A 57,671-nucleotide genomic window follows, 5' to 3' on the forward strand; every position below is an offset into this window, starting at 1 on the left:
CTTTTTGACGGACTGCTATCTGGCTGCGCGGAAACTAAATTAAGGAACCGCCGTATACCGAACGGTACGTACGGTGGTGTGAGAGGACAGATAGCAAACAAATTGTTTGCTATCTTCCTACTCTATTTCAAAAAATGTCTTATAATTTATATTATGTTAAATAGAATAATCTCTCTCTCTTTCTTTTGATTCTTCGGTTGATGCACTTTTGAATTTGTGAAGATCTGTATCGCTGTTTAAGAATGCTGGGGTTGTCTATCCCCCGACCGGTGAAACTCGCGGAAAATTAATCGCAAGGATTGATCATAAGTAACATAATTGTACAGCCAGTTTAGGAATACAAACAGCCGGTTCTTCACTCCCAGGATCAGCATGAGGTGTAACGCCATCCAGACCAGCCAGGCCAGGAAACCTCCGAAATGCAATTTAGGTTTGGGAACATCCACAACAGCAAGGTTACGACCAACCGTTGCCATCGCTCCTTTATCGCGGTATTGGAAAGATTTTTGCCCGGCTCCGGACAGTTGCCCGAGCAAGTTGCTGGCAAGGTTATCAGCCATTTGAATTGCAACCGGTGCTACCTGCGGATGGCCGTTTGGATAATCCGACGTGACCATTGCTGCTACATCCCCGATGGCATAAATATCATTGTATGGTTCCAATAAATTCAATTCGTTTACCGGTAACCGGTTCCCGCGAACCGGCTCAACTTTAGTAATACCTTCCGGAACATGGCCTTTGATACCAGCTGCCCATAAAACGGTAGCGGTTTCGATCTTGCTGCCTTCCTTATTGGTAAGTGTTTTACCATCATAGTTAGCCACCAGGTAATTGGTTATAACAGTGACCCCTAATCGCTGTAAATATTTTAAAGCCTGTTCTGAACTCTTCTCACTCATCGTTCCAAGAACTTTACCGGAGCCTTCCAGCAGGTAGATTTTCATTTTGCTGAAATCCAGTTCCGGATAATCCTTGGGTAGAACATAATTGCGCATTTCAGCAATGGCACCGGATAATTCTACCCCCGTCGGTCCGCCACCAACTACTACAATATTCATCAGCCGCTCTATTTCTACAAGGTCCATTTCAATGGTCGCCCGTTCAAAATTTTCCATTAACCTGTGGCGGATCTGTAAGGCTTCCACCGTTGATTTCATGGATAATGCATGGGTTTCGAGCTCCTTATTACCAAAGAAATTGGTTCCCGCACCGGTTGCAATTACCAGTTTATCATAGGTTATCTCCCCTGAATTCGTGATCAGTTTTTTGTTTTCAGGATCAACTCGCTGAATATCGGCGAGGCGTAACCGTACATTCTTACTTTTCTGAAACACTTTGCGTAAGGGAAAGGAAATATTGCTCGCATCCAAACCGGCTGTTGCCACCTGGTAAAACAAGGGCTGAAACTGGTGATAATTGAACCGGTCTACCAGTAAGACCTCAATTCCTTTCTTGTTGTTCAGTTTCCTTGCCAGTCTTAGTCCGCCAAATCCCCCACCTGCAATTACTAGTTTCATCTTGCTTATTTTTTACAAAGTTATTAAACTTTCAAATATTATTGAAAGTTTAGTTGTTAAATAAAACGAAACCTCCGGGTACGGTTCGTATAGTATTCCGGCTGTTTCGTTTTATATATAACATCCGGCTATCTGATTATGCAGTAAGCATGCCAGCAGCCTCACAGTTATTAGTATAACAAACGCACTTTGATGGTTTCCTTCACATCGCGTAATAATTTCTGCGCCTGTGTGGAAAGTTTTTTGTCTACGTCCAGTACTACATAACCAATTTCCTCAGTTGTTTTAAGGTACTGTGCCAGGATATTGATCTTATGTTTGGATAACTCCGTGTTGATGGCTGATAAAACTCCTGGTACGTTGCGATGGATGTGCAGAATTCTGTGTGTACCTTCCTGTGGTGGCAAACTCAGCGGTGGCACGGTCAGCGAACCATAACTGGTTCCCATTTCGAGGTACTGATATAGTTTCATACTTACATCTTCCCCGATATTCTGCTGCGCTTCTTCAGTTGATCCTCCGATATGCGGCGTCAGAATTACATTGGGCAGATCCTGCAAAGGAGTTTGAAATCGTTCTCCGTTTTTTTCCGGTTCCCAGGGAAAAACATCAATTGCAGCTCCACTGAGCTGGCCTTCCACCAGGCACTTGCGTAAGGCATCCAGGTCTACCACTTCTCCCCGTGCATAATTCAACAGAATACTTCCTTTTTTAAAATGCTTGAGAGTCGTTTTATTGATCATGTTTTTGGTAGTAGGCGTATCCGGAACATGTAAAGTGATTACATCGGCCTGGGATACGACATCTTTCAGGTTTTTTCCGGCTACAGCATTACCTAAGGGTAATTTGGTTAGCACATCGTAATAGATCACTTTCATACCGAGTGCTTCCGCCAAAATACTTACCTGGGTTCCAATACTTCCATAACCAATAATTCCGAGGGTTTTTCCTCTTAATTCAAAACTTCCTTTGGCATCTTTCATCCAGATACCATCGTGTGCTGCCTTATTTTTATCCGGAATTCTGCGGATGAGCATGATGGATAATCCAATAACCAACTCGGCTACGGAACGGGTATTGGAGTACGGAGCGTTGAAAACGGCAACTCCCGCCCTGGTTGCGGCTTTCAAATCAATCTGGTTGGTGCCAATGCAGAAAGCTCCGATAGCCTGCAATTTGGATGCTGCGGATATTACTTTTTCGGTGATCTGTGTTTTGGAACGAATGCCCAGCAGGTGTACATCTTTGATTTCCCGGATCAGGTCCTCTTCGGAAAGCGCTCCAGCCAGTTTTCGAACAGATGTGTAGCCCATCTGTTTAAAATGCTGTACGGCTTTGTCGCTGATGTTTTCTAAAAAAAGAATGTTGATTTTGTCTTTGGGGTAACTTGTTTTAGGTTCCATTGTTTGGTTCTTGCTTGCTGCGCAAATATCATAAAATTACGGCATACCATTTGCGACAGGTTTTTCGTTATATTTGAACTATCCATATCCTTTGTTGAAAATAAATAAGTAGCATTTGAAACACAGATTCGTACAACTGTTGGTCCTGATGGCAAGTCTTGCAGGTTGCCGAAATGCTGAGCCCGCGGGTAATACCCCTGGTTCCAACTTATCAGCCCCCGTAATTAAAGCCTCCTTTACACATGCAGACAAAGCTGTGATAGATCGCTATGAGTCTGCTATTCAATCTTTTATGGAGAGAACCTTTGGTACCAGAGGGTTTAATGGCTCCTACCTGATCGCCAAGGACGGGGAAATCATCGCGGAAGCTTATTTGGGATATAGAGATCCTGTTCTCAAAGACAGCGAACTGCAGGAGCACGATGCCTTTCACCTGGCTTCCGTATCCAAGACCTTTACCGGAATGGCCGTTTTAAAATTGTGGGAAGAAGGCAAACTTTCCCTGGATGATGAGCTGTCGAAATATTTCGAAAAGTTTCCTTACAAAAATATTACGGTGAAGATGCTGCTCAATCATCGCAGCGGCCTTCCAAATTATACCAATTATCTGGATGTGTATGGATGGGATAAGAAAAAACTGGCTACCAACCTGGACGTTCTTGCTTCTCTTTACAAGATGAAGCCTCCCATTCAGTTTACCGCAGGTAAACGTTTTAATTACTGCAATACCAATTATGCTCTTCTGGCATTGATTGTTGAAAAAGTATCCGGACAGTCATTCCCTGAATACATGGAAGAAAAGTTTTTTGTTCCGCTTCAGATGAATGATACCTATGTGTTCCGTCCGGAGGATGCTAATGCTTCTCTTCCTTCTTTTGAAGCTAATAACCGTCGCTATGGCTTGGAATTCATGGACCTGGTGTACGGTGATAAAAATATCTACAGCACCGTTCGCGATATGCTGAAATGGGACCAGGCTTTGTACAATGATAGCCTCTTTAAGCCCGAAACACTGCAGGCTGCGTTTAGTGGTTACAGTTATGAAAAGTCGGGCACCCGTAACTATGGTTTGGGATGGCGGCTCACGGAACTAAAGAACGGTAAGAAAATCGTATATCACAATGGCTGGTGGCATGGTAATAACACGGTTTTCATCCGCCTGCCGGAAGAAAAAGCAACCATCATCATGCTGGGTAACCGGTACAACCGGAACATTTACAAGGCCAAACAACTCTGCGATATGTTTGGCGATTACCAGCAAAGCAATAATCTTTTCCAGGATATGGAGAACGAAGCCACGGTTTCCGTAGGTGGTGGCACCGACTAAGCTGATCTCTTTTTTTTGTACATTTCGGTATGGTTGTATTATCTGCCGAACAGGTGCGTGCCTGGGACCGCTTCACCATTGAAAAGCAGCCCATTGCTTCCATTGATTTAATGGAAAAAGCTGCAATGGCCTGTGTTCAGTGGATGGAAACCAACCGGATTGTAAACCAGCAACAGTTTTATATTTTTTGTGGCAAAGGGAACAATGGCGGAGATGGCCTAGCTATTGCCAGGCTCTTGCAGAAATTCAACCGTCCCGTTGATGTGTTTATTTTTGAAACAGGTCAACTGGGAAGTCCTGATTTTCAGCAAAATTTACACCGCCTCCATACCCTTCCTGTCACCATTCATTTTATCCAGGAAAACTCTCCATTGCCGGATATTCCTGAGTCGGTGTTGGTCATTGATGCATTGTTGGGTACCGGACTAAATCGTCCGGTTGAGGGACGGATGGCTGCACTTATATCCCACATTAATCAATATCCCAATGCCGTAATCAGTATTGATTTACCAAGCGGTTTGTTTGCAGATCAGTCAACTTTGCCCCATCCCTGCATTCATGCCAGCATTACACTCAGTTTTCAATGTTTTAAACCGGCGCTGCTGGTTTCGGAAAATGCGCTCTTCTTTGGCATACCTGTAATACTGGATATTGGCCTGGATCAAAGATTTCTGAATTCATGCACTCCTCTGTATGAAATGACGGATGGTCCGCTGGCTAAAGCCATTCTTCAGCCCCGGCTTGCTTTTTCGCATAAAGGCAAGTTCGGTCATGCCTTGCTCCTGGCCGGCAGTCCTGGTAAAATGGGTGCAGCAGTTTTGGCAGCAAAAGCCTGTTTACGTAGTGGAGCAGGCTTGCTTACTACCCTGGTTCCTGAACTGGAACGAATGCTATTCCCAACAGCCATTCCGGAATCAATGAGTATTTTATATGATAACCGAAAGCCGGAAGAGATTCTTTCTGATACTTCAATTTACAAAACAATTGGAATAGGTCCGGGTCTGGGACAACAGCCGCAATCCCGGGATTGGTTACATCATTTACTTACCCATTTCCGTAAGCCTATGGTATTGGATGCTGATGCACTGAATCTGTTGGCTTCAGACGTTCGTTTGCTGGAAGGCATCCCTCCTTTTTCCATACTAACTCCTCATCCTAAAGAGTTTGACCGGCTGAATGGTACCTGCAGCAATGACTTTGAACGACTCGAAGCTGCATTGCGAATGGCTATACAACACCAGGTAATTGTGGTACTCAAAGGGCACCGGACTTTTATTGCGATGCCCGGGGGACGTGCCTGGTTCAATACCAGCGGTAATGCCAGCATGGCCAAAGGAGGTAGCGGAGATGTCTTAACAGGTATGCTTACGGGATTGCTGGCGCGTGGGTATGCGCCGGAACAGGCTGCCTTGTTGGGTGTTTATCTGCACGGACTTGCAGGAGAAATTGCCAGCCGGAAACTGGGTAAGGAATCCGTACTGGCTTCCGATATCATCGATTCTATCGGTCCGGCATTTCTTGAACTTGAATCATCAAACTAACTATTATGTATACACGATTATTGTCTGTTCTTTTACTGGTTTTTGTTATTTCAGCCTGCCAGCAAAATCAACCTGGTGTACATTCGCCTGATCTTAGCTATTTCCAACCCTCGGATAGTGGGTTACAAACAGGCGGCGTACGTATGATCCCGATTCAGACTCCGAAAGGAAATTTCAAGGTCTGGACCAAACGATTCGGAAACAATCCTCAACTAAAAGTATTATTGCTCAATGGCGGTCCGGGTGCTACACATGAATATTTCGAGTGTTTTGAAAACTTCCTCCCTGCTGCTTCGTTTGAATTCATTTATTATGATCAGTTGGGTTGTGGCAATTCGGATAATCCCAATGATACCAGTTTCTGGGATCTCAACCGCTACGTCAGTGAAGTGGAGCAGGTTCGTACTGCGCTTGGGCTCAATAAAGATAATTTTGTTTTACTGGGTCATTCCTGGGGAGGTATTCTTGCCATGGAATATGCACTTGCACACCAGGAAAATTTAAAGGGGCTGGTCATTTCCAATATGATGTCCAGTTGTCCGGATTATGGGAAATATGCACAGGATGAGTTAGCCAAACAGATGGATCCAAAGGTACTGGATACCATTCGTCAGCTCGAAGCCAACAAAGATTTTGGCAATCCCAAATACATGGAGCTGCTCATGCCTAATTTTTATACGAAACATATTTTGCGTTTGCCATTGGATGAATGGCCGGAACCAGTTAACCGTTCTTTCGGTAAAATGAATCAATCCCTATATGTAACTATGCAGGGCCCCAGTGAATTCGGGATTGCAGGTAAGCTGGTGAACTGGGATCGCAAGGCTGATCTACCCAAAATTACCGTTCCTACACTAACAATTGGCGGAGCTCATGATACCATGGATCCCGAGCACATGAAATGGATGGCTACCCAGGTCAAATCAGGAACCTACCTGCATTGTGCAAACGGCAGCCATATGAGTTTTTATGATGATCAGGCCACTTATTTCAACGGGCTGCTGGATTTTCTGAAAAAATTGTAAGGACGGTTATTTCCATCGCATGGCCTTGAATTGAATCGTAGAGTACCCATTCTTTTCATAGAGTATTCCGATGGTTTTTTTATTCAACAATACGATATCCGAATAGGCAGTAGGATCGGATTGTTTGGGATCGGTTGCTTTATCCACGAGCAGGGAGCGCGACCAGGTTTTACCATCATCATAGCTGATGCGCAGGGTCAGGTTATCTCTGCGTTTCTCATCAGCTGCATTACAGAATGCCAATATGTTTTTCCTTTTCTTTTTTCCAATGGTCAGGAGTGTTCCCTGGCATATGGGATCCGGCAATTGCCGGTCAAAGAAGGTGGTATCCCAGGTTTCTCCACCATTGGAACTGGTTGCAACAATGCGTGCCCGGATATCTCCCTTCTGATTTCGTGCATTTAACATCAAGCGCCCGCCTGACAATTCTGCAGCAATGGCTTCGTTACTACCGGGTATGCTCAGGGGCTCACTTAGCCGAAAACTTTTCCCATGATCATCCGTGAAGAATCCATGTGCCTGGTAGTCTTCAAACTGATCATGTGGCGTTCCTGCTGAATGATTGGCTGCAATAAAGATTCTTCCTTTAAAAGGGCCATTGGTTAATTGCATGGCATGACCAGGAGTATTCGCATAACTTCTCCAGTCTTCAGAAAAATTGTACGCAGGATTTAGGGCTGGTTGCTTGGGCCGATGGGTTTGTGTGGTTATATTAACCGGCTCCGACCAGGACTTGCCTCCATCCGTGGAACTGATATACCATACTTCCCGAAGCCCCTGCCCTTTTCGAACTTCTCCTTCATGATTGTTGCCCGTATTATAGAACAAAAAAATCCTTCCTTTGGGATACGCGGGATCCAGCAGGTCTACTACTGGTGCAGGATTGCCTGCCTGTAGTTTATCATAATCTACTACTGTTTGCAGAGCAGACCAGGTATTGCCACCATCCGTACTGGTTTTCAGTACAATATTGATATCTCCAAAATCACCTGCATGGTTCACTCTGCCTTCACAAAAGGCAAGCAGTTTTCCATCAGGCAAACTAATAATGGCAGGTATGCGATAACTTTTATGTCCCTCTTCTCCGGATACAAAAACCGGTACTTCCTGTTGTGCCTGAACAGGTGACACAACGAACCAGCCAGCTGCCAACACCAATAACAGTTTTTTCATGTCAATTTTTTTGTTTTTTGAGATACATATAATCCACCAGTCACCAGCAGTATACCTGTAAGGGTAAACCAGGTTAAGGGTTCTTGCAGAAAAATAAAAGCAAGCAAAAATCCAAATACTGGACAGGCATACAACCAATAGGAAGCTGCTACTGTATTCTTCTTTAACAGATACAACCAGGCCTGCACCGCACCTATTGAAACCGGGAAGGTAAGCCATAAAGTGCCGGTCCAGAAATCTGTGTCCAGCTTGTTTTTGGCCGGATCAAATCCTGCTGCAGCAACCGGTAACAAAAACAATCCTCCCATCAGGGTATGCCATCCGTTGATGGTTAAGCTATCCAATCCATTCCATTGCTGTCGGGTATAATAAATCGCTGCAATTGAATAGATGAGCATACTGCTCAGCAGTAAAACAATCCCAATCGGTTGGGCTGTGCTGTTTTGAAGTAAGGGCCAGGCTGCGATCAGCACACCTGCAGAGCAGGCAAACAGTGAGAAAATGGCACTGCCTGTAATGCGATAGCGAAAAAAAATAGCAGCCAGTATACTGATGAAAACAGGGTTCACGGCAATGGCAAGACTTCCGATCCCCGCTCCCAGAAATTGCATGGCAATTACATAAATGCCCAGGTAGAGACTAACATTGAACAATCCATAAATGGCGAGTTGTTTCCATTCTTTTGCCGTTGGTTTTCTATTGCCCAGGAAGATATGTGTTATTAATAACATGAGGCTACCCGCGAGCAGGAAGCGGGTTACGGCAATCACCAGCGGTTGAGCACTTTCCAATGCAATCTTGGTTGCCGTAGCGGCTGATGACCATAATATGGCAAAGACAATGCCCACCGTTATGAATTTACCATCCATTGAGTTGATTTAACTGCAAGGTACTCCTTAAGTATTTTTTGGCAATACCATTCCTGCCTCGGTAAATGGAAAGGGCCTTTGAACATATTCCCTTTGGCTGATTGTGCTATTGTTCCGTTTCGATGCAGGTAACCATACCATTCTCCATTTTGAGCATCATGAAAGTGCGCATAGGCATATTCGTGAATCATACGGTGCCATTCGGCATATTTTTCATTTCCTGTCATGAGGTAAGCCAACAGGGTAGCAATAATGGCTTCATTCTGCGGCCACCAGAATTTCATATCCTGCCAGTATTCCTGGACCGGTTTATTAAAAACATCGCGGAAGTAGATGATGCCACCGTACTCTTTATCCCATCCTCTCTCCCACATATAATCCAGCATCCGGCAACCCAGGTTAATCAGGGCGGGATCATTACCACGATACTTTGCTTCTTCCAGTATAAACCAGGCGCCTTCAATAGCATGACCGGGATTAAGCGTTCTGCCGTCAATATGGTTGATGATCGATCCGTCCGGAGCCACCTGCTCCATTACACAGCGGATATCATCCTTTACAAAATACTGCTCGATGGTTCGGATCCAGTTACTGATCCATTCATCGCAGCGCTCATCTCCAATTGTTTCCCGAACTTGTTGTGCTGTATTAATCATGATCATGGGAACGCCAATTCCAATTGTCGGACGGGTATCCGTGAATTTTGGTTCCAATAATCCGGGCACAGTGGCGTATTGAATACATTTTCCAAACAACTCACGGGAACGATTGGCTGCAGTTTCATCTCCGCTGGCTTTTGCATAAGCTGCCATCGCAATCACAGCAAAAGTTTCAGAAAAGAAATACCGGCGTTTCCGGATGGGTTTTCCATCCCTGGTAACATGAAAAAACATGCGACCATCCGTATCAAAACAATGCTTAACCAGAAAGTCGTATCCAAGTTTGGCACCCTCCTGCCATTCCGCCCTTTGCTCAACTGTATTATAAAGGGTTGCCAGCAGCCAGGTTGCACGGCCCTGGATCCAGACTGCTTTATCATCGTCGATCAGGCTGCCATCTGCATCCCGCATTAACAGGAAACCTCCGTATTCCTGGTCATAGGATCTGGGAAACCAGAAGGGAATGGTATCATTTAGTAATTGCTTGGAATAAAATTCCTGGTAATATGCTAAATCAGGATTGTACATAGTCGATGGTTTTGGGCCGAAGGAAATAAAGTTGAACTGTCAGGATGATAAACACCACTATTGCCAGCCAGGCAAAACTTTGTCCGAGATTGCCGGCATCACTGGATTTGCCCAACCAGTCTGTAATAAGTGCGCCTGAGAATATTCCGGTAAGATTCATGAGTCCATATCCGGTAGCGCGGTACCTGGAGGGCACGAGTTGGCAAAGAATCGGCATGTTGTTGGCATCAAATAAACCAAATCCGAATCCAAAACAAAAAGCTGCCAGTACAATATGTAAGAGAGAGCTTCCAAACCCGATCAAAACGAGCGCCGGAATGGTAAGGGCAAGTCCGATTGCTCCGGTGTATACACGTCCCCGCAGGTTTTTCTGCACCCATCGATCTGATAGGTATCCACCAACCAGGACTCCAATTAAAGAAGAGCCGGAGGTGGTTATCGTGGAAAGTGGACCTGCTGTAGCCATGTCAATATGCAGGGTTTCAGAGAAAAGTGTAGGCAGCCAGTTCTTAACGGCCCATCCTGGTAAACTCGGCAAAGTGAAATAAAGGAGCAGGATCCAGAAGGAAGGATTTCCCAATAAAAAACGAAAGGCTTTACCAGGTGCAACCGCTTCCCCTATTCTGCCGGAAAATCCTTTTTTGCTGCTGAGTTCTTTTAGGAAAACAAGCAGTATGAATGAATAAATGATTCCAATAAGTCCAAACGACTGGAATGTAAACTGCCACGACATAGTAGCTGCGATGGTTGCGCCAAAACCTCCCAATGCCTGTCCCATATACAATCCGGTCATATGGATGCCAATGGCCAGCGACCTTGTTTTCCCATTGTGATAATCTGCGATCAGGGAAAGGGCTGCTGGAATATAGAGCGCTTCACTAACTCCCATGATTGCACGAAGTACATAGAGTTGGTCAAAATTGGTAGCAAAACCCATAGCAAAAGTTACTCCTGACCATACGAACAAACTTCCAACGATCAGGCCTTTACGGTTGAATCGGTCGGCAATGATGCCGGCAGCCGGACTGATACCACCGTAAATCCAAAGAAAAATTGCCATGAGGATGCCAAAGTTTTCGGCTGATTGCAATTCAGCAATATCAAGCTGCATGGAAGGACGCATGGTTGCCAGCATTTGCCGGTCCATATAATTAAGGAGAGCAACAAGCCATAAAAGGCCTACCACCACCCAGGGATATTTGTTTCCTTTCATGTTATCGGCTTCTGTTAAGTTGACCAATTTGAATATAGGGGGAACGTATACCCGCTCTTATTTCACCGCTTGGCAGCAGGAGGTTGTTATTCCACCAAATGAGAATAGTAGTTACAGGGGCATCAAATGGAACAGAACCGGCAAATTGCCATTGACTCTCATGCGCCGGCAATACCAGTAATTCTTTTCTAAAACCAGGATGGTTTCGTTGCAGCTCATTTTTTTTATGGATTAGTTCTACTCTTTTTGTACTGTCTCTTTCATGTTGGATGGCCCCCAATAATTTTTCCACCTGAGTGAAAGTTGATCCATCGTCTCCACCCAGTAAAAGAATATTTTCATCTTTCATTTTTATGGCTTGTGCTGCAGCCAATGCATATGGAAGTTTTCCCAGTTTTTTCCAGGTTCTATGATCAAGCGAGTACGCCCAGGTTTCAGCATAGAGCTGGCTGGTATCGGTACCGTTTCGCGCCCGGCCTCCTGCCAGAATGAGTTCCTGCCTGCCATTTACGGAACGGGCCTGCAGAACTGCATGAGAAACAGCGTATGGCAATGAAGGTAGTTCTAGCCAGCCCTGTGATGGATCGTTCAGTGAGAAACTAAAAAATCGGTTATTCATTCCTGTTGAAGTTTCTCCGCCGGCTATAAAAAGCTGATTCTGGATTGCTGTTCCTGCTGCATTGGTCAGGGGTATGGGTAATTCGGGTAGTGCTTTCACAGTAATTCCGGTATGCGTTTTTCCAAGTAACCATACAGCTGAACTGATTCCATTTGCTCCTTCCCCTCCTGCCAATACAAGGCCCTTTGAAGTCGAATAGGAACAACCATAGGAGGTCAGTTCCGGAAGCCGGATTGTTTTCCAATAAATACAGTCACCTCCCTCTGTTAGTTGATAAAGATGCAACTCCTCTTGGTATTGTTTTTTTCCTCCTTCCCATGGAAGTTTTTGAGGAAAATTTGCTCCCCCTCCTACTAGAAACAAATCATCAATGATTCCGGTAACAGGTCCTGCTATTCCTATGGAGTTTCCATCTTGGTATGCCGGAAGAGTTACAGGTTCTTTCCATTCAATCTCAACCAATTTGGCATTAGATCGACAGCTGCCGACAGGTGTTTGCAGAATCATCAGAATTATTGGTAAATAAAGTAAACGCATGGCAATCAGCTATGCTTTGCAACCGGAAATCGGGAGCAATAGTCCTGAAATGAAAGACGTTCCAGGTCTTTGGTGAACAGTTCTCTTTCTTCTGGCTTCATATTACGTACCGGAAGCCGGAATTCGCCGCAATCCAGCCCGATGGCTTTCATGAACGTTTTACCAGTGGCAATACCGCCGTATTTTCCGAGTAGCCGGATCATATCAATACTTCGTTGCTGTTCTGCCCTTGCAGTGTTCAGGTCATTGCGTTCAAACGCATCGATTAGTTTATGGTATAGCGGTGCTGCATAGTTGAAGGTACTGCCAACAGACCCTTTTGCTCCCAAAACCAGTGCAGACAACATGTTCTCATCCCTACCCCAGAGCATATCGTACCGCCCCTGCTGGAAGCGAAGGCAACTGAGAAAGTCCATAAAATCTTCATGGGTATATTTAATACCTGCAAAATTCGAAATATGTCCGTCCACTTCCTGTAACAGATCAATCATATTAAAGGCCACTCCTGTTAATACCGGAATATGATAATAATAGAAGGGCATATCAGGAACTGCGGCTGCCACTTCAGCAATACAGGCAGCCAGTTGTTTCACTGAAGCCGGTTTGAAATAAAACGGCGCTGTAAAGGATACTGCGTATAACCCTTCCTGTTGGGCATGTTTTGCCAGCTCTATACAATCCGTAATTGAAGTGCCTCCGAGGAAACACATCACCCTGAATTCCGGATCCTGTCGGGTTGCTGAGGCCCATGCAGTAGCTACCTGTTTTTTCTCCTGCAGGGATAGGGAAACCCCTTCACCTGTTGATCCCGCAATAAAGGCTCCGGTAACACCATTTGTTTTCAGGAGTGCATAATAGTCGGGAATGAGAGCAAGGTTCAATTCACCCGATCCATGAAAAGGAGTAAAAGGGGCCGCAATCAATCCGTTTAAATGTTGGCTGGACATATTTCGAATTTAAGTATTCTATATTATTTAGGTTTGGATGTCTGGTAGCCGGGAGTTTGATCCACGAGGGGATCATTGGTCCAAATAGCAGGTGGAATCGGCCAGAGAACTTTATATCCGATAGTGGCTTTATCCAATACTCCATATGGATGAGCTGAATTTTTATACACCAGTGGTTCATTATTTACCTGCATTCTGCGCAAATCATACCAGCGTTTACCTTCAAATACAAACTCTTTGGAACGCTCTTCAAAAATCGCCAGTTCGTTTGTGTCTTTTGTTCCGGAAACAAAGGGTGTCGGATCATTACCAACTCCACCGAAAGCACGATTCCGGATTGCCTGTACATATTCAGATGGATCAGCTCCTTCTGCATTCGATATTTCGGCCAGCATCAGCAACCGGTCTGCTTCCCGGTAAACCGGCCAGTCGTCCGCGAAATAACGCTTATTCGCATCAATCGTTCCCAGGAATTTCACCAGGGCAGTATTTCTCACTGTCACTGCGTAAGGAGTGGTGGATGTAGTCACTTTATAATAATCATAGAAGGTAGCATTTCTACGTTGATCAGCTACATCGTAGGATTGAAAGAATTCGAAGGTATATCGGTATCGCTGGATGATCTGTTGCGAATTGCTTTGTGCAATTACCAACGGATCCACCAGGAAATTTCCCACCCCGGCACTTACAGTTGAATCTTTGTAGTGCTGGCCGTCAAAATTAAAGGTGGAGTAAGTGTAGGCGGCAACACCAGGCATTTCAGCCTCACCTACCCGATAAGGTAGAGCAAAGATGATTTCATTGTTCCGTTTTTTGTTATAAGCAAATACATCTTTGAAACTTGCCTGCAAGGAATAGTCGGTTACAGACAACAAACTGCTTTTCGCTTCTGCCAGGTCTGCTGTATTACTGTATACTTTTGCAGACCAGAGGAATATTTCTCCTTTTAGCAATTTTGCAGCATGCGGATTCCACTGGTATTTATCCTGAGCAGTACTGTTACCAAAAAGATCAATTGCGCTGTTGATATCCTTCTTGACTACTTCCAGTACTTCAGCTTCTGAAGAGCGGGCCCTTCTCAATGTTTCCTGGTTGGTATTTCCATTCAATACTTCAGGTTCCAGCCAGATGGGAACACCACCATAGGTTCTCAGTAAATGGAAATAATAATAAGAACGCATGGCATATGCTTGTCCCAGCAGGTAGGATTTTTTTTCAGCGGGCAGAAATTCAATGGCAGTAACTCGTTGAATGAACAGATTTAATTGCAAAATCGGATTATAAAAGCCAGCCCAGTTGCCCACACCTGCTGAATTTTCTTCGATCCGGTGTTCAATAATATTTAATTCATTTAGGGAGGTATTCTGTACGTCTATATTGCTGTAAGCGCCACCCCTCATTTCACCCAGGCGAATAAACATAAAATTATTGTCGCGGAATTGTTTGTGGAGTCCTACCATGAAATTGGTAACCTGGGCTTCATTCTGCCAAAAGTTTCCATCACCGAAATAATCTTCCGGAGCTAGCTCCAGTGTTTTACGGCAGGCGGTCTGCGTGCTAATAATAAGTATCAGCAACCATAGAAGTGAATGTATTTTTTTCATACAAGTATGTTTCTTCAATGTGAATTAAAAGGTTAGGTTCGCTCCGAACACCAGGGAGGTTGGAATGGTGTAGGCGCTGTTCTGAGAACCGGTACGTTCCGGCAGATTCAGCATTTTATTAGAGATATAGCCCAGGTTCTGACCGGTAACTGTCAAGGTCAGGCCTTCCACGTTAAATCGCTGCAACATTCCTTTGGGTACTGTATAACTTAGCGATACTTCCCGGAATGCGAGGTAACTGGAATTCACCCAGAACATATCACTTGGGCGATCAAAGTTTTTGGTATTCAACTGATCTGCCCAGGTATAACGTGGGTACTTCGCATTCGGATTCTCAGGTGTCCAGGTATCTTTTACAATATCGGTAGCATTGAATTCGCCCTGGAAACTTCCCAGTGCCCACATCTGCATGAAGTCCTGCTGGATATGACCTGCCCCAAAATCAACTCTTGCAAAGAGGGATAAACCTTTATAAGATACAGTAGTATTTAAGCCACCAGTCCAGCGGGGAATGATTCTGCCCAGCGATACACGATCCCGGTAATCAATAGTGTCGTTTTTATCCAGGTCTTTCCACATCATATCACCCAGTTTGGTTGAAATATGATTGGTAAGTCCTAATTGGCTGATAAGTGCCTGACTGGCAACCCGCTTTCCGGCTGCCGAACCGTATTGCGCTTCACCAGCTGCGATATCAATTACATTATAAGAATCCAGGTCTTTTTGAGTACGGATGATTCCTGCACTTACATATCCAAATATTTCTCCGTACTCCTGGCCTTCCTGGTATCCACCAACCCAGATGATCCTTCCGGTTTTAGGATCATAAATTTGGGTTCCACCCTGGCGATTGTTTTCATTGCCATTGGAAGGAAGTTTGACGATAATGTTTTTATTCCAGGCGGCATTGGCTCCAATGGTCCAGCGAAAATTTTTTCCTTTTATCAGGCGATACGACAATTCCATCTCCACGCCTTTATTTCGCATACTCCCGTTATTGGTACGTAGTGAGGACAAGCCAGATGAAAACGGTAAATTGATAAAGGCCAATTTGTCGGTAGTTAACCTGTTGTAATACGCGATCGAAGCATTTATCTTATTATTCAGGAAAGCCATATCGGCACCTACTTCAACCGTATTTAATTTTTCCCAGGTGAGTTGCGGGTTGGCGATTCCGGTTTGCAAAAATCCAATCACACCGTTGTAAGCGTCTTGTGCTCCATAGGAACCCTGCAGTTCATACAAACCGATCCCTTCATTGGTGCCTATTCCAATATTTCCATTCTTACCCCAGCTGGCTCTTAGTTTGAGGTATGACAGCCATTTGTCAGTTGATGCCAGGAAATTTTCACGATGTGCCATCCATCCTACTGATAGTCCCGGAAAGGTACCATACTGGTTGTCTCCGATTAACCGGGAATATCCATCTCTTCGCACTGTGAAGGTGGCCAGGTATTTCCCATCGTAATCGTAGTTGATACGTCCAAAACCAGACATGATCCGCTCCCTCGAATGGAAAGATCCCATACTTCTTGTTTGCGTTGTTGCGTTGTTCAGCGTTAACCCGAGATCCTGGAAATCATCCGTCGGAGCGAGAGCTCCACCGGCTGAGAAGCCTGTATTGTAGACGGTATAATATTCAAAACCTGCCATTGCGCCAAGGTTATGCATATCAGAAAAACTGGACGTATAATTCAGAATGGCATTATAGGTTTGACGGGTTGTGCGATTAAAGGAATTACTGCTGGAGCGGGTTCTGTTCCACCCTGTGTTCGGGTTGGTATAACTTAACAAACCGGTTCTGAAATCGCGGTTAAAGGCTTCGTACAATCCTTCATCATACATCATAATACCACCAATTTTCGCATATAGATCCTTGTGAAAATTCACCGTGAAGGCCTGTCCAAGTGTTAATTTATCCGCTTGATTTTTACGATGGTACTTATCTATATTGATTACGGGATTACCATCACTGGCATCCCTGCCAAGCAGCAATTCTCCGTTCATATTGGTTCCACGCATGGTTGGAGGTGCTGAAAGCATTCGGCCCCAGTAGTTGGCTTCACCATTTTGAAGCGATTGATCGCGCCAGTTTGCTTTGATGAATTGCACACTGCTTTCTGATTTCAACCAATCCTTGATTTTATATTCTCCGTTTAATGCGAGGTTAAGCCGCTTATAAAAAGTGGCAAGTGATAAACCTCCTTCATCGTAGTAACCAATATTTGCATAGTACTTTCCACGATCATTACCACCGGTTATTCCGATATTATAATCCTGTACCAATGCAGATTTATTCAGGCCATAATCGCCATAATTGAAATCTTTATAAATCAGTTCGGCAAAAGTTCCGTTCGGATCATAAGCGCCGGCCGAATTGGTAGGTACGGCATCGGTCATGGTTTTCCAGCCTTGTCCGAGGCTAAGCAATTCGCGGTTGGCATCGGTGAGGCGCATCGTGCTCCATACTGCCCGGCTATCATAATTACCATCCAGCACATTTCCATTGGCATCCTTGTAGAGATTGCCGGTACCACGGGGACCTACAGCCGCTAATACAGAGGGGGCCAGTGTTCCGTTTTTAATGGCTTCGACTACCCCTCTCCGTTGCCAGGTTATATAATCGTGTGCGGAAAGGAAATTGTAGGGAACGTTGAGGTAATTCCAACCGGTGCGGGCTTTCAGATTGATGGAAGCTTTTCCAGCTTTTCCTTTTTTGGAAGTGATGAGAATAACACCATTGCTGGCGCGTGCACCATATATGGCTGTTGAGGAAGCGTCTTTCAGCACTTCCAGGCTTTCGATTTCTTCCGGGTTGATATCACTTAAAGAGGAACGGACTTGCCCATCCATGATAATCAGCGGGCTACCACTTCCATCAAATCCGGTACCTCCTCTAAGTATAATATTAGGAAGTGCACCGGGACGGCCAGTACCTGTAGAAACTCTCAATCCCGGAATGGTTCCGGCAAGTGCCTGAGCAGGGTTGGAACGAATACCTGTTTCAAGCACTTTGTTATCGAGTTTGGAAATGGAGGAGGTTACTTTGGAACGTTTGATTGTTCCATAGCCAACCACCACCACTTCATCCATTTTCTGATTTGCGGGCGTTAAACTGATTGTAAAACTGAGTTGGTTACCAGTTTTAATTTCCAGGCTTTCAAAGCCAAGTGAACTGAAAACCAGCACAGCATTTGGTACTGCATCCAGGCGGAATACACCATTTTCATCGGTTTGAGTGCCGGTGGTACTACCTTTTAAAAGCACTGAAACACCAGGTAAAACAGTTCCGTCTTCAGAAGACCGTACAGTTCCTGAGATGGTCCGGCTTTGTGCCCATACCTGAGTGGAGCCAAGCAATGCTATCAGTAAGATGAGCCATAACCGGCAAGGAATCGTTTTTCTCATAATTAAACTAGTTGTGCATTATGTATGACATAATAAAAATAATAATAAATTTAAATCCACCAAGAAAAAATATCCAAGACTTGCCTGGTCATGTGGATAAGCAGGAAATCCCTAGTTTTGTTAGAATTTAGTATTACATAATAATTGTATGGCAATCAATTCCTTAATGGAAGATTTCAGTTCATTGGACACCAGTTCCCTGGTGGATAAAGTGGAGGCAAAACTGGTTCAGTTGCTGAAAGACCAGAAGCTGAATGTTGGCGATAGCATCCCGAAGGAGCTGGAATTAGCCGAGCGTTTGGGGGTGAGCCGTACGGTTATTCGAGAAGCGCTGCTTCGCTTGCGTGTAATGGGTTTGATTGAGTCAAAAAAGAAGAAGGGGGCCGTGATAACGAGTCCGGATATCTTCGGCATTATCAGTAAAAGTGTTAATCCGCATATCCTTGACCAGGCCACGCTTAAAGAAATGTTTGAGCTGCGGCTGATGCTTGAAATCGGGATGGCAGATTTCATTTTTCAGCGGATAACCCCCGCCGATATAAAGGAATTAAAGCAAATTGTAAGTAAAGAGCCGGATGCAACACAGGATTATCTGTTTAATATCGAGCATGAAATTGCCTTTCATGGTAAGCTCTATGAAATCACTGGTAATGAAACCCTTAAAAAATTCCAGCGAATGTTACTGCCTGTCTTTGATTACGTACACCACAGTGGATTATTAAAGAAGCAGGTAAGCATCAAACGATTTGTTTCTCACAAAGGGCTGGTTGATATCATCGAAAGCGGGAGTCCGGAAATGTTTCGCAATGCCATGCGCAATCACCTGGAGAATCATTTCTCCCGCTTGTTTGAGTAAGCTATTTCTTTTTGCGTTTCTTTTTCTTTGTTTCCTGCTCGGCCTGTTTGAGCAATTCCTTCCAGTTCTCATTTGGCAGATCTTCAGATAGTGCAACGGTTTCCCGGTATTCAGCGGTACCAATAATTCTCTCTTTGATTTTATTTCCGGTATAGGTTTCGATAGCTGCCAGTAATGGCTTCTCCTCTTCGCTGCAGAAGCTGATGGCCTGGCCTTTTTTCATGCCCCTGCCGGTTCGGCCTACGCGGTGTACGTATTTATCGGGCTCTTCCGGTAAATCATAGTTAACTACATAATCCACATCGGGAATATCAATTCCCCGCGCATTCACATCAGTTGTGATCAACAGGGGAATACTTCCTTCACGGAATTGATCCATTACCTGGAGCCGGTCTCCCTGCTCCTTGCCTCCATGCATCACCAGACTATCAATTCCAACTCTTTTCATGGCTGCCTGTATTCTTTCCGCTCGAACTTTCGTTCGCGCGAAGACCAGGATTTTTTGGCCGGGCAATTCCTTTACCAGTCGCTCCAGGAAAAAGCGCTTATCATCCATTGCTATATAGGTAACCGCATGATCAATGTTTTTGGAAACAGGGTCCTGTGGCGATACCTGAATGCGGATCGGATTGTGCACCATGGCGTATGCCAGGTCTTTGATATGGGTATCAATGGTAGCAGAAAAGAACAGGGTCTGGTGTTTTTTGGGCAGGCGTTTTTTTATGTCGACGATGTCTTTATTGAAGCCCAGATCCAGCATATGATCTGCCTCATCCAATACCAGCAACCAAACATATTGAAGATCCAGCACCCTTTGATGATGCAGATCAAATAACCTTCCAGGGGTAGCCACTACAATATCCACTCCTTTCTTTAAGGAGCGGATTTGCTGCTCCTGGTCCACTCCTCCTACCAAGGCAAGTGTAGTTAGCTCCGTGTATTGACCAATTTGTTGAAATACACCTGCGATCTGGATGGCCAGCTCCCGGGTTGGTACCATCACCAGGCATTGCAAGAGGTGTTTGGGTTTGCGCCTTCGTTCCTGTTCCCGTTGCAACAAGTGCAGGATGGGAATGGCGAAAGCGGCAGTTTTGCCGGTTCCGGTTTGTGCAATGGCCAGTACATCCTCCCCTTTTAAAATACTGGGAATCGCTTTGTATTGAATATCAGTTGGGCGTTTAAATCCCAGCTCCGCCAAACTTTCCTTGATATCCTCCGAAATATGGTATTGTTCAAATCGCATGACCTTTCCTGTAAATAACGGTCAAAGGTCGTGGTTTTTCCCCGTAGATTTGTGCCCCCGAAAAAACCAGGCTATGATGCGGCAGGAAGCGAAACAAACCATTCAACTGGCATTTCCCATTGTAATTGGGGAACTGGCACAGATGGCTTTGCATATTATTGATACCGCCATGGTGGGGGCCATCAGTTATAAACAACTGGCAGCCGCTTCCCTGGTGATCAATGCGATGGGCATTCCCTTTGTAATTGGCATCGGGATGACCATCTCTGTTTCACAAATGGTTTCCATGGCGCATGGCCGCAGGGATTCTCAGCTCGTATCGCATTATCTCTTTAATGGTTTTTTTCTTTGTGCGCTGACTGCCCTGCTGATCTCTTTTGTTCTGATTGGGAGTCGCGGTATTTTACATCATTTAGGCCAGGATCCGGAGGTGGTGGAATACGCACTGCCTTTCATGAAGCTGATGGGGTTGTCCATCATCCCCATGCTGCTCTTTATGACCCTAAAACAGTTTACTGACGGCCTTGAATACACGAAGACGGCCATGATGTTATCGCTTGCAGGAATGCCCATCAATATCTTTTTGAACTGGTTGCTGATTTATGGTAACTGGGGTTTTCCGAGATTGGAATTATTGGGTGCGGGTTGGTCTACGTTAATCACCCGTTCACTACTTTTTATAATACAGGCAATTATTATTCTGCGACATAAAACATTTCGCAGATACATTGCCGTTAGCAGCAGACAATGGAAACTGAAAAGCCGCACCCTTCGTGAATTGTTATACATCGGGATACCCAGTAGTTTACAGGTAGGCATGGAAGCGGGTGCTTTCGCGGTATCGGGCATCATCATCGGTACACTCGGTGCCGTTGCACAGGCCAGTCACCAGATTGCATTGAGTACTGCATCGTTCACATTTATGGTTTCGATGGGATTGGCGCAGGCCGGATCCATTCGGGTTAGCAATGCCTACGGACGCAGGAACTGGACAAAGATATCCGTGATTGGGCGCTCTACCCTACTGACTGCGCTTGTATATGGTTGCATATGCGCGGTAAGTTTTGTAGTGTTCCGGAACCAGATTCCTTTACTGTTCAATAAAAATGAAGATGTACTTGCGCTGGCAGCTACGCTCCTGTTGTTTGCCGGCCTGTTTCAAATTTCTGACAGTACACAGGCAATTGGTGCCGGACTCTTAAGGGGCATTAAAGATGTAAAAACGCCTACTGTACTGATTGGAATCGCCTATTGGGTGATTGGCTTACCATTGGGTTATTTGCTGGGTTTTTATTTTGATATGGGTGCCCGTGGAATGTGGATCGGATTGATTGCCGGACTGACCTTTGCCTCCTTGTTTTTGATTGCGCGTTTTCTGAAGATGAGCCGCAAAGGGTCACTTTAATTTTTCCAGGGCTAGTGTACTTATGCGTGCAGCTACCTGTTCATAATACTTTCTTGAATAATGCAAACTGTCATAGGTAAGCAGGCTGGCATCATTGGCAGCCTGCCTGGATAGCGTGGTGATTTCAATATAGGAAATACCGGCACCGGCTGTTATGCTCAGGTTTTTTTCATTGAACAGATCGATTTCCCGTTTTATCTGATCCCGGTTGGAAAAGCGGGCGAATGGAGTAACGGAGTAATCCGGGATGGATAATACGATTACTTGTTTGGGATTACCACCGGCTCGGTTTACTGCATACGTTAAAAGTTGCCTGAATTCAGCTTCGTATTCTGGAAGCGGGAGGCGACGATATTGGTTGTTGACACCGATCAGTAAGGTTACCAACTGAAAATTATTGGAAATGGTACGTTTACCAAGTTCTGCAAGCAGATCACCCGTACTCCAGCCGGTTCGTGCGATAATTTCGGGCGCTTTCATTTTAATTCCCTTATCCCGAAGCAAAGCAGTTGTAATGAAAGGAAAACGATCAATTTCAGCAACTCCTTGTCCAATGGTATAGGAATCTCCCAAAGCCAGGTAAGAAATTGAATCCGGCAATACCTGAGGAGGGTTAACCACGATGGGGTTGGCAGGCGACGGAGGGGCTGCGGGCGGTGTACCCGTTCTGGAACAGGCAGCTATGAAAACAGATCCGGCCAATAGCCAGGACGACCATTTTATTGAAAAAACAAAGGCAGGCATTCCTATTATACGGATGGCCTGCCTTTTTGGTTCAGTTGCTTCTCTTATTCAGTATCATCCGGCTTCACGGTACCATTTACGATGAACTTGATCTGCGGCTTTCGGGTATCGTCCGTTGCAGCAGGATTTCCCATGATCAATATGGTATAAGCCTTGCTGGCTTCGATCTGGATGGTTCTTTCGAGTGTCGAACCTGTACCGTTGGATGCTGAAATTTTTAAATCCCCAACAGGCATGGAACTGAATTCGCTGACTGTATTGAAGGGTGCAGTAGCCGGTACATCTTTTGAACCCGAACTCAGATTAACTGCATATGCCGCAGAATCAGGTATTGCCTGGATAAAGCGAACCAGTGCTTCGCCCGTTGCAGGAAGTAAAGTATCCAGGTGATCGTTTACTATCAGATTGGAATAAACACTGTCTGCTCCTGTTACAAAAAGAGATAAGTATTTATTCGGCTCAAAATTGAATCCGGCAGTGGTACTGATTTCAGTACCAGTCAACGCATTAATTCCTCTTACATCACGATTTCCTGTAAAAACAGGTAAATAGCCACCGGTGAAATTGGAGTAGGCAAATGCCTGGTTGTTCAATGTGTTTCCGGATAAACGGATGAAAATCCCATCCTGATCTGGTGCCAGGTTAAAACCCATCAGTCCGGCACTTGGAATCTCAGGCTGATCATCGTTGTTTTTCATACAGGATACCAATCCCAATCCCATTGTTGCCGCTAATAGCATCAGAGAGATTTTTCTGGTTAATGTTAGCATAGTCTGACTTTTATTTGTTCTCTGTTGAGATGCAAATGAGGCACCAGAGTTGCGTAAAAAATAAACCTTAGAGCTTCTTTAACGATACCGGACTTTTTATGTTAAAATTCAGTTCAGATTATTTGAGTTACCTTTGCGCTCCCTAAAACAATCCGCATGTTATCTGAGAAAGACTTGCAAACAAGAAGTGGTATGGCCTGTGAACTGTGTCAGTCAACCACCAATCTCACCATCTATGAAGTAGGTCCGGATGCTGCCACCAAAGAAGAGATAGCCGTGTATGTTTGTGCAAAATGCAAAGCGCAGCTTGAGAAAAAAGAAATGCCGGATCCTGCACACTGGAAAATATTGGAGCAAACCATGTGGTCGGAAATTCCAGCTATCCAGGTGCTTTCCTGGAGAATGCTGAATCGCCTGCGTGCAGACAGCTGGGCAGCCGATTTACTGGAAATCTTCTATCTGCCTGAAGAACATGAAGCCTGGGCAAAAGCAAGTGGAGATCATGTGAATGATGGTTCGGTTGTGCTTCACCGTGATATTAATGGTGCCATTCTACAGGATGGCGATACAGTAGTGCTCACAAAATCACTGGATGTAAAGGGTTCAACGCTGACTGCCCGATTAGGTACGGTAGTTAAAAACATCCGTTTGGTCAAAGACAATACGGAACAGATTGAAGGACGGGTAGAAGGACAACAGATTGTAATTCTCACCAAGTACGTCCGGAAGCAGGGTTAATTTACGATTATTCTGTTCGTAGAGACCGGATCGGATTTGACATAGCTGCTTTTATGGCCTTGAAGCTTACGGTTAGGATGGTCAATACCAGTGCCGCAATCGCAGCCAATATAAATACCTGCCAGCTGATGTTGATCCGGTAATCATAATTGGTTAACCAATTATTGAGGTAATAATAGGCAACAGGTGCTGCAATAACACAGGAAAGAATAACCAGTGTAATAAACTCTTTGGATAATAACCCCCATAGGTTGAATACACTTGCACCTAATACTTTCCGGATACCAATCTCTTTGGTTCTTTGTTCTGCAACAAAGCTGGCCATGCCGAAAAGACCCAGACAGGAAATAAAAATCGCAAGCACGGCAAAATAGGTTGAGAGTTTTCCAATTCTTTCTTCTGCCTGAAACTTGTTACCGAATGCCTCGTCAACAAAGCGGTATTCAAAAGGTACAGTGGGTGTATACTTTTTCCAAATTTTTTCAATGCTGCCCAGCGCGTTGCTGGTACTTTGATTCGGATTCAATTTCAGGATTAGGTTACTCATGTTGTCATACTTTCCGATATGGTAGAGCGAGGGTCGTACCGGGAAAAAGGGTGATTCCTGAAGTATATCCTTTACTATACCTATGATGGTATAAGCTCTTCCATTCCAGCGTAATGTTTTACCTACGGGATCCTTCATACCAATGAATCTGGCAGCGGTTTCATTAATAACGAATGCTGCAGAATCAGATGCGAATCCCCGGGAAAAATCTCTTCCTTCCTTAATGTCCCACTGTATGGCTTTCCCATAATCAAAGGTTATGGAATTGTTGGGGAAATCTATAGCAAGGTTCGGGTCTTTACCTTCCCAGTCAAATCCCCCGTTTGTATTCCATACATCCGTGAGGGGGCTTTGGGCTGCCGCCATTTCTTCTATGGCTCCAGCCTGGATGAGTTCCTGTTTAACAACATCAAAATGTTGTCGTACTTCAGTTTCCAAATCCAGGCTAATCAAGCCATTTTTGGTATATCCGATAGGCCGGTTTTTCGCATATTGAATTTGCTGGTATACTATGATGGTTCCGATTATCAGCATTACCGACACCGTGAATTGTACAACAACCAATACTTTTCTGGGCATAGCTGCAAACCGACCCAGGCGGAAAGTTCCTTTTAAAACTTTTAATGGCTGGAAGGAAGAAAGGAAGAGCGCTGGATAACTACCTGCCAGTAAGCCCGTAATTATAATAAATGCTATGCTAAAGATCCAGAAGAAGCTACTTTGCCAGGGAATAGTCAATTTTTTGCCAGCTACTTCATTAAATGCAGGAATAAATAGCTGCACCAATCCAAGGCATAGCAGAAAGGCAATAAATACTATGAGATAGGATTCTGCAAAAAACTGTACGATCAATTGCCAGCGCATTGACCCGATGGTTTTCCGAATGCCCACTTCTTTTGATCTTTTTTCACTTCTTGCTGTACTAAGATTCATGAAATTGATACAGGCCAATAGCAATACAAAAATTCCGATGATACTAAAGAGCCAAACATATTGAATATTACCTCCACTATTTTTTCCGTCTTTAAATTCATTATAGAGATTCCATTTGCTCATGGGTTGCAAAAAAACGGCCCACTTGTAGCGTCTCGCCTCTTCTCCTATGTTATCAAGCTTTACGTTTTTTATTTTTGCGGAGACTTTTTCCAGATCTGCATTGTCTGCCAATTGCGCAAAGGTTTGACTGAAATTGCTGTCCCACGGATCGTTCATTCTTTTTACCCAGGGGTTGTCAATCAGCCAAAGTTCCCATGGCATGATTACTTTAAGATCCCGGAAAGTCGTATTGTCCGGCAAATCTTCGTATACTCCGGTCACTTTCACATCATGGGTCCGGTTTAATTTGATGGTTTTATTAATCGGGTCATCATTTCCAAAAACGGTGCTTGCAACTGATTCTGATAGCAGAATGGAATAGGGATCCTTTAAGCCGGAAATAGATCCTTTGATCATTTTGAGTGTTAACATAGCCGGACCATCCGGTTCCATGTAAATGCCTTCACTTTTGATATGCTTATCGCCCACACTTAATAACTGAGTTCCATTCCAGGAGGTTTGTACCACGTATTTAAAATCATTGCCGTATTTGGTACGAATCTCAGGTCCCATGATGGCTGGGTTAGCTACCTGTGTACCGATTCTACCATTGAAGCTGGCATGCTGCATTACCTGGGTAATGCGGTCATAATTCGCATGGTATTTATTGAAGGTTAGTTCATCGTATACCCATAATCCGATCATCAATGCAACCGCCATCCCAACTGCCAATCCACCAATATTGATAGCACTGTAACCTTTGCTTTTCATCAAATTGCGCCAGGCAATTTTGAAATAATTTCTAATCATGATAAGTTGGTTATTGGTTTTGGTAATACATCACCTCCAAAACTCCCAACGTATATGATGCCAGTTTTTTAAACCCCTCATTTTCAAATCAGCAGATAGAAAAGGTGGGATTAGAATATCCGAAAATGATACAGGTATTGTCCGTTTTTGATACAATCAGGATTTCTTACTTTACATGTAAGGTGATTTCTTCTTCTTTTTTGAGAAAATCTGCCATTACAGGTTGCCTGGTTCCGGTTGAAAGTAGTGCAGTATCTTCCACTATTTTAATAGGCTCAATACAGGAGAGATGTTTTTCGCGGAAGGGTTTATTGTATTTCAGATTATAAGCGGAAATCACTGACCACCTGGATTTCCCGGAATTGTTGGCATCTGACCGATGCAGGATATTACTGTGAAAAAACAACACATCTCCTGGTTGCAGTTCACAATATACCAGTTCGCACATACTTGCTGCCTGCTGTACAAAATCCATATCGGCGCCCTGTTGTTCACCTACGAAATTGTGCTCGAAGCGCTGCATTTTGTGGGAACCTTTTAACACCTGAAGACAACCATTTTCTTTATTCGCTTCGGTCAGTGCCACCATCACAGATATCATCGCTTCCGGGTAAAGGAACCCGTTTTTATACCAGTAACCATAATCCTGGTGCCATTCCCAGGCGCCTCCTGTCAGCGGCTGTTTCTGCATTACTTTGGAATGAAAATGACAAACATCCGTTGGCTCGGAATGCAGTAACTCCCCAACTGCGTAAACCAATTTTTCGGACCTTGACATCAAACCAAAGGGATCATCCCCTGGTGTAAACCAGAGTGTCAGTTTGGTGTCTTTGCCGGTTGTATCCCTGAAATCCATCGAATGAGAAGTGATGGACTCATCCGTAGCCGTGTTATACAACAGAGCTATTTCTTCCGGTGAGAACATCGCTTTGCGAACCAGGAAGCCATCACGCAGATAAGCTGCCGTCTCTTCACCCGTCAGTATTTTTTTCATTTTGAAGGTTTTCGTTATGAGTTGGCTGGGATTTCTTTTTGAATAATGATCCCTGATTTTTTGTCTTTCAGGATCAGTTTGGTAACACCATTTGGTAAAATTTCCTTCTTCACAAGATCATATTGCTCGTTGTAGGAATTACTTGCTTTATCTGTTGCTGTTGCTTCCTCACCCCGCCAATCATCCAGCAAAACCGGTTCCCATCTTTTGGATTGAGCTGATAAAAAAGCAGCATCTAATATGGCATTCACCACATACCCGTCATAAAAGGTTTCCATTGGAGCGCGGTTTTCCTCGATGGCATCAAACATGTCAGAGAACATATGGGGATAACCTAATTCATGGGCTTCATCTCCTACCGGAAATAGCCAGCCTGCATGTTGTTCTGCTTTTTCTGCTACATAGCCCTGTTTGTTTCCTGCCACATACATCTCAAAGCCGGTTCGTAAAAAACTGTTCAGCCAGATAGAACCTTCAGTTCCCATAACTTCATCCCGTAGGTCCATTCCTCCCCGGAAGGTCCAGCTCACTTCAAACTGACTGATTGCACCATTGGCATATTTTACAAGCCCGATGGCATGATCTTCTGCATCAATTGGATGAACCTGTGTGTCAGACCAGCACATGACTTCAACCGGACGAATCGTTTTTCCGATAAGATTTCTACCAATTTCCACACAATGACAGGCCAGGTCTATGATTGCACCTCCACCAGATAGTTCCTTGTTCCAGAACCAGTCGCTATGCGGACCCGGATGTGCTTCCCTGGATTTTGTCCATAAAACTTTTCCAATCGCGCCATTCGAAACAGCTTCAATTGATTTAAGCATTTTGGGAGTATAACACAGGTCCTCCAGGTAACCGGCAAAAACTCCTGCTTTCTCCACACAGTCGAGCATGAACTTCGCTTCCTTAGCCGTCCTGCCCAATGGTTTGGTACATAGAACATGTTTCCCTGCACGGGCCGCTAACTCAACTGCTTTGGCATGCAGATGATTGGGCAATGCGATCACCACCACCTCTGTATCGGGATGATTGATAGCCGCTTCCATATCATCGGTGCCATGGGAAAGCTGATAATCTCTGGCAAATTGCTCAGCTGTTTGTTGAGTTCTTGAATACACCAGGTGAATCCGGTCTTTTCTCCTTTGGGAATGAAGTGCAGTAGCATAAAATCTGGCGATAAAGCCCGCACCAAGCATGGCAATTTTCATAAGCAGAAAGCATTCGTATTACATAGTTAAACTTTATTCAAATAATTCTGAAACGGTTTTTTGTTCTTTACCTAAACTATATTAGCAGAATATTGTAGGATATAGGCCAATTTTATTCAAAATATGTTAGGTACACGTCCAATTGTTCAAAAGTTGCCCTTAGCCAGTGAAACTTCCTTCATTGCTAAAACCTTTCGTACTCCTTATTTTGAAACACCCTGGCACCAGCATGTGGAATATGAAATTGCCTTGTTTAAAGAGGGACATGGAATGTGTTTTGTTGGCAACTATGTGGGTGAGTTTAAGGAAGGTGATATTTTTCTGATTGGTTCAAATGTGCCGCATGCATTTTACAAAGCGGAGGGACTGGAAGTGGCCAGTTCCATGGTGGTACAGTTTAAAGAAGATTTCTGGGGTAAAGATTTTCTGCGGATCCCGGAGAACCTGCTCATCAAAAATCTGCTCGATGCGTCTATGCAGGGTATTCAGCTTACAGGTTCCGGAATGAAAAAATTAGCCAGTCTGCTCAATCAGCTGGAAGCTGATCAGGGCATTAGCAGATTGCTAACCCTGCTGCAATGTTTAAAATTGATGGAGGAATCCTGTGAAAAAAACTACCTATCTACTCAACAGCAGTTTACCCGGAATGATAAATACAAACAGCGCTTGGATGATGTGTTTGATTTTACCATCCGGAACTTTCAGCAACGAATAACCCTGGAAGAAGTGGCTGATATTGCACATATGACCGTAACCGCCTTTTGCCGCTATTTCAAAAAATCAACCCAGAAGTCCTATGTTCAGTTTCTTACAGAGGTCAGGATTGGTTATGCCTGCCAACAGTTACAGGGAACCGATAAAACCATTTTGGAAATCAGTTACGATAGCGGCTTCAATTCACCGGTAAATTTCAATAAGCAGTTTTACAAATTGAAAAAAACGACTCCGCGAGATTTCAGATCCAGCTTCTTAAAGCAGTTGGGTAAATAACCTGGGTTTATTTAAGATTAACATCCAGGTAAACAGAATGACGCCCATAACTTTCAGAAAACGGTTTGAATAGCACTCCGTCAATGGTGAACTCCAGTTTCTTTGGATCACCCTGGATGGATTGGCTGATGTCTTTTGCATTGAGCGTAACTTTCCGCCATTCTTTCCTCGCTTCCGGTTCCTGTGCGGCTAATAATACCGGACCATAAAAAAGACTCGCAATATTCTGTTGATCCATTACCGGATCCAGGTGAAACTGAAAGGGCATTTTTACCTCGATGGTATCACCGGATTTCCAGGTTCTGCTGAGTTTGACATAGGTTCCCGGTTTGGCTTCCAACGGCTGGATTTTACCATTGATTTTTATTTTGAACCCTTGGGTAGCCCATCCTGGTACCCGTAGGAATAGATCAAATTTTCCATTACCCGTTACCGTTAGGAGTGTCTGGTCCTCTTTAGGAAAACTGGTACGCTGCTGAATTTCTATGTTTCTTTCTGACCACTTGAGTGTGGATGGAATGAAAAGATTTACATAAAGCGACTGGTTGTCAACAGACTTTAAGTAGATAGCCTGTTGCAATTTGGTATTGCTTTCAATCGCTGTACCATTACAGCAAGTAAAGCCGGTCATGTTGGCATTACCAAATTGTTTGATGGAGCCGGGGTTAAGGGGTACATGGTAGGTATTAGCCGGACTGTTCTCCGCCACAGAAGCCAGTATATGATTGTACAGGGCGCGTTCGTAATAATCCATGTACTCCCCCTGCTGATTAAACAAAAACAGTTTATTGGTCAGCTTGAGCATGTTATAAGTAGCACAGGTTTCATTTTGTCCGCCTGTAGAAAAACCGTTTTCATAGAGGGTTCCAGGCTGACTGATAAAACACTCTGCATTGGCAGGATTACGAGCTCCTGCAACGCCTCCGATGCTGTACATGTAATCATGATAGGCTTTGTACCAGAAATTATCAGCGATTTGGTAGTATTCCGGATTTTGAGTTGCCATATACATTTCAATACTTCCAACAATTTGTGGAATGTGCTGATTGGCGTGTAAACCACGGAACAGATCTACATTTTTTGCGAGCCCGTGTGTATGATGGGAGTCCCCATAAAACAGTTTGATATTATCAAATAACTGCGCTGCTTTGAGGTGATTGCTTTTGTTCGTGATGGTATACATCCTTGCCATCACCTCATTCATCCCACCATATTCACCTGCGATATAGGTATTCCATATTTTGATCAGCGTATCAGTTGGTAATTTACTAAGCCGCGAATACACCCAATCCCCCATACCGCTTGCCACTTCCAATGCTTTTTTATTGCCACTTACTTCATAAACATCGAGTAGTCCGGCCAGGATTTTATGCAGTGTATAATAAGGCGCCCAAACCTGGTTGATTTGGCCGCCGTATTTGGCACCCTGTTCCAGCATTATAAACTGATCCGGTGGATAGGCGCTGATAAATCCCTTACCCCAATTCCAATAATCGGTTCGTATACCTTCATCACTGAGGTCGGAATTATACCCCGTTTTTCCAGGGCCGGGAGGAACGGCGGCTGGATCAGCTACTGCAGCTCCGCCACTTTCTTTGGGTTTGCCTGATAATTGCGATAATTCATAGAGTGTTTCCACCAGCTGGTCCATTTTCTGGGCAAAGTTGGCCTGCAGCGATTTGTCATAACCCGTGCTGGCATAAGCTTGCGCGATGGCCGTAAGATAGTGGCCCGTTGCATGTCCTCTTAATTTAGTATCGCGACTGTCCCACACCCCCAACGGTTTGGCACCTTCGGGTTGTGATTGGCCAAACGCATGGCGAAACATGTACAAAAATGAATTAGGGTCAGTATTAGCTAGGGAGTTGATGAACTTGTCCCGGTTCTCTATGAATTGGGTCGTTTGTCCCTCTGCGTTAGTTTGTAGAAAAACCTCGTTCAGCTTAAAACTTTCCAGTTTGGCTTTGGGCGTTTTAGCAGGAAGGTTTTCTTTTACAGTTACTACCGCTTTGGGTTGCAGGGTGGTGCCTGAAATGCGACCGGTAATGGTATAGGTGCCCGGTTTTAGAACAGTTGAATTATCAATATCGGCCGGCCAGATCACTTTCACTTTGGGTCCTTTCACTCCGCTTCTGTATGTGCCCTTTAAGTAAGCGGGTAAACGGGGTAAATTTCCCGTGCTGGTTTCAACTGCTACATCTTCCACTTTTACTAAATAAGGCATGTAGAGTTGAGGGTGATCTGCTGAGAATTTGGGAAGTTCTTCTGCCTGTTTCCGAACATTTACGGCACCATCATTCATTCCACGTTGTGCATTGGTAAAGATGCCGGTTACCTGAGCAGTGCTCAAAGGAACACGGTAAATCCGGAAATCATGCAGCAAGGCATTTAAATTGGATCCTGTTGTTTTAATTGATTTGCCGATATATACAGATTGGTTATCTTCATCCTGTAGCCCCTGTAGCTTGCTAAAATCTGTCGGGAGGCCTTTCCCCTCTCCCACCTGTTTACCATTTACATAGGTAAACAAGGATTTGGAAGCAAGGTCAATTACAATTGCCAGGTGTGTCCATTTATTCAATTCGATAGCAGGTGCAAGTTGTATTGGTTCAATAGAAAAATATTGGGTACCCTCTTTGCCAAATGCGAAAAGAGTTTGTCCGGGTTCCATAGAGTGCAATTGAATCCAGGTGGAAATACTGAAGGATTCCATGTCCTTGAGAACATCAGCGGGAACTGATACAAAAGACTGGTTCGTTCCCCGGAGTGAAAGAACTTTTCCAAAACGAGGATCGTTGAGGAATGGTGTATTTGTATCAGAGATACCGGCGTGTAAATTATTTCTCGACCAATCCCTGGTATTTCCTTTAAAAATATAGCGGGCTATCAATCCGGTTTCGCCAATGCCATCTAATATCTGATCACCATTCTGTGCCAAAGCGATGGTAACCTGCTGAACAAGCAGTACAAGTAAGAGGCTTCCACGTAAGAAAAGTTGAAACGTTTTCATGCACCTAAGCTAGGAAGAACCGGGAAGGTCGGTTGGACCTATTTTAACCTTTGCTCAAATGATTTTAACAGGGTTAAATTGGCACGCACTGCGTTTTATCTGTATTTATTCATTGAGGGTTACGACTCTCCAGATTGCATATGAATTGGTTCGCACTGGTCAGGAGGAGTTATTTTCGATGAGGTTTGCGGTAGATTTTGCCGATGCGAATGTTGTATCGGTTGTTGCGGGTGGTAAAGCCATCAAAACCAGTGATCATTCTGCGTGCATCTGTGTTGTACCCATTGATAAATTCGATGCGGTCATAACTCCTGCGCTTACCGTTTTCGTCAAAGAGTCGACTTGTCCAGAAAGGTGTTACTTCCCGGTACTCAATGGTCTTTTCTCCGGATGCAATCTCATCGAAGTACTGTCCTTTGATCACTATTTTAAGGGAGTTTATGGGCATATAATTAAAACTTTACGAGTATTTTTTATCAGCAAAATCATCGGGCGTTTAGAGAGCGATTCTTTGATGCTTACTCATATATGTTCTTTCTAATCAACTGTCCGCCATTATTTTAGCGATAATCCCTAATGCTAGCACAATAATAAAGAAGACGACGATAAAAGTTGTGTCGTGGTCTTCAGGTTCGCTCTTCTGAGTCTTTGAATCGCCCTTCAGTTCTCCCTGGTCTTTACTGCTAACATGAATTGTTTCACCAGATTCAAGACTAACTCCTTTAACAGCTCCAATACTTCTTTCCTTACGTTTGAGGTAGTCTTCTAAGTTCAAATCAGGAATCACCCGTTCGTTAACTAATATAAAAGGTATGTCAGTAGTACCATCCTTTTTTAGGATCAGCACCCCTTCATCGATGAATGCATGATTCAATAAAAGTTTTTCAACGGTTGTGTCTATCAGCAGTGAGCGAGCAGCCGATATGTACTTCCACGTACCGAGTATCACAGATCCATTTACGGAAAGCACGAGCTCGTTAGGTCTCATGAAGATGTACTGATGTCTGTTCCCGGATTCATCTGTAAATATCCAGGGTTGGTCTATGAACAACTCCTGTTGATCCAGAGATTTACTGATTGCTTCGAGCCGGGGAAGAAGATTTTTAAGCCAAACAAGCATAAGCTGAATTTATGAAAAACTTTCTTCGGAGTAATCATCGTGGTCAGGGAAACTCTCACTTCCTTGATTGGTCGGGTATTTTTAAGGTGGGAATCCCCCTATCCCCACTGGTAAGAAATGCAAACGCATGAAATTCAAAGTTCCACAATTAAGCACCGGTTTAATGGAGCAATATGGGGAGCAAATTCACTCATTTTCTATTCCTTTCTGAAATATTGTCAGCCATGATCAAACAGACTGCAGCAGCTTTGCTGGATAAGCCAATTCAAATTTCTATATACTGGTACCGGCCTTTATGGTTTCATACATTTCGCAAAAAACAATCAGAGCGCACCTTTGCTATCCACCCTCCTTTCCTTGGGACACTGATACAATTTTCAGAGATTCTGGATGATGTTGAAAATGATTTCCCATCACCCAAAGGCCTAAGCATGGAAAAAAATATACTGGTTTGCTGAAAGGCATTGTTTCTCTCTGGCAACAATTGCAGCCCTGGCTATTCAAAACAAACAGGAGCAGCTTCCGGATCCTTTAATCCGCCAGCTGGAGGGGAATATCAAACCGTATGAATTAATCAGGCTTTACAATGCTCTGGCCGATTTGATCGATGTTAGTACTTTTTACCAGTTCTATCACCTTCATAGAAAGCAGGATCCGGATGAGGATAAATCTGAGAGCAGTCCAGGAACCAAAACACTTTGGGGTGTGATCGGTGGGATGATCAAATATTTTCGCTTTTCCTGGAATGAAATCATTTGGGAAATCAGCTACCGAAATATTATGATGCTGTCTGCAACCATTCCCAACTACAAAACAAAAAAGGATAAAAAGGAAACCTCTGAAGTGATTCAAGATAGGGAGTTGAATTCTGGGGAAGATCTGGTGAGTTTTTTGGGATTGAAAATTTAATGTGATTGACGTATTAGGCTGGAATATTATAGAAACCGCCCTTTAAAAAACTTTTAATAATCATTTTTTCCTTTGTCTTATCTTTCCCTTCGAGAGGTTTCATGAAATAAAATAAATAATTTTCTGATCTATTATGTTTATAGACAATCGTATCAGTATTGAATTTGCCTGAAATTTCATTTTGATAACTATATGCAAAAACTACAAAGCACTCATAAAATTTCTGTGCAGTTTCACATGGAATGACGGTGTCTATAGAACCGAAAGTAATTGGATTATTTATTGTAAGATCTACCAGTTCATTTCTCCAGCTGGTGTAACCATAAAAACCTTCAAATTTCCCATTGTTTTCATGAATGAATCCAACCTTACCAGAAAAGTTTTTTGCTGGGATTTGACTTAGATTTTCAATGTAATATTTAAAGGTTGAAAGGCATGGAGCTTGTTCATCATTCCCGGGTGGCGATGAAAAGTAATCTTTAAGTCTAAGTCGAACGAATGGCTGATTGATTTTATTGAAATATTCAGTTTGTTGAAGTGTAGCTTGTAGTAGGTTGAATGTGTTTAATTGGGTAGAATCGATGCTCTGATTTGTATTCTTTATTTCGTTAATAACTTCATCTTGCTTTTCGATAAGATTTGTGATTTTTACAAGCAAATCTTTTTGACTATTGTCTGATAATGTTAGAATAAGTGCCCATATAGCCAGTAGAACTGGCACAATGAAACTTAACCATTGTGCCCATAATGGAAGAGATTTGTTCGATTTTGTAGAAACCAATTCAACTTTCAAAGGAGGATCAATCACTGCCACCGATTTAGGGATATTTAATTCCTTTTTTGATTGGTTTTTATCCGTAGGTTTTTCCTGTCTGTTTTCTGCCATTGAATAAGGTTTGTTTATATGACGTAAAGATTTATGAATTATATCTCAGCCCAGGCCTTTCTCAGGCAAAGCTTGATGGATAAGCTGATCATTTTTGAGGTATTGAGGTTTGTAGCGTGGATCCTGATTTCATTCAAAATTAAATCATTCCTTGGCCAATTTTAAGTAATGCTCTGTATAATCTACCTCATAGCGGAATTCATCATAAGCTTTCTCATACACCTCCAACTCCTTCAACAATTTTGTTGTATTTGGACCTTTCATTCCAATCACAATTGATAATTTACTATTGAAACCAGGGATTACTTGAATACCGCTCAAAGTAATTTTGAATGGTCGATAAATCCGAAGCATTGTAGCGGTAAACACTTTAATCCGTTCGGTTCGTTGCCTGGAGTAAGACTTCAATCTGATATCATCGTCAGTTGTAAGATTACGATCACAGAAAACTGTGAAATATTTTTCGATATTGCTGAGGTCATTATCAAATGGGGGTATATCGTACTCGTCAAGCTCCTTCAGCAATTCAGAAGACAATTCCGGGAATCGTTTCAGAGCAATAATGCCTAACTGTAAAACCTGACCTTTTGAATAATGAAACCGGTTCATATATGCAGAAAATTGAGTTTGGGTTGTATCCCAAATTTATAAATATTACTTTGGCCCAATCAAAACAGATTGCATGAAATCCCTTCCTCAAGAAATGGCAGCTCAGTTCCTTGATGAACTTCTCCACGTTTCTAACTACAACGAGTATATAAGCCGGTTTGATTCGGAATTATATTCTCTCCATGAAGAGTATGACCAAAAGATATTTTTGTCCATCGTGGCCTCCAAGGTTGAAGAGCAAAGGAAAGAGCATGAAAAGAAATGCACAGATCCAGTTTGCCCAAGTGACCTCGGTTATTTAAAGGTGAACAGCCATTTCCAGTACCTGATGAAGCAGCTTGGTATCCTCCAGGAAGATCAATTCAGCAGTGAAAACATAAATACCATTGTGGAACAGTTTGATAACCTGGTGAAAGCTTATGAGGCAATGGGGCAAGAGGTTGAAACTTTGAAGCGTGAGCTAAATGACTTGAAGGATCATTTCTTTCTGGGAAAGACACGATGGAGACAATTCTCCAAGGGCAAGTTTGGCGAAATGGTGACCAGTGGGCTTGTGAGTGAGGCTATTGCAAAGCCCATAGTAGACTTTTTTAATAAAGGCATTTCACAGCTGGGGTACTAATAAAAAAGCCCCGGTTAGAAACTTGGAGTATATAATCTTTAAATCAATCTATTAAAATTACTTCTGTCATCGGAGGAACTTGAATACTGGCCGGTCAATAATATCAGGTCGGCCAATAGCCAGCCGGCCGGACGGGAGTGAGAAGGATGAGCCATATATGCGTAAGTTTGCTAGCGTTGGGAATAGGGAATTCGGGGCAAAGTTGCCACGAAGTAGTTGGAAACATGACAATCTTGTGACATGGTTGTAACCGAAAATGGGTACAAATGGGCAGATTTTAGTGGGTTTAAAGAAAAATATTTGAAAAAATTTTTAAGGGGCTGGTTTTTTGTATACGGCATGCCGGCATGCGCAACTGATTAAGAATCAATGAAATTTTTTGGTGGTATGGAATTGTTTGTTAAATCCCTAAGACTCAAATAGTTGAATCCGCATGCGCTTTTCTTTAAGTGGTAGTACAACGTATAACTATTTGCACTAAAATTGCGTTATACATGCAGCAGCGAGTATTTATTTCTGCAGCATTATTCTGAGAATGATTCACCAAAAGACGATACCACAAACCGTAAAAGGTTTAGTTGCTTCTGGATGCGTAAGCAATTATGCAACTTTTTCTACCACCTACGGAACCCATCAATCTGAAAGCCTGGAAGAGGCATATATTAGAGGTCACATTGATGGTGGACAAGAGAAAGAAGCTGAAATGTTTCGAATGGCAAAGGCGCTGTTCGTCAAAGGGGAAGGCTACATCAGCGAGTTTACCAATGGACTCTTAGAAGTTGCTAATAAACTTCAAATAACAGTATTTAAATTCTGGTTGAAATTTGAAGTATGGGACTCTTGCAAGTTGATTATCGTTGTTAAAATTGAAGATTACATCGATGATAAAATCGACGAATTGTATAAAGCAGCTCAAAGTTTGTCAGACGATATCTCAAAAAATAACTTTGTTATCGATTATGCGATAACCTACTATTCTGAAAAATTAAATGTCGACAGGCTTGTTTCTGACGGCTTTGACAGATTTTATGAACACACACCTATCCCATGCTAGGCATAATAAAAACGCGTGCGACAAGTTACATGATTTAAAAGAGTTCCCAGATTGGACCTCAACAACTGCCTTTTATTGCGCAATGCATTATGCCTACTCAATTTTATTTCCCCTTACTGAGCAAGAATTTACATATAAGAATATAGATCAATACTACTCTAAAAATAGTTCAAACGGCTCTACAAAACATAGCTTAACTAGCCGTTTGATTCAAAAATATCATGATAGTATAGCAGAAAAATACAAGCAACTCAAAGATACCGCTCACACTGCCAGGTATCATGATTATGAAATCCACCCAAATGTGGTTGGAAAAATGAGAAGAAATATGAGTTTCATATCTGAATATTGTGAAAATAAATTTTGCAATTCAAGTGAAGATTTAGAGTCTAAAAAAGAAACCTCATAACTACATTCAGTCAAAGCTCGCACGCCTTTCAAAATCTACATATTTTATTTTTATAATAAAGATATTTTCCTTCCCCCTTCCTTTACAATGGATTCGCCCAAAAATTTTGACTTAAATGATCTTGACAACATTGTTCAAAGAAAGTCGTTTTATTCAAAAAGCCCCAGGTAGAAACCTGGGGCGATTACTTTAATTGCAATAATATTTGCACTTCAAAAATACTCATTGAACACCAGCTCACCTAACAATTTGTTTTTTTGCTGGTGCTGGGAATCATTAAATGCGCATATATATCTTTGATCTGTCACCGCTACTATACCTCCAGTCCGCTTTACCGGGGTAGATGGGGGAGAGCGGTGATATTTTTTTAAAACATCCAGGCAGGTCGTTTGCATTTACCCCCCCCCTCCTTCTCTTTTACAACCTGGTTCAATAAAATATTTTGAAAATATTTTGAATTTGCTCCCCATTCTGCTCCCCTTTGCTATATGAAATTATAAAACCCGCTACTGGTGCGGGTTTTGTTAGATTACCTGTCGGGATGACTGGATTCGAACCAGCGGCCTCTTCGTCCCGAACGAAGCGCGCTACCGGGCTGCGCTACATCCCGTTGGGAAGGGGTGACAAAATTAAGATTCTGCAATATTTCTTCCAAAATCTGTAACGGTAATACCCAAGCCCGGTGTTTCGGGCAGGATGACCTTCCCAAAATCATACTGCAGACCGGTGGCGATATCTTCTGCCAGTAGCAGCGGACCATCCATGTCGAGCCAGTCGGCCAGTGGTGCCAAATGTGCGAGGGCGGCAGAACCAATCGTGCTTTCATTCATGCAGCCTAACATAACTTTCATTCCCAACTCACGGGCCTCCTTAATCATGCGCAGGGCCGGAGTGATTCCTGTACACTTAGTCAGCTTGATATTGATGCCATGAAAATGTCCAGCGCAACGCGCCACGTCTTTTTCAAACACACAGGATTCATCTGCCATCAGCGGTAAGGGGGAGCGTTCGTGTAACCATGCCATACCTTCCCAGTCATCTTTTGCAAGTGGCTGTTCAATAAACTCCACATTCATGTCTGCAAAGGCGGTTATTTTTTCCAATGCTTCTTCTTTGGTCCAGGCAGCATTGGCATCAATCCGTAAGGGGGTATCCGTATGCTCCCGGAGCGCTTTCATGATTTCGATATCCTGCTGGGTACCCAATTTAATTTTGTAGACCGGCCATGGTTTTTCCTTCATTTTGGCTACCATCTTTTCGATGCTGTCAATACCGATGGTATAATCTGTGATGGGCATCCTGGCAGGATCTCCCCCAAACAACCGGTACAGGGGCTGGCGTTTGATTTTACCAAACAGATCCCAGGCAGCGATATCAAGTGCCGCTACTAAAAATCCGTTGGCAGGATAAAGATGATGCAGGTAATGCCAGTAACGATCAGGAGTGGTGAAGGCAAACTTTTCTACAAAGATTTTCTTCGCCAGCAGATCTGCCTCCATCTTCTCAACCGGAATATTATAATAGGCGATAGCAGGCGCTTCACCGTATCCTTTGATTCCATTGAAATCAAGTTCCACCACCAGTGCTGGCTGATGGGTTTTGGTTCCCTTTGATATGGTAAAAGGATGTATAAACGGAAGGTTTGTTTTGGTATAACTCACACGCATACCACAAACCTACATCATTATGCCCTTCCACTCACTTTAATATGCTCTTTGAGATCGTGGTTAAACGCTTTTTCCTTCATCAATTGTTCCAGTGAAATATGCATCCGGTACCGCCAGTAATGTTTGGGGTTAGATGGAATATTGATCCGTTCATCGGCCGCATTGGCACGACGTAGCTGGTCATCGCCCCCCAATAAATCCTGTAATTGGAAGACACTCCACATGGCGGGTGAATGCAGGTGCTGAATGATGATCTGTTTGTTGATCCATGCCTCACAGAAGGCAGGTGCATCTCCCCACTGACCGAGTTCATTATTAAAGAAACGTTGAGTTTTAGCGCGGTCTTCTTCCCACCAACCGCGGATGGTACTCATATCGTGGGTAGAAGGCGTTACCACTGCCAGATAAGGCGCATCGTCCGGATGGAAAAATTCGCGTTCCGGATTTTTCGGCATACGCTGGATTTCCAGGCTGAGGATACCGAGTTGATTCATTACCTCCGGCACGCAGCCTGGTACCATCCCCAGGTCTTCACCACAAATCATCATATTGGTGGAGGCTTTCAACGCAGGTAACTTATTCATAGCTTCCTCCATCCAGAATCCATCCTGACGGCGATAAAAATAGTTAACATAGAGTTCTTTCAATTTCTCCTTTGTATCCCATTCCAGCGACTGGAAAGAACTGGTCTGTTCCATGCCAAAACGGAAATGGTATTGGGTACCATTGGAGCCCTCCTGTTCAAACAGTATAACATTGCTGTGCAGGTCGTATAATCCCTGGCGCAGCCAGTTATTGGTGTCTCTTACCTCTTCTGTTATGAACCAGTTTTCTATTTTTCGCTGCGTATCAAATGCAGATTTGAAAAAATATTGACCGTAGCCTGTAGGATCCAGGAAGGTTTCTTTTACAAATCCGGCTACTTCCCCGAATCGTTCATTCAGGAGATTTTCGGTTATATAGGGCTGTGTGTAACGGGTATGATCAAACCAGATGTTACGCTCCTGGAATTCGTTTTTATGCACAGGAATAGCTGGTACAAATCGTCCCATAATACCTTCCACTGAATGATAGGGTATTGACCAGATCCGGAAAAAACCAAGAATATGATCGATGCGGAATGCATCAAAATAATCGCTCATCTGGGCAAAGCGACGTTTCCACCAGTTGAAGCCATCCGTTTGCATTTGCTGCCAGTTATAGGTAGGGAATCCCCAGTTCTGTCCTTTGATAGCAAAGTCATCTGGTGGTGCACCGGCCTGTTGGTCCATATTGTATAAGTCCGGCGCTACCCAGGCATCACAACTGTACCGGTAGATGCCAATTGGTATATCGCCCTTTACGATGATACCTTTTTTATGCGCGTACCTGGTAGCCGCTTTTAGTTGAACATGCAACTGGTATTGCAGGTAATAATGAAACTGGATTTGCGCATACTCCTCACTGTCTGGTGCCACCAGGTTTTCAATGGCTTCCTGGGCATACTGGCTATATTCCGTCCAGCCAGTAAAATCAGAACTACCGTTTTTATCTCTCAGGTAACAGAAGGCAGCATAAGGCACGAGCCAATCCTGGTTACCGGAGAAAAAATCGAGATACTCAGGATCCGATGCCCAGCTTTCTTTCTGGACTTCAAAAAGCTGATGCAGTACGTTCAGTTTGAGCTTCAGCACGGCTTCGTAATCAACTGTTTCCAGTTCGTTGAGTTCTTTTTGTTGATCGCGATAGGGTTTTAATAAAGCAGCCTGTTTTTTCCCTGCCACTTCATCCGGATTCAGGAAGATTGGGTGTAAGGCAAAGGCGGAGATCGCTGCATAAGGATAGGAATCCACCCAGGTATGAGTAGCCGTTGTATCGTTAATGGGTAACAGTTGAATCAGTTTCATGTCAACGGATCCTGCCCAGTCTACCAGTGCCTGGATATCGGTGAATTCGCCGATACCCCAACTGTTTTTACTGCGTAAACTAAATACGGGGATCGCCACGCCAGCTCCTTTCCAGGTAGTATTCGGGATCTGGGCAAAGCCATCGTGTACAATGGTCAGGTGTTGACCGGCATCACCAAAGAGGTGACGGTTCTCACCTGCTTCAAACTGTACAAAAGTTTTGTGTTTGGTGTGATAGATTCCGTATTTGTATTGTAGGGGGAATTCTTCCTTGGGCAGGTCAATGGCAACCGTCCACCAGTTTCCCTCTGCCTGCAACAGTATTGGATCTTCGGTTGACCAATCCCGTAAGGCGGTGCCGGCACCGGATAAACAGATTACTTCATTTTTTTTCAGCAAGGGCGCTTTCACCCGGAAAATATGACTGAACTGTTTGGGGTGTTTGTATTTTTTCTTACCTGTTTCCGGCAACAGTATTTCCTGGAAAGGTGCTGTATAAAAGGCATTTTCAAAGGAGCCTGCATGGTTCCAGGTATCGACTACCTGGATTTCGGTGAACTCTTTGATACCGGTAGGCAGGTGCCGGTCATCTCCCCATTCATTCACGATTTTACCATCCACATCCTGTAACTGATACTGGTAGGTAATCCCTTCCAGTGTGGCGGGGTCTATCTCCAGTTGAGCGAACCAATATTCCTGGTTGAACCAGGACATGCGAAGGGGATCTTTCCTGTTGGGAAGGCCGGTTATAAATAATTCTTGTCCGACTACTGTCGTAAATCGTAGATAAAACTGAATTGTCATGCAATCGTTGTTTGGGCTGGTCGAAACAAAAATAATTTATTTGTGTATAATTTACACATTTGTTGTTGTTTGGGCATAAAAAAAATCCCTGCCATTGGCAGGGAGCTAATATAAGTTACTTCTAATCACTTAGATGATATCCATTGCTTTTACAAAGCTGGTACACACAAATGGGATAATCATGGTCAGGTATTCCCAGTGCAGGTAAATGGCAGCCAATAAAGCGGCAGTTGATACAAAAAAGCCTAACCACCACATCCCGGTATTTTTCTTTTGTGTTTCCATGATAGATTGTAAAAATTAAAAAGTAAAAATTAATACGCGGCAAAAATAGACATTTCTGTAACATACCCAAAAGGAAAAGCGGCCGAAATTTTCGACCGCTTTTCCTTTTCACGTCTCACATCTCACATCTGACGTCTCACTTATTTATTTCACTTCCTCAAATTCCGCATCTGTCACATTTTCGCCGTTTGCTCCCTGGGCACCAGCGTTGCCATCGGGCTGTGCGCCACCTGCCTGCTGGGCTTTGTAGATTTCTTCAGAAGCGGCAGTCCAGGCAGTATTCATCTCCGTTACTGCGGTATCAATCGCAGCAAGGTCCTGGCTCTTGTGTGCGTCTTTCAATTTATTGAGGGCTGTTTCAATTGGTGCTTTTTTATCAGCAGGGATTTTATCGCCAAACTCTTTCAGTTGTTTTTCAGTTTGGAAAATCAGGCTGTCGGCCTGGTTGATTTTTTCAACCCGCTCCTTCGCTTCTTTATCAGATGCTTCATTCGCTTTCGCTTCTGCCTTCATTTTTTCGATTTCGTCTTTAGTCAGACCAGAACCTGCTTCGATCCGGATCTTCTGCTCTTTTCCGGTTCCTTTGTCCTTGGCCGTTACATGCAGGATGCCATTGGCATCAATATCGAAAATTACTTCGATCTGCGGAACACCACGGGGAGCGGGCGGAATGCCATCCAGGTTGAACATACCCAGACTCTTATTCTGGTTCGCCATCGGGCGCTCACCCTGCAATACATGGATTTGTACTCCAGGCTGGTTATCAGCGGCTGTGGAGAAAACTTCCGATTTTTTGGTTGGGATGGTGGTATTGCTTTCGATCAATCTTGTCATTACTCCTCCCATAGTTTCGATACCCAGGCTCAGCGGGGTAACATCCAGCAGGAGTACATCCTTCACTTCGCCGGTTAAAACCGCACCCTGGATACCGGCACCTACTGCCACTACCTCATCGGGGTTTACTCCCCTGTTGGGTTTTTTACCGAAAAATTTCTCTACAATTTCCTGCACTTTCGGGATCCTTGTTGAACCACCTACCAGGATCACTTCATCGATATCAGAAGTGCTCATGCCGGCATCTTTCAGCGCCTGCTCACAGGGCTTCAGACAGCGGGTAAACAGGTTGTCGGCCAGTTGTTCAAACTTAGCGCGACTCAGTTTTTTCACCAGGTGCTTGGGAACTCCGTCTACAGCGGTGATATAAGGCAGGTTGATTTCTGTTTCAGAAGAAGAGGATAATTCCACTTTTGCTTTTTCAGCAGCTTCTTTCAGGCGCTGCAGGGCCATAGGGTCTTTGCGCAGATCCACACTCTCATCTTTCTTGAACTCATCTGCCAGCCAGTCCATGATTACCTTATCGAAGTCGTCTCCACCCAGGTGGGTATCACCATTGGTCGATTTTACTTCAAATACCCCATCGCCCAGTTCGAGGATGGAAATATCGAATGTACCACCACCGAGGTCGAATACGGCGATCTTCTGGTCCTTGCCTTTTTTATCCAGACCATACGCCAAAGCGGCAGCGGTTGGTTCGTTTACAATACGACGAACATTCAGTCCGGCGATTTCACCCGCTTCCTTGGTTGCCTGACGCTGAGCATCGTTAAAATAAGCCGGTACGGTGATCACCGCTTCGGTTACTTCCTGTCCAAGGTAATCTTCCGCTGTTTTCTTCATTTTCTGAAGAATCATAGCGCTGATTTCCTGTGGAGTGTAAAGGCGACCATCGATATCGATGCGCACCGTATTATTATCGCCTTTGGCTACTTTATAGCTCCAATGGCTGATTTCTTCAGTTACTTCATCAAAGCGACGGCCCATGAAGCGCTTAACCGACATAATGGTATTATGCGGGTTGGTGATGGCCTGGCGTTTGGCCGGGTCGCCCACTTTTCTTTCTCCGTTTTTCAGGAAGGCTACCACGGAAGGCGTCGTTCTACGTCCTTCGTCATTCGCGATTACTACGGGTTCGTTCCCCTCCATAACCGAAACGCAACTGTTGGTAGTTCCCAGGTCGATGCCTATTATCTTTCCCATATGAATAATTTTCCTTTAATGAATGAATGTACTTTCTATTGACAATCAATATGCCAAGCGCCATTTTAAGTGTTAAAATGGCAGTTTTGTCAGGTTTGCCGCATAGGACCTGCCAAATCTCGCTTCACCCGACCGGCTCCACCCGACCAGTGCCACCTGTCGGGTGAAAAAATGACCTATTTCTTAAATGTGAAATTTCGCTGCGCGAGGTAACTGAAGGTAACCACGATCACAGTTGTGAAGATTTTGGCCACCGTGGGGTAAATGCCAAACTGTTCTACAAAAAGTTTAATAAAGATATAGTTGAGGAAAATACAGGCTGTTACGAGCAGCACATACCGGAATAACTGGACCCTTCCGCGGAGGACAGAATCATTGAATACCACGGTTCGGTTCAGGAAAAATCCAAGTGGAAAGCTAATGCAGAAAGCGATGATAAAAGCCATAATATGCGGGGTGATCACCGCTTCCCGGCCGAATACCTGGAATCCAAGATGTACATCCTGTTTGTTCAATATATAGTTGTAAGAAATAAAATAGATGAAGATATCAAGCGCCGTATTTCCACCGCCGCAGGCAATATAACGGAAGGTCTGAATTGGAAGAAACCGTTTAAACGGAGGATAAAAGAAATCAATCACCCGACTAATGCTTTGACTCACCCATGTTAACATGGGCGCAAATATATATTTTTGCCGCCTATGGCGATTACTCAACAGATCCAAAGCATTGTTAACAGCGCAATCAGCGACTTATTCCCTGAGCTCGATGGTCCGGCCAGTTTCCAAATTAACCAGACCAAACCGGAATTCGAGGGGGATTATACCGTCGTATTATTCGGACTGACCAAACCACTCCGTCAGAAACCGGAAGAACTGGGCGAAAAACTGGGACAATACCTTGTAACTCAAAATAGTGGATTCTTCACGGCCTACAATGTGATCAAAGGGTTTCTGAATCTGACAATTGCAGATACCTACTGGAATACCTTGCTGGAGGAACATTATTACAACCCATCTTATGGAAAAGCAGCACCCAATGGCCAGAAAGTAATGGTTGAATATGCTTCTCCCAATACCAATAAACCGTTGCACCTGGGTCACCTGAGAAATATTTTCCTGGGCTGGAGCATCGCTGAAATCCTGAAAACCGCGGGATATGAGGTGGTGAAGTCCTGTATCGTAAACGACCGTGGTATTCATATCTGTAAGAGCATGATCGCCTGGTTACGTTATTCAAATGGGGAAACCCCCGGATTGGTAGGCCAGAAAGGAGATCATTTTGTAGGCGATTATTATGTCAAATTCAACGAGGCCTATAAAGCGGAAGTGGAAACCCTGATGGCGGCTGGCAAAACCAAAGAGCAGGCAGAGAAAGAAGCTCCCATCATGCAGGCTGCTCAGCAAATGCTGGTGGATTGGGAAGCCGGTAAACCCGAAGTGATCGATCTGTGGAAACAGATGAACGGCTGGGTGTACGATGGCTTTGCCGCTACCTATGATGCCATCGGTGCAGATTTTGATATCACCTATTATGAAAGCAATACCTATCTCTTAGGTAAGAAGACCGTACAGGAAGGATTAGAAAAAGGTGTGTTTTATAAAAAGGAGGATAGCAGTGTATGGATTGATCTGACGGCAGACGGACTCGATGAAAAACTCGTTCAAAGAAAGGACGGCACTTCTGTTTATATCACACAGGATATCGGTCTGGCCCAACAGAAATACGAGGAATATGGAATGGATCAAAGCATCTATGTGGTGGGTGATGAACAGAACTATCATTTCAAAGTGTTGAAACTGATTGCTGAAAAATTACAATTGCCCAAGGCCGATGGGATTTATCATCTCTCCTATGGTATGGTGGAATTACCGACCGGTAAAATGAAGAGTCGGGAAGGTACTGTGGTGGATGCGGATGACCTGGTTGCAGAAATGATTGCCATCGCGGAAGTGAATACGAAGGAGTTGGGGAAGGTGGATGATTTTACTGATATCGAACTAAGCGAATTATACAATACCATTGGCCTGGGTGCGCTGAAGTTTTATTTGTTGCGGGTGGATCCTCAAAAGAAGATGATCTTTAATCCGGAAGAGTCCATCGATATTCATGGGTTTACCGGACCATTTGTGCAATATACACATGCACGTATTAAATCCATTTTGAGAAAGGAAGCTCCTTCAGATGCTTCAGATTGGATGAATGAGCCACTGCTGCCTTTGGAAAAATCAATGCTGGTATACCTGGAACAGTTTCCATCAGTAATTGAGCAGGCTGCAACTGAACACAACCCATCAGCTGTAGCTGGATACGTTTTCAAATTAGCGCAATTATTCAATTCATTTTATACGCAACATCAGATTAGTCGGGCTGAAACACCGGCCAAAAAAGAACTTCGTTTACGTATTGCTGTTATGACAGCACATGTGCTGTCGGCTGGAATGGGAATGTTGGGAATTCGGGTGCCGGAGAAGATGTGAGAACGGGAGGAAAGGAAGAGGGTGGAATGGAAGAAAGGTTATCGGATGTCCCTTATCCATTCCACCCTCTTCCTTTCCTCCCGGTATTACAATCCAAACATCGACTTCTTCTCTTTCAGCTTCGCTAAAGAAGGGTCCATGCGGATGGCTTTTTCGCAGAGGTCTTTGCCTTTGTTGTCCTCCCCTTTTTTGATGTATGCGATTCCGATCATATATACAGCCCGGGCTTGCTGCGGATCAATGGCCAGCATTTTGTCCCAGGTTTCAATTGCCTGGTCGGCATTTCCTGAATAGTAATACGATTCACCCAGGCTGAATAACAACTCCAGATCCTGGGGTTTACGTTGCAGTACTTCCTGGTAAAGGGGAATACTTTTATCAAACTGTTTGTTTCCGTAATAGGAGTTGGCGAAATTTTCGAGGAAATCATTGCTGCGTGGATGTCCGGCTGCCAGCGCTTTTTCAAACCAGGGAATGGCGCGGACTTCATCCGGGATGGCAGAATACGTCATGGCTGCTTCATACATCCATTTATTATTGGTTGGATCCAGTCGGATGGCTTGCTCGTAGCAACCGGCTGCCCGGCGATAATTATTCATCTCAATATAACAACGGGCCGCGATAAAGGGCATCTGAGCAATGCTGCTGTCTTTTTTCCAGGCTTTTTCAATGGATTCCAGGCAACTGCCATAATGTTCCATTTCATAATAAGCCCGGGCTGCCAGCCAATCGAGGTTTGCTTTGGATCCCATGGTCCGGGCCTGCTGCACCAGGTTCACGGTCTCCTGGAACTGGCGGGTCTGAAAATTCAGTTCAGCTAGCTGGCGTACCAATAAAGTATCCTTTGGTGAAACCGCCAGTAGCTTTTTGTAGGTCTCCCTGGCAATTACATAATATCGCAATTCCAATGCCATATCGGCCATTCCTTTCAGTGCTTCCGCATTGGAATCATCGAAACTGGTAGCTTGTTTATATGCATTGTAAGCGGGTAGAAACTGGCGACGGGAGGCTGCTTCTTCCCCCTGTTGGAGATAATGGGAAACACTGTCCTGTTGTGCCCTGGCAAACTGCACGACAGCAATACATGCGAGAATGGTTATCAGCTGTTTCATAGTAATTGGACGGTGGGCCAGAGCCCTTTTATTTGAGTACTACAGCCCCTAACGGAGGGAGATGCAGGTTTATTTCAAATAGATTGTTGTTTTTATCCACTTCGGTTACAATCGGATCCGGGTTGAAAACGTCACCTGTTCCCCAATATTCGGTTTCATTGCTGTTGAAAATCTCCTTCCATTCTGATTTTCCGTATGTTATCACTTTCCAGTTCCGCCGCACTTCAGGTGTCATATTTAAAACTACTAAAATATCTTCTTCCGGCTGCTCTCCTTTCCGACGATACACCATTACAGATTCTGCACGATGGTTCAGATCTACCCATTCAAATCCCCCCTGCTCAAACTGCTTTTCGTACAGCGCAGGTTCGGCTTTTAACAGATGGCAAAGTGCTTTTACACAATTTTTCATCCCTGCATGACTGTCGAATTGCAGCAGTTCCCAGGGAAGTTCTGATTTGTAATTCCATTCTGTGGTGGAACCAAATTCGTTGCCCATGAATAGCAATTTGCCACCGGGATGCGTGAACATGTAGGTGTACAATAAACGCAGGTTGGCAAATTTCTGCCATTCATCGCCTGGCATTTTATAGATCATCGGACTTTTGCCGTGTACTACTTCATCGTGACTCAACGGCAGCATAAAATTCTCATCGTAATAATACATCATGCTGAACGTAAAGAGATCCTGGTTGAACTGTCGGAACAGCGGATCGTTTTTGAAGAAGCGTAAGGTATCGTGCATCCATCCCATCATCCATTTCATTCCAAAACCGAGGCCGCCTTGAAAAGTTGGTTTGGATACTCCCGGCCAGTCTGTTGCTTCTTCTGCAATGGTCTGCACATCCGGAAAGTCTCGGAATATAGTTTCGTTGAAATCTTTGATGAACGCTATTGCCTCCAGATTGCCATCACCCCCGAATTCATTGGGTTCCCACTGGCCTTCATTCCTGCTGTAATTTAATTTCAGCATTGAGGAAACAGCATCTACACGAAATCCATCAATGTGAAACTGATCAAACCAAAAGCGTGCATTGCTGATCAGAAAGGATTTTACTTCTCCCCTTTTATAATTGAAAATATAAGAATTCCAGTCGGGATGATAGCCCTTGCGCATATCGGCATACTCATAGGTGTGTGTACCATCAAACATGTAGAGACCATGTGAATCGTACGGGAAATGCGAGGGTACCCAATCCAGGATTACACCAATTCCTGCCTGGTGAAACGCATCGATCATTGCTTTGAATTCCTGTGGCGATCCAAACCTGGATGTGGGTGCGAAATAACCAGTACCCTGGTAACCCCAACTCCCGTCAAAAGGATGTTCCATTACCGGCATAAATTCCACATGTGTGAAACCCATTTCCTTTACGTATGGAACAAGTCTGGCTGTGATCTGCTCATACGTATTGTAGGTTTCCTCATCGTGTTTGTCGGGGCGCATCCAACTGGCCAGGTGTACTTCATAAACACTCCAGGGCGCATTCAGCGCATTGTGCTGTTTGCGATTTTTCATCCATTCCTTATCCTGCCAGTTATAGTATGTATCCCAGGTAATGGAAGCTGTTAAGGGTCTTTTCTCCCAGAATCTTGCAAAGGGATCTCCCTTATCCAATTCAATTCCCTGGAAACCTTTGATACGGTATTTGTAAACTTCTCCCAATCCGAGCTTCGGAATAAATCCTTCCCATACACCACTTTTATCCCAGCGCGGATATAGCTCATATTCATTGTTTCTCCAGTCGTTGAAATTTCCTTTAACGGATACACTGGTTGCATTGGGTGCCCATACGGCAAAATAAATGCCCCAGGTTTCCAACACCTGTATGGTATGCGATCCGAATTTTTCATACAGGCTGTAATGGGTGCCCTGCTGAAAATTGCGTATATCCTCTTCCGTTAGTAAAGAATAGTTCCAGACTTTTTTAGATGTATCGATAAAGTTATCTTGTTCGTAGGAAGGTCCTGGTAATGAAGACATAACGTTCTGGTTGTCTTTAAAATTAAGGGAAAATAAGGGTAATTGGGTGTTTTAAAATTGGTTGGCTTTTAACGAAGTATTATTGATCAACGGTAATGGATTGTGGAAATAATTAGCAAATTTTGCCCCTGCCAGCTAAACCTTACTATGAGAAAATTACTGTTCGTATGGGCTTCCCTGTTAATATCAGGAATACTACAGGCCCAGACAACCACTATCAGGGGACAAATTGCAGATACCTCAGAAAAGAAACCACTTGTAAATGCAGTGGTTGCTCTACTCTCTCCCGACTCTGTTTTATTGCAACATGCAAGAACTGATGCAAAAGGGAATTTTGTGTTGAAAGCTTCAGACGGTAAGCCCTATTTATTACTGGTTAGTTACCCCAAGTTTGCAGATTTTCTGGATGTGGTGAAACCCGTTGGTACTGAGTTCGATCTTGGAAAAATCAATCTCATCAAAAAATCCGTGCTGCTCGAAGAAGTAATCGTTTCACAGAAAATCGGGGCTATCCGCATGAAAGGCGATACATTGGAGTTTCGTGCGGATAGTTTCGCAGTTCGCCAGGGAGCGAATGTGGAGGAGCTATTGAAACGGTTGCCAGGGCTGCAGGTGAACCAGAAAGGAGAAATCACGGCACAGGGTGAAAGAGTACAAAAAGTACTGGTGGACGGAGAAGAGTTTTTCAGTGATGACCCTGCAGTGGTAACACAAAATCTTCAGGCAGATGCCATCGAAAAAGTGCAGGTCTTTGATAAAAAAAGTGAACAGGCGACTTTCACCGGAATTGATGATGGTGAAAAACAAAAGACAATCAATTTAACCCTTAAAGAAGACCGGAAAAAGGGTTATTTCGGCAAGGCTAAGTTAAGTGGCGGACTGCCCGATTATTTTGAGAACGAAGCAATGATCAATGCGTTTAAGGGTAAACGTAAGTTAGCCGCTTATGGTACGATGGCCAATACGGGAAAGGCGGGCCTGAGCTGGCAGGACAATGACCGGTTTGGCGGTGGATCCAATATGGAATACAACGAAGAGGACGGTTATTTTTATTCCTTTGCGGAGTCGGATGAATTTAATACCTGGGGCGGACAATACAATGGTGAAGGATTACCTAAAGCCTGGACCGCCGGAGCGCATTATTCGAATAAACTGAATAATGATAAAACGCATGTAAACGGTAATTACCAGTTTTATAAGCAAAACATAGAAAACGAAGGTGCCAATACAAGTCAGTCTATTTTAGCAGATCGGTTATTTTATAATAACAGTACCCGAAAGACTTCTACGATGAATCTGAAACATCAGTTATCAGGTTTTTATGATGTAAAACTGGATTCCTTGTCCAGTTTGAAGATCAATGTGAACGGAATGCAAGGGCAGGCCAACAATTCCTCCATATTCAGTTCAGAATCACTGGGAGACCTGGAACAGCTAATCAATAACCAGGATCGCCGCCTGAGTTCTGTTGGAGACCGCCAGCAGATGAAAACTTCCGCCATTTGGAGAAAGAAATTCATGAAAGCCGGACGTACGCTGTCCGTTAACCTGGATCAGCAATACCAGAACAATGCGACGAATGGTAATCTGTTTTCAGTAAACCGGTTTTTTGATGGAAATGGCAATCTGACGAATACCGATACAGTGGATCAGGTAAAAAGCAATTATTCCCAGTCGAATATCTGGGGTGGTCGAATTTCCTATACGGAACCCCTATCCAAGAAATGGTTTGTAGAAGCAAATTATGGATACCGCATCAATAACAGTAAAGCCTTGCGCAGTTCCTTTGTGAAGGATTTCAACGGCAAGTACGAAGTGCTGGACAGCCTGTTCAGCAGTGATTATGCCTTTGATTTCAATACCCATAGCACCGGATTGAATTTCCGTTTCAATGGTTCTAAAATCATGGCGTCCTTCGGAAGTAATATCAACTTCGCGGATTTCCGCCAGAAGGACCTGGTTCGTGATACAGTTTACAAGTATGGGTTTACCAACTTTTTTCCCAAGGCGAATATTCGGTTTAAAATGGGAGCGCAGCGCAATTTAAATATTCGCTACAATGGTCAAACCGCACAGCCTACGCTACAGCAGATTCAGCCCATATTGGAGAACACAGATCCGCTTAATATTCAGGTAGGAAATCCGAATTTGAAACAGGAATTCCGGCATAATCTTAATCTGAACATCAATGATTATAAAGTATTGACCGGACGAAATGTGTACTTCAATTTCGGCTTTAATTTTATTGATAATGCAATCAGTCGCGCTGATAATGTGGATGCGCAGGGCAGGCGGCAATTCAGTTTTGTAAATGTGGACGGAAATTTCAATTATTACATGTACACCGGCTATTGGAAAGATCTGAAAAAAATTAAATCCAGTTTCAATTTGAGTCTTAACTGGAATGGCGGTAAGAATAACAATTTTGTAAATAATGTGAAAAACACCAATACCTATTCTTCCATGGGCGGACAGATGTCCTTTTACAAGAACAAGGAAAAGAAATATTATGTAGAATTGTCCTTTGGCCCCAATTTTACCAGAAATGTTTCCTCTCTGCGTCCGGATGTAGTGACGAAATTCTGGACCACTGACTCAAGAATTGGTGGATCCATTTTCTTCCTCAAAGACTTTGAACTGAATTCCAATGCCACGTATCAATGGCGTCAGAAAACAGATGTTTTCGGAGAAGACAGAAATGTGGTTTTGTGGAATGCTTTTCTGTCCAAAAAGTTCCTGAAGAAAAAGACGGCGGAGATTCGGTTGTCTATCAACGATATCCTGAATCAGAATATTGGGTTTCAGCGAACGGCTAATTCCAATTTCATTTCAGAAAATACGTATAGCACCCTGCGCCGGTATTGGTTACTGGGTGTAATCTGGAATTTTAGTCGTAATCCTGGTCAAAAATAAGAATATGAAAAAGCTGTTTGTTTTTAGTATAGCGTTTTGCGTCGGCTTGATGAGTTTTGGCCAGGCCCGGTTCCTGGGAGCAGGTACCATTGAGTTTGAGCGGAGAATAAATATTCATCGCCAAATGGAAAGGGAAAATATGGAGGAAGAAAGTGATTTCTGGAAAGAATTTATGTCCAAGCAACCCCGTTTTCAGAATTCCTATTTCAACCTTGCATTTAATAAAGACAAAGGTATTTACCAGCCAGGCCGGGAACCAGATAAAAAGCTGGAGCCCTGGTTATTGGGACCAGCAAAGGAGAATACCGTATTGACAGATTATGCGACCGGACTGCTTACCAGTCGCCGCAAGGTTTTCGAAGAAAACTTCATTGTAACAGATAGCCTGAGCCGGTTGCAATGGAAACTGAGCAGTGAAACACGTGAAATAGCAGGTTTTGAATGTCGTAAGGCAGTTGCTGTGATCAGTGATTCTGTTTATGTGGTGGCATTTTATACGGATGAGATCCCCGTTAGTGGCGGACCAGAATCCTTTGGTGGATTACCCGGTATGATTCTGGGCTTAGCTGTTCCACGCTTATATACCACCTGGTTTGCTACCAAAGTTGAAATCACCGAAGCTCCTCCCTCTGCATTTAAAGTGAATGAAAAGGGCAAAAAGATTGCAGGTAAAGAGTTGGCTCCTTTTCTTCAATCCACCTTCACCGATTGGGGTAAACGAGGAGAGAAATTCATCTGGTGGAGCCTTCTTTGAGCCAGCATTCTATTTTAGTTCCAGCACCAGCATTGATAAGGGGCGTAAGCTAATGGATCCTGTTAAGGAATAGCTAGCTCCAGTGGGGATATCGATCCCACGGTTGAAGCCCGCTGTACGTTCATGGAAGCGTTTCCCTTCAATGGTTTTGGCTTCCGTCATGGTATTCATGATGCACATGATGGTCTGGTTGCCATCATACCGGAAATACACATAAACACCATCTTCCGGAACAAATTGCATCAATTTACCCGTTTGCAGCGCAGTTGATTTTTTGCGAAACTGTGCCAAGCTGCGGATATGGTTGAAAATCGCATTTTCTTTATCTGTCCGACCGGCAGCTGTAAACTTGTTCTCCTTGTCGCCTGGCCATCCACCTTTAAAATCCAGCCGAACCCAACCGTCGGGATTGGTAAAACCTGTCATCAGAATTTCATTTCCATAGTACAATTGAGGGATGCCCCGGAAGGTTAATAACCAGCTCAATGCCATTTTGTATTTCGCTGTATCCTCTCCTATCACACTGTAAAAGCGGGCAAGGTCGTGGTTATCCAGGAAGATCACCTGCTTCATCGGATCCTTGTACATATAATCCTGCGCTGTTGTAGTATAGAGCTTATTTACTCCGTCGGTCCAGCCGAATGGTTTGGTCAAAGATTCCTGGATACCATAAAAAAGTGTTTGAAAATCGGTTGTGCCGGGCAGATTACTCCTGAAGGGAACATCACCCAGGGTGTTTTCTGTAAAATAAGCCTGGTTGGGAACGCCGTGTACCCAGGTTTCTCCAAAAATGCTGATTCGTGGATATTCCTCCAGCAATGCTTTGTTGCAACGATTCATAAAATCAAGATCATTGTAGATATAGGTATCCACTCTCCAACCATCCACCCCGAATTCTTCAACACTCCAGATTGCATGCTGGATGAGGAAATTCGCTACGTAGGGATTGCCCTGGTTCAGGTCGGGCATCATGGGTGTGAACCAGCCATCCAGCATTTTGGCTTTATCGGCCTTGCTGGCATAAGGGTCAAATAATACCTGGTCTTTGTAATTGGTTCCGGTGTAGGATGGCCACTCATGTAGCCAGTCTTTCATTGGCTTGTCTTGTACGAAGAAGTGGTAAAGCCCGGTATGATTATAGATGACATCTTGAATAAGTTTCATGCCGCGCTTATGTAACTCATCGCTCAGGCGAAGGTAATCTTCGTTTGTGCCTATCCGTGGTTCAACCTTGTAATGATTGGTGATGGCATAACCATGCTCGGTACGATCCGGCATATTGTTCTGCCAAACAGGCAGGCTCCAAAGAGCAGTTATACCCAGGTCCTGCAGGTAGTCAAGGTGATTGATGATACCTTGTAAATCACCTCCATGACGGTGGAAGATAGAATCGCGGTTCAGTGTCTGATCAAGTAGTCCGGGTATTTTGTCATTGGCAGGATTGCCATTGCTGAAACGATCCGGGATTAATAAATACACCAGGTCTTCTGAACGAACTCCCTGCGCATAGGTGACACCGTTACCTGTACGGCGAGCTTTTAATGGCAGGCCGGCTTTCATTGTATTCTTACCCAGTTTGCTGCTGATTTCCAGTTTGCCTGGTTTGGCGGCACTGGAAACTATTAAATCGATGAACACATAATTCGGGTTTTCGGCAGGTTGTATTTTCTCCACAACAACACCCGGATAGTCTGCAACAGTTATAACCCCTTTTCCAAAATCCTTGCCATGAACCATTACCTGCACTTTCGGATTTTTCATTCCCACCCACCAGTTCGTTGGATAGCAATTGATTTCCTGCGCAAGGGCAACAAAACTTCCCAATACAACCACCAATAAAAGACAAACTCTTTTCAACATATGAAGCAATTAAAAAATATAAGATCAGGATTCGGTTAGTATTCGTTTTTTCTCCTGTTGGATTTTAATCCAGCCTTCATCGTACACGAAGAGCACACTGATAGCCGCGCAAATCATGAAAAAGCCTGCCAGTACGATGGCGTAGATTGGCTGACCATCGTAAATGTTTTTTACAATCCATCCGTTGACCAAACCGTTTACAATTTGAGGGAGGGTGATGAAGAAATTGAAAATGCCCATGTAGATACCCAGTTTGCCTGCAGGAATTGACCCTGATAAAATAACATAGGGCATGGCGAGAATACTAGCCCAGGCCAGTCCCACCCCTACCATTGAAAATTTCAGCATCGTAGGATCTTTCAGAAAATAAATGGAAATCAGGCCAATGCCCCCTGCAAATAGAGAAATTGCATGGGTCATTTTACGACCAAACTGCCGGGCTACGATTGGAAGCATTAGTGCATAAATCATAGCTACAAAATTGTATACGCCAAAAGCCGAACTTACTTTATTGCCGGCATCGTTGTATTCAACAGACTTTGAATAGTCACCCGATAATCCGTACACATGGGTGGCAACAGCATCTGTTGTAAATACCCACATACTGAACAGTGCAAACCAGCTGAAGAATTGAACCAGTCCCAGTTGTTTCATAGTCCTGGGCATTTTTCCAAAATCTTTGAAGATATCGAGCAGGCTGGATTTCTCCTGCGAGTGATCCGGCTTCCCGTGATATCTTTCATATTCTGCCGGCGGATATTCTTTCGAATAAAAAACAGTAATCAGGATGGCTGCCATAAAAACGGCGGCCCCGATGTAAAATGAGTATTTTATATTATCTGCCACACCGGATGCACCGGCTTCTTTACTGAATCCGGATTCAGCAAGCAATTCGGGAAGAATGGATCCCACAACGGCACCCAGTCCGATTAAAAAGGTCTGGATACTGAACCCCAGCGTACTTTGTTTATCCGACAAATTATCCGCTACCAGGGCCCGGAAGGGTTCCATCGCGATGTTGAAGGAAGCATCCATTACCATCACCATACCGGCACCAATCCAGAGTGCAGGGATCAGTCCGGCCAGGCTGCCGGAATTCGGTAAAAAGATCAGTGCCAGGGATGATAAAATCGCGCCTGTTAAAAAATAAGGTTTCCGACGGCCTACCCGGTTCCAGGTTTTATCGCTGTAATGACCGATGATGGGTTGAACAATCATGCCTACAACCGGTGCCACCAGCCAAAAGGCCGGCAGGTGTTCTACATCTGCTCCAAAAGAGCGCAGAATTCTGCTGGTATTACCATTTTGTAAAGCAAAGCCAAATTGAATTCCCAGGAAGCCAAAACTCATGGTGACAATCTGGGCAATGGAAAGCGTAGGTTTGGGAATTAATCCCGTTTTAGGTTGCCCGCCTGATGGAGCCGTTACCGCCATAGCAATCGTTTTATAATGTGTATGTATTACACAACGTCCGAAAATAAGGAAAAAATGTGAGACGTGAAACGTCAGACGTGAGAAGTCAAACGTGAAAAAAAGGGTGTCCCTATCCCCGGA

The 57,671-nt window shown here is 43.9% G+C and carries 44 protein-coding genes and 1 tRNA gene; 14 read left to right on the forward strand and 31 right to left on the reverse strand.

The annotated features are described in order from the left end of the window. Positions 1-236: 236 nt before the first annotated feature. Both L0U88_RS00005 and serA read right to left on the reverse strand, forming a co-directional pair. Positions 237-1,517: an NAD(P)/FAD-dependent oxidoreductase gene (locus tag L0U88_RS00005; protein ID WP_234863424.1), complete on the reverse strand. Its 1,281-nt coding sequence runs from the start codon at positions 1,515-1,517 to the stop codon at positions 237-239. A 170-nt stretch (positions 1,518-1,687) separates the two neighbouring features. Continuing rightward, positions 1,688-2,920 (reverse strand): phosphoglycerate dehydrogenase, encoded by a 1,233-nt coding sequence (serA, locus tag L0U88_RS00010; protein ID WP_234863425.1) that lies wholly within the window; start codon positions 2,918-2,920, stop codon positions 1,688-1,690. Positions 2,921-3,035: 115 nt separating this feature from the next. On the opposite strand from serA, the gene L0U88_RS00015 reads away from it, so the two are divergent. From L0U88_RS00015 to L0U88_RS00025, 3 genes are read left to right on the forward strand one after another with little or no spacing between them, the layout of a single operon-like run. Then, positions 3,036-4,247 (forward strand): serine hydrolase domain-containing protein, encoded by a 1,212-nt coding sequence (locus L0U88_RS00015; protein WP_234863426.1) that lies wholly within the window; start codon positions 3,036-3,038, stop codon positions 4,245-4,247. A gap of 29 nt (positions 4,248-4,276) precedes the next feature. After that, positions 4,277-5,788 (forward strand): NAD(P)H-hydrate dehydratase, encoded by a 1,512-nt coding sequence (locus L0U88_RS00020; RefSeq protein ID WP_234863427.1) that lies wholly within the window; start codon positions 4,277-4,279, stop codon positions 5,786-5,788. A 5-nt stretch (positions 5,789-5,793) separates the two neighbouring features. Further along, the gene (locus L0U88_RS00025) at positions 5,794-6,813 is read left to right on the forward strand and encodes a proline iminopeptidase-family hydrolase (RefSeq protein WP_234863428.1); all 1,020 of its coding nucleotides are present in this window, start codon (positions 5,794-5,796) and stop codon (positions 6,811-6,813) included. Positions 6,814-6,819: 6 nt separating this feature from the next. Here the strand turns inward: L0U88_RS00025 and L0U88_RS00030 are convergent, their stop codons facing one another. From L0U88_RS00030 to L0U88_RS00065, 8 genes are read right to left on the reverse strand one after another with little or no spacing between them, the layout of a single operon-like run. Continuing rightward, on the reverse strand, positions 6,820-7,986 hold the full coding sequence (locus tag L0U88_RS00030; protein WP_234863429.1) for a sialidase family protein: 1,167 nt from the start codon (positions 7,984-7,986) through the stop codon (positions 6,820-6,822). Further along, positions 7,983-8,855, reverse strand: a complete 873-nt coding sequence (locus L0U88_RS00035) for a DMT family transporter (RefSeq protein WP_234863430.1) — start codon at positions 8,853-8,855, stop codon at positions 7,983-7,985. The genes L0U88_RS00030 and L0U88_RS00035 overlap by 4 nt, the downstream gene beginning before the upstream one ends. After that, entirely contained in the window at positions 8,837-10,042 is a 1,206-nt protein-coding gene (locus L0U88_RS00040) for an AGE family epimerase/isomerase (RefSeq protein ID WP_234863431.1), read from the reverse strand. The genes L0U88_RS00035 and L0U88_RS00040 overlap by 19 nt, the downstream gene beginning before the upstream one ends. Continuing rightward, a complete protein-coding gene (locus L0U88_RS00045; RefSeq protein ID WP_234863432.1) occupies positions 10,029-11,255 on the reverse strand; it encodes an MFS transporter in 1,227 nt (408 codons plus the stop codon). Before L0U88_RS00045 ends, L0U88_RS00040 begins: the two co-directional genes overlap by 14 nt. Position 11,256: 1 nt before the next feature. Continuing rightward, on the reverse strand, positions 11,257-12,411 hold the full coding sequence (locus L0U88_RS00050; protein WP_234863433.1) for a tRNA wybutosine-synthesizing protein 4 beta-propeller domain-containing protein: 1,155 nt from the start codon (positions 12,409-12,411) through the stop codon (positions 11,257-11,259). Positions 12,412-12,416: 5 nt separating this feature from the next. Beyond that, a complete protein-coding gene (locus tag L0U88_RS00055; protein ID WP_234863434.1) occupies positions 12,417-13,358 on the reverse strand; it encodes a dihydrodipicolinate synthase family protein in 942 nt (313 codons plus the stop codon). Positions 13,359-13,381: 23 nt separating this feature from the next. After that, a complete protein-coding gene (locus tag L0U88_RS00060) occupies positions 13,382-14,962 on the reverse strand; it encodes a RagB/SusD family nutrient uptake outer membrane protein (RefSeq protein ID WP_234863435.1) in 1,581 nt (526 codons plus the stop codon). 24 nt (positions 14,963-14,986) lie between these two features. After that, complete coding sequence (locus tag L0U88_RS00065; protein ID WP_234863436.1) at positions 14,987-18,370, reverse strand: SusC/RagA family TonB-linked outer membrane protein; 3,384 nt, start codon at positions 18,368-18,370, stop codon at positions 14,987-14,989. A gap of 148 nt (positions 18,371-18,518) precedes the next feature. Here L0U88_RS00065 and L0U88_RS00070 point away from each other — a divergent pair, with 148 nt between their 5' ends. Continuing rightward, on the forward strand, positions 18,519-19,226 hold the full coding sequence (locus L0U88_RS00070; RefSeq protein ID WP_234863437.1) for a FadR/GntR family transcriptional regulator: 708 nt from the start codon (positions 18,519-18,521) through the stop codon (positions 19,224-19,226). A 1-nt stretch (position 19,227) separates the two neighbouring features. Here L0U88_RS00070 and L0U88_RS00075 read toward each other — a convergent pair whose 3' ends face one another. Continuing rightward, the gene (locus L0U88_RS00075) at positions 19,228-20,469 is read right to left on the reverse strand and encodes a DEAD/DEAH box helicase (protein ID WP_234863438.1); all 1,242 of its coding nucleotides are present in this window, start codon (positions 20,467-20,469) and stop codon (positions 19,228-19,230) included. 73 nt (positions 20,470-20,542) lie between these two features. Here L0U88_RS00075 and L0U88_RS00080 point away from each other — a divergent pair, with 73 nt between their 5' ends. Beyond that, positions 20,543-21,874 carry an MATE family efflux transporter gene (locus L0U88_RS00080; protein WP_234863439.1) on the forward strand — a complete coding sequence of 444 codons (1,332 nt, stop codon included), beginning with the start codon at positions 20,543-20,545 and terminating at the stop codon, positions 21,872-21,874. Here the strand turns inward: L0U88_RS00080 and L0U88_RS00085 are convergent. Beyond that, positions 21,866-22,618: a GDSL-type esterase/lipase family protein gene (locus L0U88_RS00085; protein WP_234863440.1), complete on the reverse strand. Its 753-nt coding sequence runs from the start codon at positions 22,616-22,618 to the stop codon at positions 21,866-21,868. The genes L0U88_RS00080 and L0U88_RS00085 overlap by 9 nt on opposite strands. A gap of 44 nt (positions 22,619-22,662) precedes the next feature. Beyond that, the gene (locus L0U88_RS00090; RefSeq protein WP_234863441.1) at positions 22,663-23,388 is read right to left on the reverse strand and encodes a DUF4397 domain-containing protein; all 726 of its coding nucleotides are present in this window, start codon (positions 23,386-23,388) and stop codon (positions 22,663-22,665) included. Between the two features lie 156 nt (positions 23,389-23,544). Here L0U88_RS00090 and L0U88_RS00095 point away from each other — a divergent pair, with 156 nt between their 5' ends. Continuing rightward, a complete protein-coding gene (locus tag L0U88_RS00095; protein WP_234863442.1) occupies positions 23,545-24,126 on the forward strand; it encodes a PhnA domain-containing protein in 582 nt (193 codons plus the stop codon). Between the two features lie 7 nt (positions 24,127-24,133). Here L0U88_RS00095 and L0U88_RS00100 read toward each other — a convergent pair whose 3' ends face one another. From L0U88_RS00100 to L0U88_RS00110, 3 genes are all read right to left on the reverse strand, one after another. Continuing rightward, complete coding sequence (locus tag L0U88_RS00100) at positions 24,134-26,518, reverse strand: ABC transporter permease (protein WP_234863443.1); 2,385 nt, start codon at positions 26,516-26,518, stop codon at positions 24,134-24,136. Positions 26,519-26,684: 166 nt separating this feature from the next. Continuing rightward, on the reverse strand, positions 26,685-27,512 hold the full coding sequence (locus L0U88_RS00105) for a phytanoyl-CoA dioxygenase family protein (RefSeq protein WP_234863444.1): 828 nt from the start codon (positions 27,510-27,512) through the stop codon (positions 26,685-26,687). Positions 27,513-27,526: 14 nt separating this feature from the next. Further along, entirely contained in the window at positions 27,527-28,726 is a 1,200-nt protein-coding gene (locus L0U88_RS00110) for a Gfo/Idh/MocA family protein (RefSeq protein ID WP_234863445.1), read from the reverse strand. 123 nt (positions 28,727-28,849) lie between these two features. Here L0U88_RS00110 and L0U88_RS00115 point away from each other — a divergent pair, with 123 nt between their 5' ends. Further along, positions 28,850-29,716, forward strand: a complete 867-nt coding sequence (locus L0U88_RS00115; protein ID WP_234863446.1) for an AraC family transcriptional regulator — start codon at positions 28,850-28,852, stop codon at positions 29,714-29,716. Positions 29,717-29,723: 7 nt separating this feature from the next. Here the strand turns inward: L0U88_RS00115 and L0U88_RS00120 are convergent, their stop codons facing one another. From L0U88_RS00120 to L0U88_RS00130, 3 genes are all read right to left on the reverse strand, one after another. Then, positions 29,724-32,726: a beta-L-arabinofuranosidase domain-containing protein gene (locus tag L0U88_RS00120; protein WP_234863447.1), complete on the reverse strand. Its 3,003-nt coding sequence runs from the start codon at positions 32,724-32,726 to the stop codon at positions 29,724-29,726. Between the two features lie 169 nt (positions 32,727-32,895). Continuing rightward, complete coding sequence (locus tag L0U88_RS00125; protein WP_234863448.1) at positions 32,896-33,174, reverse strand: hypothetical protein; 279 nt, start codon at positions 33,172-33,174, stop codon at positions 32,896-32,898. Positions 33,175-33,267: 93 nt separating this feature from the next. After that, the gene (locus tag L0U88_RS00130) at positions 33,268-33,846 is read right to left on the reverse strand and encodes a hypothetical protein (protein WP_234863449.1); all 579 of its coding nucleotides are present in this window, start codon (positions 33,844-33,846) and stop codon (positions 33,268-33,270) included. A gap of 600 nt (positions 33,847-34,446) precedes the next feature. On the opposite strand from L0U88_RS00130, the gene L0U88_RS00135 reads away from it, so the two are divergent. Next, entirely contained in the window at positions 34,447-34,755 is a 309-nt protein-coding gene (locus L0U88_RS00135; RefSeq protein ID WP_234863450.1) for a hypothetical protein, read from the forward strand. 13 nt (positions 34,756-34,768) lie between these two features. On the opposite strand, the gene L0U88_RS00140 is transcribed toward L0U88_RS00135, so the two are convergent. Together L0U88_RS00140 and L0U88_RS00145 are read right to left on the reverse strand one after the other, a co-directional pair. Beyond that, positions 34,769-35,641 carry a hypothetical protein gene (locus L0U88_RS00140; RefSeq protein WP_234863451.1) on the reverse strand — a complete coding sequence of 291 codons (873 nt, stop codon included), beginning with the start codon at positions 35,639-35,641 and terminating at the stop codon, positions 34,769-34,771. Between the two features lie 144 nt (positions 35,642-35,785). Then, entirely contained in the window at positions 35,786-36,250 is a 465-nt protein-coding gene (locus tag L0U88_RS00145; protein WP_234863452.1) for a hypothetical protein, read from the reverse strand. Positions 36,251-36,323: 73 nt separating this feature from the next. Between L0U88_RS00145 and L0U88_RS00150 the strand changes: the two genes are divergently transcribed. From L0U88_RS00150 to L0U88_RS00160, 3 genes are all read left to right on the forward strand, one after another. Then, on the forward strand, positions 36,324-36,872 hold the full coding sequence (locus L0U88_RS00150; RefSeq protein ID WP_234863453.1) for a hypothetical protein: 549 nt from the start codon (positions 36,324-36,326) through the stop codon (positions 36,870-36,872). Between the two features lie 535 nt (positions 36,873-37,407). Then, on the forward strand, positions 37,408-37,926 hold the full coding sequence (locus L0U88_RS00155) for a hypothetical protein (protein WP_234863454.1): 519 nt from the start codon (positions 37,408-37,410) through the stop codon (positions 37,924-37,926). Beyond that, positions 37,901-38,335: a hypothetical protein gene (locus tag L0U88_RS00160; protein WP_234863455.1), complete on the forward strand. Its 435-nt coding sequence runs from the start codon at positions 37,901-37,903 to the stop codon at positions 38,333-38,335. The genes L0U88_RS00155 and L0U88_RS00160 overlap by 26 nt, the downstream gene beginning before the upstream one ends. A 536-nt stretch (positions 38,336-38,871) precedes the next feature. Here L0U88_RS00160 and L0U88_RS00165 read toward each other — a convergent pair. From L0U88_RS00165 to L0U88_RS00190, 6 genes are all read right to left on the reverse strand, one after another. Further along, positions 38,872-38,945 (reverse strand) — tRNA-Pro (locus L0U88_RS00165). Between the two features lie 19 nt (positions 38,946-38,964). Then, positions 38,965-40,002 carry a dipeptide epimerase gene (locus L0U88_RS00170; protein WP_234863456.1) on the reverse strand — a complete coding sequence of 346 codons (1,038 nt, stop codon included), beginning with the start codon at positions 40,000-40,002 and terminating at the stop codon, positions 38,965-38,967. Positions 40,003-40,019: 17 nt separating this feature from the next. Beyond that, a complete protein-coding gene (locus tag L0U88_RS00175; RefSeq protein WP_234863457.1) occupies positions 40,020-42,692 on the reverse strand; it encodes a 4-alpha-glucanotransferase in 2,673 nt (890 codons plus the stop codon). A gap of 129 nt (positions 42,693-42,821) precedes the next feature. Then, positions 42,822-42,977 (reverse strand): hypothetical protein, encoded by a 156-nt coding sequence (locus L0U88_RS00180; protein ID WP_234863458.1) that lies wholly within the window; start codon positions 42,975-42,977, stop codon positions 42,822-42,824. A 144-nt stretch (positions 42,978-43,121) separates the two neighbouring features. Beyond that, positions 43,122-45,014 carry a molecular chaperone DnaK gene (gene dnaK / locus L0U88_RS00185; protein ID WP_234863459.1) on the reverse strand — a complete coding sequence of 631 codons (1,893 nt, stop codon included), beginning with the start codon at positions 45,012-45,014 and terminating at the stop codon, positions 43,122-43,124. Positions 45,015-45,190: 176 nt separating this feature from the next. Beyond that, positions 45,191-45,688 (reverse strand): GtrA family protein, encoded by a 498-nt coding sequence (locus tag L0U88_RS00190; RefSeq protein ID WP_234863460.1) that lies wholly within the window; start codon positions 45,686-45,688, stop codon positions 45,191-45,193. 27 nt (positions 45,689-45,715) lie between these two features. On the opposite strand from L0U88_RS00190, the gene argS reads away from it, so the two are divergent. Beyond that, a complete protein-coding gene (gene argS, locus L0U88_RS00195) occupies positions 45,716-47,494 on the forward strand; it encodes an arginine--tRNA ligase (protein ID WP_234863461.1) in 1,779 nt (592 codons plus the stop codon). Between the two features lie 86 nt (positions 47,495-47,580). Here the strand turns inward: argS and L0U88_RS00200 are convergent, their stop codons facing one another. Further along, positions 47,581-48,606: a tetratricopeptide repeat protein gene (locus L0U88_RS00200; RefSeq protein WP_234863462.1), complete on the reverse strand. Its 1,026-nt coding sequence runs from the start codon at positions 48,604-48,606 to the stop codon at positions 47,581-47,583. 28 nt (positions 48,607-48,634) lie between these two features. Further along, entirely contained in the window at positions 48,635-50,590 is a 1,956-nt protein-coding gene (gene glgB / locus L0U88_RS00205) for a 1,4-alpha-glucan branching protein GlgB (protein WP_234863463.1), read from the reverse strand. A gap of 147 nt (positions 50,591-50,737) precedes the next feature. Between glgB and L0U88_RS00210 the strand changes: the two genes are divergently transcribed. Both L0U88_RS00210 and L0U88_RS00215 read left to right on the forward strand, forming a co-directional pair. After that, entirely contained in the window at positions 50,738-53,503 is a 2,766-nt protein-coding gene (locus L0U88_RS00210) for a TonB-dependent receptor (RefSeq protein WP_234863464.1), read from the forward strand. Between the two features lie 4 nt (positions 53,504-53,507). Further along, a complete protein-coding gene (locus L0U88_RS00215; RefSeq protein WP_234863465.1) occupies positions 53,508-54,257 on the forward strand; it encodes a GLPGLI family protein in 750 nt (249 codons plus the stop codon). Between the two features lie 9 nt (positions 54,258-54,266). Here L0U88_RS00215 and L0U88_RS00220 read toward each other — a convergent pair whose 3' ends face one another. Beyond that, on the reverse strand, positions 54,267-56,117 hold the full coding sequence (locus tag L0U88_RS00220) for a glycoside hydrolase family 13 protein (protein ID WP_234863466.1): 1,851 nt from the start codon (positions 56,115-56,117) through the stop codon (positions 54,267-54,269). A gap of 24 nt (positions 56,118-56,141) precedes the next feature. Then, complete coding sequence (locus tag L0U88_RS00225; protein WP_234863467.1) at positions 56,142-57,551, reverse strand: MFS transporter; 1,410 nt, start codon at positions 57,549-57,551, stop codon at positions 56,142-56,144. Positions 57,552-57,671: the final 120 nt, after the last annotated feature.

The sequence above is a fragment of the Flavihumibacter fluminis genome (assembly GCF_021491375.1).
GTDB classification, from domain to species: domain Bacteria; phylum Bacteroidota; class Bacteroidia; order Chitinophagales; family Chitinophagaceae; genus Flavihumibacter; species Flavihumibacter fluminis.

Bases quoted from the DNA above. Each gene is read 5' to 3' on its own strand.
- L0U88_RS00030 (WP_234863429.1), bottom strand. From the start codon at position 7,986: ATGAAAAAACTGTTATTGGTGTTGGCAGCTGGCTGGTTCGTTGTGTCA.
- L0U88_RS00095 (WP_234863442.1), top strand. From the start codon at position 23,545: ATGTTATCTGAGAAAGACTTGCAAACAAGAAGTGGTATGGCCTGTGAA.
- serA (WP_234863425.1), bottom strand. From the start codon at position 2,920: ATGGAACCTAAAACAAGTTACCCCAAAGACAAAATCAACATTCTTTTT.
- L0U88_RS00190 (WP_234863460.1), bottom strand. From the start codon at position 45,688: ATGTTAACATGGGTGAGTCAAAGCATTAGTCGGGTGATTGATTTCTTT.
- L0U88_RS00145 (WP_234863452.1), bottom strand. From the start codon at position 36,250: ATGAACCGGTTTCATTATTCAAAAGGTCAGGTTTTACAGTTAGGCATT.
- L0U88_RS00040 (WP_234863431.1), bottom strand. From the start codon at position 10,042: ATGTACAATCCTGATTTAGCATATTACCAGGAATTTTATTCCAAGCAA.
- L0U88_RS00215 (WP_234863465.1), top strand. From the start codon at position 53,508: ATGAAAAAGCTGTTTGTTTTTAGTATAGCGTTTTGCGTCGGCTTGATG.
- L0U88_RS00155 (WP_234863454.1), top strand. From the start codon at position 37,408: ATGATTCACCAAAAGACGATACCACAAACCGTAAAAGGTTTAGTTGCT.
- L0U88_RS00035 (WP_234863430.1), bottom strand. From the start codon at position 8,855: ATGGATGGTAAATTCATAACGGTGGGCATTGTCTTTGCCATATTATGG.
- L0U88_RS00120 (WP_234863447.1), bottom strand. From the start codon at position 32,726: ATGAAAACGTTTCAACTTTTCTTACGTGGAAGCCTCTTACTTGTACTG.
- L0U88_RS00225 (WP_234863467.1), bottom strand. From the start codon at position 57,551: ATGGCGGTAACGGCTCCATCAGGCGGGCAACCTAAAACGGGATTAATT.
- argS (WP_234863461.1), top strand. From the start codon at position 45,716: ATGGCGATTACTCAACAGATCCAAAGCATTGTTAACAGCGCAATCAGC.
- L0U88_RS00060 (WP_234863435.1), bottom strand. From the start codon at position 14,962: ATGAAAAAAATACATTCACTTCTATGGTTGCTGATACTTATTATTAGC.
- L0U88_RS00105 (WP_234863444.1), bottom strand. From the start codon at position 27,512: ATGAAAAAAATACTGACGGGTGAAGAGACGGCAGCTTATCTGCGTGAT.
- L0U88_RS00045 (WP_234863432.1), bottom strand. From the start codon at position 11,255: ATGAAAGGAAACAAATATCCCTGGGTGGTGGTAGGCCTTTTATGGCTT.
- L0U88_RS00150 (WP_234863453.1), top strand. From the start codon at position 36,324: ATGAAATCCCTTCCTCAAGAAATGGCAGCTCAGTTCCTTGATGAACTT.
- L0U88_RS00005 (WP_234863424.1), bottom strand. From the start codon at position 1,517: ATGAAACTAGTAATTGCAGGTGGGGGATTTGGCGGACTAAGACTGGCA.
- L0U88_RS00080 (WP_234863439.1), top strand. From the start codon at position 20,543: ATGATGCGGCAGGAAGCGAAACAAACCATTCAACTGGCATTTCCCATT.
- L0U88_RS00130 (WP_234863449.1), bottom strand. From the start codon at position 33,846: ATGCTTGTTTGGCTTAAAAATCTTCTTCCCCGGCTCGAAGCAATCAGT.
- L0U88_RS00160 (WP_234863455.1), top strand. From the start codon at position 37,901: ATGAACACACACCTATCCCATGCTAGGCATAATAAAAACGCGTGCGAC.
- L0U88_RS00170 (WP_234863456.1), bottom strand. From the start codon at position 40,002: ATGCGTGTGAGTTATACCAAAACAAACCTTCCGTTTATACATCCTTTT.
- L0U88_RS00115 (WP_234863446.1), top strand. From the start codon at position 28,850: ATGTTAGGTACACGTCCAATTGTTCAAAAGTTGCCCTTAGCCAGTGAA.
- L0U88_RS00025 (WP_234863428.1), top strand. From the start codon at position 5,794: ATGTATACACGATTATTGTCTGTTCTTTTACTGGTTTTTGTTATTTCA.
- L0U88_RS00070 (WP_234863437.1), top strand. From the start codon at position 18,519: ATGGCAATCAATTCCTTAATGGAAGATTTCAGTTCATTGGACACCAGT.
- L0U88_RS00180 (WP_234863458.1), bottom strand. From the start codon at position 42,977: ATGGAAACACAAAAGAAAAATACCGGGATGTGGTGGTTAGGCTTTTTT.
- L0U88_RS00110 (WP_234863445.1), bottom strand. From the start codon at position 28,726: ATGAAAATTGCCATGCTTGGTGCGGGCTTTATCGCCAGATTTTATGCT.
- L0U88_RS00125 (WP_234863448.1), bottom strand. From the start codon at position 33,174: ATGCCCATAAACTCCCTTAAAATAGTGATCAAAGGACAGTACTTCGAT.
- L0U88_RS00140 (WP_234863451.1), bottom strand. From the start codon at position 35,641: ATGGCAGAAAACAGACAGGAAAAACCTACGGATAAAAACCAATCAAAA.
- L0U88_RS00065 (WP_234863436.1), bottom strand. From the start codon at position 18,370: ATGAGAAAAACGATTCCTTGCCGGTTATGGCTCATCTTACTGATAGCA.
- L0U88_RS00020 (WP_234863427.1), top strand. From the start codon at position 4,277: ATGGTTGTATTATCTGCCGAACAGGTGCGTGCCTGGGACCGCTTCACC.
- L0U88_RS00200 (WP_234863462.1), bottom strand. From the start codon at position 48,606: ATGAAACAGCTGATAACCATTCTCGCATGTATTGCTGTCGTGCAGTTT.
- L0U88_RS00085 (WP_234863440.1), bottom strand. From the start codon at position 22,618: ATGCCTGCCTTTGTTTTTTCAATAAAATGGTCGTCCTGGCTATTGGCC.
- L0U88_RS00210 (WP_234863464.1), top strand. From the start codon at position 50,738: ATGAGAAAATTACTGTTCGTATGGGCTTCCCTGTTAATATCAGGAATA.
- L0U88_RS00050 (WP_234863433.1), bottom strand. From the start codon at position 12,411: ATGCGTTTACTTTATTTACCAATAATTCTGATGATTCTGCAAACACCT.
- glgB (WP_234863463.1), bottom strand. From the start codon at position 50,590: ATGTCTTCATTACCAGGACCTTCCTACGAACAAGATAACTTTATCGAT.
- L0U88_RS00090 (WP_234863441.1), bottom strand. From the start codon at position 23,388: ATGCTAACATTAACCAGAAAAATCTCTCTGATGCTATTAGCGGCAACA.
- dnaK (WP_234863459.1), bottom strand. From the start codon at position 45,014: ATGGGAAAGATAATAGGCATCGACCTGGGAACTACCAACAGTTGCGTT.
- L0U88_RS00100 (WP_234863443.1), bottom strand. From the start codon at position 26,518: ATGATTAGAAATTATTTCAAAATTGCCTGGCGCAATTTGATGAAAAGC.
- L0U88_RS00175 (WP_234863457.1), bottom strand. From the start codon at position 42,692: ATGACAATTCAGTTTTATCTACGATTTACGACAGTAGTCGGACAAGAA.
- L0U88_RS00075 (WP_234863438.1), bottom strand. From the start codon at position 20,469: ATGCGATTTGAACAATACCATATTTCGGAGGATATCAAGGAAAGTTTG.
- L0U88_RS00055 (WP_234863434.1), bottom strand. From the start codon at position 13,358: ATGTCCAGCCAACATTTAAACGGATTGATTGCGGCCCCTTTTACTCCT.
- L0U88_RS00220 (WP_234863466.1), bottom strand. From the start codon at position 56,117: ATGTTGAAAAGAGTTTGTCTTTTATTGGTGGTTGTATTGGGAAGTTTT.